The sequence below is a fragment of the Clostridium sp. ZBS2 genome (genome assembly GCF_023845855.1).
GTDB classification, from domain to species: domain Bacteria; phylum Bacillota; class Clostridia; order Clostridiales; family Clostridiaceae; genus Clostridium; species Clostridium aquiflavi.
This window is the reverse complement of record NZ_JAMQIF010000019.1, coordinates 95,268-138,848: the sequence shown is the minus strand read 5'-3', so window position 1 is coordinate 138,848 and position 43,581 is coordinate 95,268. Positions and strand designations below refer to the sequence as shown.

Sequence of the window (43,581 nt, the reverse complement as noted above, 5' to 3'; positions counted from 1 at the left end):
CAGTAAATGTGACAATACTCATTGAGGATTCTCAAAGTCCAATTACAATGCCACTTTCCCTATTGCATATATAGACACAGATTTAAGACATATTCAAAAGTTAAATATAAAAACAATTAGAACCCTATTTCTAGAGTTCTAATTGTTTTTATATTGAAAATTTATTTTTTGTATTACAAAATGGACATTTAACAATTGCTTCATAATTAGTTATTGTTCCGTTACTTCCTATAGTTTCACCTATGGCTATTACCTCTTGCGCTTGCATACCCTCTCTTTTTATTGTAGCTGTCCTCTCACCATAAATTATGCAATTCCATTTTACAATATTATGGCATGCATTGCATTTGTTTTCTTTATTGACCACCTTCAAATTTACCACTCCTCTCATATAATTTTATTATATAAGACATGGTAAAATTCCTTCTATCTTTTACAAATAATCATGTTTCTCAAAAACTTTATTTCTCGAATCTAAAATACTATATAAATTCTATTTCTTTAAAAAACATATTTTAATTTTATCCCCAAATTTGTTCTATTTCTTCTAGTGATTTGTCTTTTGTTTCTGGAAGTGCTACCCATGTATAAAGGAAAGCAATAATACACATTATTCCAAAGAAACTAAATGTTATTCCACCTCCAAAATTAGATAAAATAATTGGAAATAATTGTGATATCAACCAATTTGCTACCCACATAAAAAATGTTGCAATAGACATTGCTCTTCCTCGAACTTGATTTGGAAAAATCTCACCAAGAATAACCCATACAACTGGTCCCATAGAAACATTAAACAAAAATAAGTATAATACAATGAATATACTTGTTAATATTCCTAAATTTAAATTAAAATGTAGTGAAATACCAACAAGACCTTGCATACAAGCCATTCCTAAACTACCAATCATTAAAAGTTTTTTACGACCAATCTTATCAACAAGCCACATAGAACAAACTACACCAGAAAAGGCTGCTATACCTATCATAGAAATAGTAAGAGTTCCCATGTCTCCATTTGCACCAGCTGCTTTAAATACTTGTGGAGCATAGTAAATAATAACATTTATACCCACTAATTGTTGCAATACAGCTAAAATAATGCCTACTCTAAGTGCTTTCTTTACTCCAGGAGATTTAAAATCAGTCCATGAATTTCTTTTATTAACTTTAATTGAATTTTCAATATTAATAAGTTCTCTATTAGCTTCTACTTTTCCATTAATTTTTTCTAAAATAGTTTTAGCTTCTTCACTTCTCCCTTTAAATATTAACCATCTTGGACTTTCTGGTATTGGCAATAAAATAATAAGATATAATATTGCAGGAACACCAGCTAGTCCTAAAATTAAACGCCATCCTACATTAATTTTCCACATATGATCAGCACCATTCATTATTGCCGCATTAATAAAGTAAACAGATACAATCCCAATAGCACAAGCAAATTGATAAATTGAACCTAATCGTCCTCTCATATGAGAAGGAGCAACTTCAGAAATATATGTAACTGATAATACAGAAGCCATTCCAATACCTAAGCCCCCAACTAATCTTGCTAAAATAATAATTATCACATTAGGTGCAAAAGCTTGAATAATTGAAGATACTCCAAATAATATTGCTGAAATTGCTAGTACCTTTTTACGACCCATCCAATCACTAAAAGAACCAGAAATTAATACTCCAATAGCTCCACCTATTAAAATACTTGAAACCACAAATCCAACCATTGCACTACTAAATTGAAATTTAGCTTGAATTGATTCAATTGCCCCAGAAATAACTGCTGAATCATATCCATATAATAGCCCACCAAAGGCAGCTGCTATACAGATAAAGATAATAAAAATAGTAGATCCCTTTTCCTTTTTAATTTTGTTCATAATTATCCTCCTTTATTTTTCCTCAAACGTTTAACGTATAACGTTTACTTTTTATAATGTTTATGATAAACTATAAAAGAAATTAATACAAGTGTTTTTAAAATAATTAAAAGGAGTTGTTTTTTATGGCATTAATTACATGTAATTTTTATTCAGATGTTTTAGAGATTTCTACTACATCCACAGTGATAATACCAGAACAAAAAAAAGAAAATGGGAAAGTAGGCGAAGTAGATATTCTAAAAAAATATCCAACACTTTGGTTATTACACGGACTTTCTGATGATGCTAGTGCATGGACTAGGCAATCATCTATTGAACGTTATGCAAATGAACGTGGTATTGCAGTGGTTATGCCACAAGTTCATCGTAGTTTTTATACAGATATGTGCTATGGAAGTAGCTATTGGACATTCTTAACAATAGAATTACCTAAAAAAATGCGTCATTTCTTTCCATTATCTTGCGAAAGAGAAGATAATTTTGTGGCTGGTTTGTCTATGGGTGGATATGGAGCTTATAAATGGGCTTTCAATCATCCAAATTTTTTCTCAGCTACCGCTTCCCTTTCTGGTGTAGTTGATATTAAAAATTTCCCTAATAATAAAGATGTACAAATGAAAGATTTTGATTTAATTTATGGGAACCATAAAATTGAAGGTACTAAAAATGATTTATATTATTTAATAAGGAAAGAAAATATAGAAGCTCTTTCTCATTTAAATGTCTATCAATGTTGTGGCACAGAAGATTTTTTATATGAAGATAATATTAAATTCCGCGACAATATAAAACATAAATTACCTAACTATATTTATTCTGAAGGACCTGGTTCACATGAATGGAATTTCTGGGATTATCAAATTAAAAAAATCATAAATTGGTTACCTTTAAAATAAACAATAAAAAAGAATTTTAGCATTTCACAAAAAATAATGGTATAGTTACTATATATTAAAACTGTCTCCCAAGACATTTAACATATTAATATATAGAAAGAGAGCCAATTATGTATGAATAAAAAAGTTACTATTAGTGAAGTTGCTAAAGCTGCTAATGTTTCTGTTGCAACTGTTTCGCGAATTTTAAACAAAAAAGATGGAAATATAAAAATTAGTGAAAAGACCAAAACAAAAGTACTTGATATAGCAAACTCTTTAGGATATCAACAAAATCCTTTTGCATCTGCTTTGCGTACAAAAAATACAGGTGTATTAGGGGTAATTGTAAGAGATATTACAGATCCGTTGTTATCTAAAATTGTAAAAGAAGTTCAAAATTATGTACATGAAAAAAACTTAGAATTATTTATTGGTCATACTAATTATCAGTACGAAACAGCCAAACGACAATTAAATGCTATGATAAATTACTTATTTGATGGATTAATAATACTTGATAATCTTTCTGAAAATGATTTATTTATACAAAATATAAAAAAACAAGGGGTTCCTTTTGTTGCTATAATGGGTGATATTGAAAATTATATTAGTCCTGTCATTCGTACAGATGAAAAAGAAGGGATTAAAATGGCATTAAACCATTTAATTACATTAAATCATGAAAATATTGGTTATATAGGCAATCAACTTTTAGGAGTTAGACATAGATTCAATTATTTTAAAGAAGAAATTGAAGCATTGAAACTTCCATCAAATCCAAAAACATGGCAAAATAAAATTAAAACAAAGTCAATGATTACAGATTACCTAATAAACATTCAACAACTATCTTGTCCACCTACAGCAATTGTTTGTGCAACTGATAAATTAGCTTTACAAACAATTAGCAGTGCACAACAACTCGGAATTAAAATTCCAGAAGATTTGTCAATTATCGGATTTGATGACATCGAAGAAGCCTCAGAGTATTTTCCATCTTTAACTACCATCCATCAATCCGTTTCTGAAATAAGTGCTGCTGCAATTGAGCAATTAATTTCTATGATACAAAACAAAAGTCAAGAATATATTAAAGAACAAATAATTCAACCTAAATTAATAATTCGTTCTTCAACGTCTATTAATAATCATAAAAAATAAATTCAAAAATCATATATATGATTTTAAATCGGATACATTAAAAATATGATTTTTTTAGCATCCAAATATAACATATTGATTATTCTCAAAAATCAAAAAAGCTGTTTCAAATTAAATAAAAAATTTGAAACAGCTTTACATTTAAATATAATTATTGCTTAGTTAAATATAAATATAATAATTTTATTGTATTCTCAAATGCATTATAATGAGTTCTTTCCATTCCATGTGACGCATGAACTCCTGGTCCTATAAGGGCTCCTCTTATATCATTTCCACCCTTAAGTGCAGCTCCGACATCTGATCCATACATTGGATAAATATCTACTGCATAATTTATGTCGTTTTCCTTAGCTAAATTAACTAGATTTGTTGTCATATTATAATCGTAGGGGCCGCCAGAATCCTTTGCACATATTGAAACATCATATTCTGTGCAATTCAAATCATCACCTATACATCCCATATCTACAGCTATCATTTCTGTTATATCCTTGGGAATATATGATGAACCATGTCCAACTTCCTCATAAACTGAAATAAATATCTTAGTTGTAAATTTAGGAGTTATCTTTTCTCTATTGAATAGTTCAAGTAATCCCATTAAACAAGATACACTACCTTTATCATCTATAAATCTTGACTTTATAAATCCACTTTCTGTTATTGTTGTTTTAGGATCAATAAATACAAAATCACCTGCACAAATTCCTAACTTTTCAACATCTTCTTTAGATTTTACTACCTCATCTATTCTTATTTCCATATTTTTAGGTTCACGTGTTTTGCTTGAGCTATCTTCAAAAACATGAGCTGCAGGACTTGTGCTTAAAAATGTACCGTTATAAAGCTTTCCTTCTCTAGTTCTTATGATGCAATATTCTCCATCTAACGTTGGAACTATTGGACCTCCAAGCAAAGTAAATTTTAATTTTCCATCACTTGTTATTGATCTAACCATTGCGCCCAAAGTATCTACATGAGCTGATAATCCTATTACTTCATTATTAGATTCACCTTTTACAGTTATTATTCCACAACCTTTTCTTGTTGTTTCAAATTCATATCCAAAACCTTTAGCAATTTCTTCAATCTTTTTTATTATGTCAAAACAAAATCCAGTTGGACTATTAAATTCTAATATTTCTTTTGCTGTTTTTAAAATATATTCTTTATTAATATTCATAAAATTCTCTCCTTTTCTACCAAAATAAAACTAAAATTTTAGTATGGATAATAATAGAAATATATTGCTCTATCAGTAGAGTATGTTGAATCATCATTATATACATTTCTTATATGGAATATTTCATTATCAAATTTATCTCTTTGATTATCTACTATATAAGCATATTGATTATCTCTCCATCCCATAAATAAATACACATGAGTATGACCATTAGTATATAAAATATCCCCTGGTTTTAATTGTGTGAAATCACTTGATGCTATAAATCCTTTTTCTTTTAATAATCCTTCTAATTCGTAAGTATTACAAGTTTGCTCTGGTAACCAAACACCACTTCTTCTTAAAACTTCTGATAAGAAATATACGCAATTATTGCTTGTCTCTCCTCCATGAAGTTCTACAGCTTTATTATGAACGCTTAATTGATTACTAGGATTTGTCATATACTTAAATGCATTAAGTTGAACATTAGAATGAGAATAATTACTAGATGTATTTACAGTTTCTCCATTAGGCTGAACATATGTATTATCATCAATCCATGTATTTTTAATTAGTGCTCCATTAGAATAAAATCTATATTTTTTACCATCTATAGTAATTTCTTTTCCAGATACCATAATACCATTTTGATCTAAATAATACCTATTATTGCCTTCATCTAACCAACCGCTAAGCATTATTCCACTACTATCAAAATAATAATATTGATTATCTATTTTTGTCCAAGCAGTAGCCATTTCTCCGTTAGAATTTAAATAATATTTTTTTGAATTCACTTCTATAAATCCTGTTAACATTTCACCATTTTCATTAAAGTAATACTTCTTGCCATTAATTACTTTCCATGTGTTTTTTATTAACTCTCCAGAAGTGTCATAATAAAACCACTTCTCTGATTCTTTTTGCCAACCAATTTTTAATGTACCATCTTCATTAAAGTTATATGTTTTACCATTAACTTTTATAGTTTCTTTAACTCTATCACCATGTCTGTCTAAGTATGTCCACTTTCCCTTTAAAAAATGCAATCCTTCTTTTAATCTTACTTCATTGCTTTCAACATCAACATATTGATATTCACCTTTAATTATCTTTTCTTCAAATTTTTCTGGTAATTCTCTAAACTTATTGTCACCTAAATCTATATATGTTAATTTAGTTAATTCTGTTATATTATCAGGAATTTTAGTCAATTTACAATAGTTTAAATTTAAATACTCTAAGTTTTTCATTAAACCTATTGTTTCTGGTAATTCCCCTTCTAATCTTTTGTAATGCAAATCCAATTTCTTAATCTTTAAAAAATCTTCTTTTGTAAGTTCATTAAATTTCTTATTAAGCTCATCTGCCACTTCCATGTTAAGCCAATTTCTTTCAGGCTCAAATTTCTCTTCTTCAGAAATTTCTATTTTAGTATTTGCATTGTTATCATATGCAAATGCTTGTACACTTCCACTACATATCGTCATTAATACTGCAGTTCCTATTACAATTAATTTCTTTTTCATTTACGTTTCCCCCTTAATCATCCTTGTAAATTGTACCATTTAATAATACAACAAACAAACTCTAAAAAGGGACTATATTATTAAAAATTGTAAAAATTAATAGAAATTTAATTATTATTCTATATTTTTATTTTTTCTTCTAAATAAGGTAAACTATTTATTATGATATTATAAATTATAGTGATTACAAACTTGTTATTACTATAATTTATATTTTAATTTCTTGTTTACATCTAAAAACGATTTTCTGTTAAAGTTTACTTTTTAAATTTCTATTTAAATTTACAAATACTACTTTAAAACATATAATTAAAATATTTACTAAGGGAGGTTAAACTTATGGCAAAGACAAAAAAAACTAGTATATTTTTAAGTATAATACTAGTAATTCTTTTAACTTTAAGTGCTACTTATTACATTGGCTTTTACCCTAAAACTGAAGTCATAGATATTAATACTTCATCTAATTTTAATGATTTAACTCTGCTAGATAAACTATCAAGGAATGATTTAAATTTATCTTCTAAGGAAATATCCCTTGAGACTTCTTTAACACTTTCTGAAGAAGACTTAAATTCTATGTTTATTGGTTTAATTAAAAAAAGTAATAATAAACTCTCAAATTTAATAACTGGATTAAAAGTAGATATAAATGAAAATAAACTTAATATTATCTTTCATTTAAAATACAATGGAATTCCTTTAGAGGGCCATTTAGTATTTACTGCTTCTGCTGAAAATGGCAAATGTATTCTTCATTATGATAGTGGTAATGTTGGTTTCATTAACATTAATAAAGATTTGATTTTTTCTAAATTAAAATCAAATGAATTTGTAGAATTTGATAAAAATACTGGTGATATTACTCTTTCTATAAGCAGTATTAATAATATCAAGGTTAAAGATATAAAAATACAAGATAATAACATAATCATTACAATAAAGGGAATCCTTACTTTAGATGATTTAAAGAAGTTGAAATTAAATTAATCAAAAAAGAAGTTGATTTTTTAGTAATCAACTTCTTTTTCTAAACTTTTCTCAAAAATTTTTACTCTAAATATAAATATTCTATTTAATTAGTAAGCTGATTTGAATATATTTATTATATCTTGTTGATTTCCTTTTCTTGGATTACTGAATGCATTTCCGTCTTGTAATGCTAATTCTGCCATGTATTCGAAATCTTCTTCTTTAATTCCTTTTTCTTTTAAGCTTGTTGGTATTCCAATATCTTTTGAAAGTCTGAACATAGCATCTATAGCTTTTTCTGCTGCTTCCATTACTGAAAGACCTGAAATATTTTCTCCCATAAATTCTGCTATATCAGCAAACTTCTTAGGATTTGATATCATGTTATAACGTTCAACGTGAGGTAATAGCATAGCATTAGCAACACCATGCGGCATATCATATAATCCACCTAATTGATGAGCCATAGCATGTACATATCCTAAATTAGCATTGTTAAACGCCATTCCTGCAAGTAATGATCCATAAGCCATATTTTCTCTTGCTTCAAGGTTTTCACCTAAAGCTACTGCTTGTCTTAAGTTTTGTGATATTAACTTAATAGCTTGTATTGCAGATGCATCAGTTACTGGATTTGCATCTTTAGATACATAAGCTTCGATAGCATGAGTTAATGCATCCATTCCTGTAGCTGCTGTTAATCCTGCTGGTTTTTTAACCATAAGCATTGGATCATTTATAGAAACTAAAGGTAAGTTTCTCCAACTAACTATAACGAATTTTATTTTCTTCTTTGTATTAGTTAAAACACAATGACGAGTTACTTCACTAGCAGTTCCTGCTGTAGTATTTACTGCTACAATTGGAGGTAATGGATTAGAAAGTGTTTCTATTCCAGCATAGTCATAAAGATCTCCTTCATGTGTTGCTGCAATACCTATTCCTTTACCACAATCATGAGCACTTCCGCCACCTACTGTTACAATCATATCACAATTTTCTTTTTGGAATATTTCTAATCCAGCTAAAACATTAACATCTTTGGGATTAGGTTCAACACCATCATAATAAACAGCTTCTATTCCTGCTTCTGTTAAATATTTAACTGTTAATTCAACAGCGCCGCCTTCCATATCTCTTAAAAATCTATCTGTAACTATTAAAGCTTTCTTTCCGCCTAATATTTTACATCTTTCACCTACTACTGACACTGAGTTTGCTCCCATAAAGTTTACACTTGGTACTAAGTAATCATACATTCTCATTATGTTTCACTCTCCATTAATTATTCTTTTATTAATCAAAATTAATTTTATTAACTTTGATTCAACATTAATTTTTCTTCATTTTAATACTATCAAAATATCCTTTTAATATTAATAAATTTTATTGTTGTATGTTAGTAATCTGTTGTTTAATTATAATCTGCTATTTTTCTATATAGTAATATATTGTTTTTTTAATAGAATTCTTTTGTTTACATTAAAATTTCTTATGTAAAAATTACTGAGCTCCTATTGTACAACATATACCCATGCCTTCAATTAGAGACTTTAACTCTTCCATTTTTTCGTCACTAGGAGTTTGTAGTTCTCTAAGAAGATACTCTTTTCCTATAGCTTCATACTTACTTTCTCCATAGTTATGATATGGAAGAAGATCTATTCTCTTTAATTTTTTTAATGTTTTTGAAAATTCCGCTACTTCCTTAATACTTTCTAAGTCTGCATTAAATCCTTCAATAACTGGAACTCTAATTATTATTTCCTTAGCTATTTCATCACTTAATTTAATATTATTTAAAATAATCTCATTATCTACACCTGTGAATTTTTTATGTATTTCACTATTCATGCTCTTTATATCAATCATAGCTAAATCTATATATGGAATAACTTTTTTAACTGCTTCGCTATTTACATACATTGCAGTTTCAATAGCTGTATGCCATCCATATGATTTACATTTTTTTAATAACTCTACTGCAAAATCTGGTTGAAGTAATACTTCTCCTCCAGATAATGTTATTCCGCCATTTGATCTTCTATAATGAACACTATCTTTTTTTAATTCATTAATAATCTCTTCAGTACTACATTCTTTTCCTTCAAGAATAAGTGCTCCATTTAAGCAATTATCAACGCACTTTTCACATTGTGTGCATTTATCTTCATTTACTCTATACGATGAATCCATATCAATAGCTAAACTTTCACATTGTGATTCACATCTTCCACATTTAGTACATAAATTTTTATTAAACATTATTTGAGGAGCAATATCTTGTGATTCTGGATTGCTGCACCATAAGCATGACATTGGACACCCTTTAAAAAACACTATTGTTCTTATTCCTGGTCCATCATGTAATGAAAATTTCTGTATATTGAATATAACTCCTTTTATGTCTGTACTCATCACTTTCATATCCTCCTCTAAAAACTTTTTTTACATAACATGTTCTGTTCTTGCAATAATATCATTTTGTATAGACTCATCTAAAGATATAAATTGTGCACTATATCCTGCAACTCTAACAATTAAATCTTGATAGTTTTCTGGATTTTTTTGTGCTGCAAGTAATATATCTTTATCTATTACATTAAATTGAACGTGGAATCCTTTTTGATCAAAGTAACTTCTTATCAATGCTGTTAAATTCATTAATCCATTATCACCTTTTAATGCTGATGGATGGAATTTTTGATTAAATAATGTTCCATTTGATGCTATAAAATGATCTAATTTAGCAACTGAATTACAAGCTGCAGTAGGTCCTGAAGTATCGCATCCTCTTGATGGAGAAACTCCATCTGCTAATGGCTGTCCACAGCTTCTACCATCTGGAGTAGCCCCTGTTAAACTTCCAAAGAATACATTTATAGATGATGGATATAATCCTGGTTGGAATTTACCACCTCTTGGATTTGTATATTTATTAACTTCTCTGCTATATACTAATGCGCCTTCTCTAGCTAAATCATCAACTTCATCAATATCATTTCCAAATTTAGGAGCTTTCTTAAGTAATGCTTGTATATGTTCTGAATCCTTAAAGTTTTCAGCTAAAACTTTCTTTAATTCTGAAGGAGTTATTTTGTTTTCATCGAAAACAAGTTTTTTAACTGCAACTAGTGCATCTCCAATATTAGCTACTCCAACACCTTGTGGTCCACTAAAGTTATATTCTGCTCCTCCATCTTGAAGACTCTTTCCTCTTCCAATGCAATCATCAACCATTGAAGATAAGAAAGGTAATGGTGCTCTCTCTGCATGTGCAATATCTATACAGTTATCTGCAGTACACATATGTCTTACAAAGTATTCCATTTGATTTTGGTAAGCAGTCATGAATTCTTCGAAAGAAGTCATTTCTTCAAAACTTTGAGTTTTAGGTCCTATTTGTTTACCATGGTCCATTCCTGAATTTATAGTTAATTCTACTATTCTAGCAAGATTAAAGAATGCTGAATCATGCCATCCTTCTGTCTTTCCTGGCTTTTGTGGTTCAACACAACCAATAATTCCATAATCTCTTGCATCTTCTAATGTAAGCCCTCTAGCAACTAATGATGGAATAATAACTTCATCATTGTAGTATGCAGGAAGTCCTAATCCTTCTCTAGTTAATTCTGCTGCTCTAAGCATGAATTCGTCTGGAGTTTTGTTCCATATTCTTACTGATAAAGATGGTTGAGGTAATTTAACATGTACTGATGCTTCTAGACACATATAAGATATTTCATTTGTTGCATCTTTTCCTTCTGGAGTTTGTCCTCCTGCAATTAAGTTTTGATACATTGGATATCCACCAAAGTGCTTAGTTGAAATTTCATCTCTTACTTTGTTAATATCATTTAATTTTATCCATATACAATCTATTAATTCTTGAGCAAATTCTTTTGTTATATTTTTATCATTTGCATAATATGGATACATGTATTGGTCAAATCTAGCTGGTGAAATAGAATGTCCATTAGATTCTGTGTTTATTATTGCATGAACAAACCAAAATGATTGACACGCTTCGTAGAAAGATGTTGCTGGCTCTGCTGGAACCTTTGTACAAATTTCTGCGATTTTTTCAAGTTCAGATTTTCTTCTTGCATCATTTGTATTTTTTGCAAGTTCTTTAGCTTCTTCAGCATATCTATTTGCATATGTTATTGCTGATTCACAAGAAACAATAACACTATTTAAGAACTTCTCTGTCTTTATAAAGTTTGGATCTATACTTCTGCTTTTTTCTAATTGATCCTTTGCTTCTTTTATAATTCCATTGAATCCAATTTTTAATACTTTATCATAACTTACAGCAATATGACCTACTCCATTATAGTAATAATTTCCTACTGTAAAAATATCTGCATTTACTGCATTTATTGTTTCTTCTGACATATATGAAGTTGCTAATTCACTTGTTGTCTTTCCATCCCAATATTCAAATACAGATTGTAATTTTTCTTTACTTTCTTCTGAAATTTGGAACGCATCCCCATTTCTTTTATCAATTCTATCTAATTCATCTTTTAACCACTTATTTGAAAATTCAGGGAATACTTGAGAAGATCTTGGCTCTTTAGTTAAACTACCTACTATAAGTTCCTCTTCTCTAATTGTCACAGGAATATTTTTTAATATATTATTTAAAGCTAATGCCCTTCTTAATACTGCGGGTTCACCTTCTGTTGCCTTAAAAGATTCTGTTATTAATATCGCTCTTTCACACTCAACACATGGTTTCGCATTTAATATTTGAGCTTTTAAAATATTTATTCTTTCTGTTTGAGTACTAAATCCCTTACTTATCATTTTAAATTCCTCCAATCAAATTCTCTTTTTCTTGATTTAATCTTATCATTTGATTGATAAATTTTTAACAAATTTTATTGCTTACTATTTGTACTTTTTTGTTATTTCTATCTTTCTTTTTTCTTAAACAGTATTTTTTTGTCTTATAATAACGTTTTTATGCATTATTACGTTTTTTAAACTCTTAATTTTTAAATTTACACTAATTTTCTATTATTACATAGTGATAAATTACACACACATTGACTAAATATTTCTATTATTATTTACTATCTATACTATAATCACTAAAAATAATATCTCTTCAAGTCCTCTCTTTTAAAGCATGACAAAAATATAAAGATATCTAAGGATGNNCATCCTTAGATATCTTTATAAATTATTTTTATTATTATTTCTATATGCTGAAGGGGTTATGCCAACTACCCGTTTAAAAACTTTAGAAAAATATCCCGATTCATCATGACCTAAAGTTACAGCTATATTTATTATAGACATATCTGTATTTTCTAGTAATTCCTTAGATTTTTCTATTTTATATAAGTTTATATAATCAATAAACTTCATACCTATATCTTTTTTAAATAGTTTACTAAAATAAAATATACTCAAGTTACAAGAATTAGCCGCACTTTCTAGAGTTATTTTTTCAGTATAATTTTCACTTATATAAGTTAATACTGGATTTAAAACTTTACTTATATCCTTGTTTCCAATTAACTTTTCTCTAATTATATCATCAGAATTATCTTTACATATAAACTCCAAACATTCATTCATAACAGCATTTATTTTCGTTATATTATGAATCTCTTCTATCTTATCGTTATATAAATTAATATTTGAATTCACTTTATTCTTATTCCTAATCTTAATGAAGATATTAATCATTTTATTCAATAAAATTCTACACTTATCTTTATATAGCTTAATATCACCATTACTTAAAAGTTTATATCCATACAATAAATTATCAAGTAACTCCACAGTATCTTTTTCTTCATTAGAAATTATTTTATCTAAAAGTAGCAACTCTTTTCCTATTAATTTATTCTCATTTGTTTTTAAATTCATAATATGTTTATTTAATACTTTAGCTAATTTTTCTGAACTTATTGGTTTTAATATGTAATCATCAATATCAGAATTTATTTTTTTATTATTTAAATTATAATACTCCATTAGCAATATTATAATTTTTTCTTTATCTCTTTCTTTTATAAATTTTGAAGCTTCAATACCATTTATTCCTGGCATATCATTATCTATAATTATTACATCTGGTTTAAGTTCTTTATCAAGTTCTATTGCTTTTTTACCATTATTTGCAGTTCCTACGATGTTTATTTTAATATTAATTTTATTTATTAATTTTTTAAGTGCTTCTAATTCTATACACTCATCATCTACTAAAATAACATTCCACATATATAACTACCTACCTTTCATCAATTGGTAAGCTTATTGTAACTTTAGTTCCTATCCCTAAATCACTCTCTATATCTATACAATAATCATACTTATAGAAATTTTTTATTCGTTGTTTTGCAACTGATATTCCACTTAATGAATAACTTGTGTTTTTTTCTCCTAAATTTATAACTTTTAATTTTTCTTTTGATATCCCTACTCCATCATCTACTATTGAAATTATTATAGATTCCTCTTCTTCCAATACAGATATATTTATACTTCCTCCATTTTCTTTATGCTTTATCCCGTGTGTTACAACGTTTTCAACAAAAGGATAAATGCTCATAAATGGAAGTTTGAAATCCTCTTCAATACTTAAATTAATATCAAAATTTAATCTATTACCAAATCTAATCTTCTGTAAATTTAAGTACTCTAAACAATATTCTAATTCTTCTTTTAATGTAACTATTTTATTTGATTTATAAAAAGTATTTCTTATAAATTCAGTAAATTTATATGTAAGATTACTTGTCTTTTCTGCATCTTCTATTAATGATAATGAATATATATTATTCATTATATCAAATACAAAATTAGGATTTATTTGAGATGTTAATGATTTTAATCTAAACTTCTCTAACTCATTTTGTAATTTTAATTGATTAATTTCTGATTTTACAATCTTGTTATTGCTTTCATTTAATTTTTTTGTAGTTAATTTATGTATTCCTTCTTCAACTAAATAATTTGATAAATGCAACATCATTTGAGAAATGTGTTTAATCTTCTCTAATGAAATAGTTGTAAGATTATTATATGCACATATAAGTTCCTCACTTTCTCCCAAATCAAAATTAACATTTGCAACAGCTTCTAAGTCTTTTTCTTCCTCTTTATTTATCAAGACTTGTCCTGCCATTATAGCTCCTAAATACTGACCTTTAACTATAATAGGTACTGCAAAGTCTACTATTCCTTTATGACAAATATATATGTATGGCTTTCCTGTCCTTGTAGCTTCAATTCCACCTCTTGAATCACATCTTTCACATAGTTCTACTTGCTTTTTATCTTTACGTATAATATTGCAAAATTCCGAACAGCAACTATGTGTTGTAATAGGTTTACCTTTATAATCAGTAGTTATAATAGCAATTCCTGTAGCTTTTGCAATGTCATCCTGAATATTTTGGAAAGCTTCAACATTTATAATATCTTTAAGATCGATAATGCTATTCATTTTTCACCACCATAATTATTATTTATTTTAAATAACACATCCTAAAATATGTATATTTAAATAATAACATGAAATTATAAAAAAATATAGTAAATCATTTTATAATTCGACTTAATATCTCAATATGCGTTTTAAAGTCCTAATTCAGATTTCTTAATCATTTACATTTATATTCAATATTAAATTTTATCATAAATAAACCTGAAAGATTCCATTTGATATTCTTTCAGGTTTATTAAAAGTTATTTTATTATAAAATAATATTCTACTATTATTTTTTTGAATATAGTCTATTTATAGCACTAAATATTGCTTTAATTGAAGCTCTTGTGATATTGCTATCTACACCAACGCCAAAAGTCTTTTTATCTATATCGATTCTTTCCATATAAACATATGACGCAGCTTTTGCTTCAGATCCTGTACTTAAAGCATGTTCTGTATAATCTATAATCTTTGTATCTATTAAATTACTTGAAACCAATGCTTTTTTTAATGAATCTATAGGTCCATTTCCTAAGCCTTCAAGTTCTAAATTCGTACCTTTATGTTTTAATAAAACCTTAACTTTAGTATCAGCTTTAGAATCTCCATTATTTATATCTGTGATTGTATAATTAATCAATTTAAATGGTTCATCAATATCTAAGTATTCTTTTTCAAATTGCTTCATTATTTCATCTGGAGAAATTTCTCCTATCTTTTCAGACAACTTCTGTATAACACATGCAAATTCTTTATGCATTGTCTTTGGAAGTTTAAATCCAAAACAATGGTCCATAATAAATGCAACTCCACCTTTACCAGATTGACTATTTATTCTAACTAATGCTTCGTATTCTCTTCCTAAGTCACCTGGATCAATTGGTAAATACGGTACTTCCCATATGCCATTGTTTCTTTCTTGATACTTTTTCATCCCCTTATTTATAGCATCTTGATGTGAACCTGAGAATGCTGTAAATACTAGTTTTCCTGCATATGGATGTCTTACATGTATTGGTATTTTTACACATCTTTCATAGATATCAATTATATCATTAACATTCTCTAAATTTAAGTTAGGGTTTATCCCATGAGAAAACATATTATATGCAATATTTAAAATATCAACATTTCCTGTTCTTTCACCATTTCCAAATAAAGTTCCTTCCACTCTATCAGCTCCTGCTAAAAGTGCTAATTCTGCATCTGCAACGCCTGTACCCCTATCATTATGAGGGTGTACGCTTAAGATTATTCTATCTCTATCTTTAAAATTTCTGCACATCCACTCTATTTGATCTGCATATATATTAGGAGTGTCCATTTGCACAGTGGATGGAAGATTTATAATTATCTTATTATCCTCACTTGCTTCCCATACATCAGCAACAGCATCACATATTTCTAATGCATAATCAACTTCAGTTCCTGTAAAACTTTCTGGTGAATACTCTAAAAATATCTCTCCATCAAAGTCTTTTTTATATTCTTTTACTAATTTGGTTCCTTCTATAGCTATTTGTTTAATTTCCTCTTTACTCATATTAAATACTACATCTCTTTGAAGTACTGATGTAGAATTATATATGTGAACAACAGCCTTTTTCAAACCTTTTATTGCTTCAAAAGTTTTTCTTATTAAATGTGGCCTAGCTTGTGTTAAAACTTGTAATATCACATCATCCGGAACATGTTTTTCATCAACTAATCTTCGTAAAAAGTCATATTCTATTTGCGATGCTGATGGAAATCCAACTTCTATCTCTTTAAATCCTAATTTTACAAGAAGTTTAAACATCTCTATTTTTTCATCTACTGTCATTGGATTTATAAGAGCTTGGTTGCCATCTCTTAAATCAACACTACACCAAATAGGTGCCTTTTCAATTAGGTTATTTGGCCATTGTCTTTCTTTTAATTTAACTGTTTCAAATCTTCTATATTTTTTATAATTTAACATTAAATCATCTCCCCAAATAAAATAAGTTTTTAAGATTACTACTTATCGCTACTTTCTAATGAGAAACAGTCCCTCAACAACACCATATAACTTCACAATAAAAATAATTTTTTTGTCTACTTTCTTAACCCCATCTAAAACACCTCTTTATATTATTAAAACTTAAAGTTATATTACCACTTTTTTAACTATTTGTAAAATATTTATTGTATTTCCTATGTATATCGTTAATTATTTTATTCATTTTTTATAAAGTTATCAACAACCTCTTTAGTTATACTATTAGTGTTACTTTTTGTCATTTTTAAAACTTTTGAATATATTATTATTAAATCAATCTTTTTGAGGTAATCTATGAATATTTTTTCTCCTTTATTATTATCACTTTCATCACATTTAGATACTTTTAGAGTTTCAAGTTTTTGTAGCTTAAAAAAAATATCTATACAAAAAGCACAAATTTTAATTATTTCAATTATTACAACATTTGCAACATTTATTTCTATGGGTATTGGAGAATTAATTAGTAAACTTTTATTAAAAGAAATAGTAATTCCATTTGGATGCATACTTTTAATATTTATAGGGACTTACTTTTTTGTTGAACATATAAGACTAAAAAAGAAAAGTCGTAATGAAGATACATCTTACTATGTAGAAGACAACTCAAGATTTGGTTTGCTATTGAAAGAGGGAAACATATCACCATTTGCTAATTCTAGCCATATAAGTTTTAAAGATACCTTATCATTATCTATTTTTCTTTCAAAAACAAATATATTATTAGGTTTAATTGCAGGACTTCTTAATATAAGCATACCTTTGAGTATATTTTTTAGTTTCATAATAAGTATATTAATGATTTTGATTGGAAATTTTATAACAAAATTTTCTTTTTCAAATTGGATAGGTAAAAATTTTTACGTATTTTCAGGTATCCTTTTAATCTTTTGGGGACTTTGTGAATACCTAATTTCATATTTACAATAATATATTTTTTTGAGCCTTAAACACCTTTATTAAAAAATCAAAAAATCTTATATTTTTAAATATTCTACAGAAATAAAAAAAGTTCTAAACTTTACTCAAATTTAAGCAAAGTTTAGAACTTTAATTTAAAATATTTTTTTCTAAATTTCATTTAATAATATAGCTGCTCTTTATTAAATCCAAATCCCTCTATTGTCCACTTTATATCCATCAGGAGTAATAGCGTTTTATTCCAAATAATGCAAATATTCTTATACTATTGTTTTTTCTAAATCCATTATTGCATTATAAATCATTTTTCTTGTTATTTCATAAGGTACATGCCTTATATCACTTGTTTCCATTATCTTATCAAGTACTTTATCAATATCTCCTTCTTTCACCTCAATATCATCTAAACATGTTGGAAGTCCAATGCTCTTATTAAACTTATAAACCCTGTCACGTTCTTTAAATTGCTTATCACATGTTAGCATAACCAAAACACCATAAGAAACTATTTCACCATGCAAATGATTTTTTTCTATATTTTCTAATGTAGTACATCCATAATATACTGAATGAGCAAGACAACTATTGTAATCATTTTTCACAAGAACAGATACAAGTCCTGTAGTAATTATTATATTAAGAATTATTTGTTCTACCTCATTTGATACTTTATTAATTTTAACATCTTCATAAGCTCTTTTACCATATCTCAAAAGTGGTTCAACGCAATTACGACTTATATCTACGCCTAAAAGATTAGTATGATCAAGTTCATCACCTCTTGAAGAAAATGTACATTCATATTCTTTTGATAATGCATCTCCTATACCTGCCCATATAAAATTACTTGGTGCTTCTGCTATTATTTTAGTATTAATAAAGCAATGTGTTGCTGATTTTTTTGTAAAATATAATTCTTTAAATACATGATTAGAATCATAAATTACGGTTGTTTCTGTTATTGCAGCGCAATTTGAAGCTATTGTTGGAAATACAAATAGTGATTGTCCTGTTTGATCACACATTGTTTTGCTTGTATCAATACTTCTTCCTCCACCAACCGCAAATACCATATCAGCATCTCTAACTATCGGATTCTTCTTAAGCATCTCTACATTTTCATATGAAGAATCTCCCCCAAACCATACAAAATCTACTATTTCTATATTTGAACCTTTAAGCCCATCTAAAAGTTCTTCCTTAGCTTTTGCTATTGCTGTTTTGCCCCCAACTACTACAGCCTTCCTTCCATAAGCTTCACAAATTTTAGGAATTCCTCTGTAAACATCACTCCCTATACTATAACTTGGTAAAAACAAACTATAACTACTCATTTTTTTGCCCCCTAATTATTTTTTAATATTAATTATATAATTTTTATAAAAAAAGACCTTATCTCTATTAATTAGAGACAAAGTCAAAAACTCTGCGGTACCACTCTATTTATCACTTGAAAAGTAACCCCTCAAAATATCTCTAGGAAATCCTATTTAATATTTGGCAATATAACGGTTGCTACCGGTCTTGCTTACACAATAATTATATCTTCAGCTAACTACTCATGAGTGATTTTCAATTCTTTTACAAATCCTATCTTTCAGCAAATGATAAGCTCTCTTTATAAGTAATATAAAATTTACTTTTCTCAATCAATGTATTTATTGTTTAATTTTTCATAATTGTATCTCTTTGTTTTTATATTGTCAATAATTTTTCATATTTTTTATTAATCAGATAAAAAATACACCGTATTATTAATATTTATATTGTTATTATAAATATTACTATATCTATTTTAATTATTTTTTATTACATCTTGCATGGTAATACTTATATATTTTAATCTTTAGTTAAAATTCTCGCTTAAAGTAATGCTATTTCAAACTCTATAATAAATAAAAACTGAAGTAATCCAAATTCAATGATTACTTCAGTTTTTCTAGTTTTATTATTTAACATTTAAAAATCAGAAAAATTTATTATTAGTATTATTAGTTTCTATTTTAGTTCGATCAAGATATTCTTTATTCTCTTGATATGATTTAACTTTTGACTGAGATAGATTTCCTGTTAGTTGTATTAACTTGTCTTTTTTACTCTTAGACATAAACTCCACTTCCTTTCTTTAATATTTTTACTCAAAGAAAAGAAGTTATTCTTTGTATTTTATTACTTATATTGCAGTTTTTTAGATTTCTACCTATAACTAATGAATAAAGTCATCTATAATTATTAATTAATCTCTTCAATTCCATATTTATTATAAAATTCTATTATCTCCTCTAATAAAGTATCCCAATTTTTATTGCTAAATAATTTTTGCTTTACTTTATCTTCTATTTTATTATCTTCAGTTTTAATTTTTATATCTTCATTCCAAGTAATTAAATTTTTAATAATTGATTTCTCAAATTCTGATAAAAACCCTTTTTCTAAAATAGCTCTCTTTATGTCTTCACTTTTTGTGTTTGATAATTCTTCCAATAATGTAAGTTCATATTTAGTTTGTTTAGTTATTAATTTATTAGTTGAATCATTACTAGATATGATCTTTTTAAATACTTTATCCTCCATAAGAATTTTATCAATAATATATTTCCTTATAGATAGTTCTTCTGATTTTTCTATAAGATTATATGTAAAAGTATTATAGTAATTAAGTAAATTATTAATATCAAATTCGTTCTTATTTAAATAACTTATTAACTCCTTATAAGAACTAATTACATCATCATTAAGTAAATCTTTAAAAATACATAATGAATTCAATATTAAATTAATTTTTTTTATTTTTTCTAACTCAAAATTCACTATTCAAACCCTTCTTTTCCAATAATTATAATTTTATAATCTATTAGAAATTATATCACTTTTTAATAATATTAATCATAATTTTCATTATTTATTTAATATTATATTTTTTGAATATCTAAAATTTCTTTTGTATTATATAAATTAAATAGTTAAATTTCTTATTAAGTATCATTTATATCATTGAAATTATAAGTATTAATAAAGTTAAAATTCCTAGAACTATAGATGTATATTTATATACTCTATTTTCAAATTCTTTATTTCTTTTTGTAATTATTTTTCCGCTTGTTTTTATATCTTTAGAAAGTTTGAATCCTAAAATTATTTCACTAAATATAAATGCAAAAAAAGGATATAATGTAATTAATAATTGGAAAATTATTTGTGTTGCATAAAGATTAATAAATCCTAAGTATAATATTGAAATTAATATACATATAAAATATGTAACTGATAAACTTTTTATTTTTTCATATACTCTTTCCCAACTTTGATCACTATATGTAGCTGTTTTCCTAAAGTTATATAATTTTTTATCATTATACACATGACTTAAATTTTTTTCATCTAATATACATTTTAAATCTTGCATAAAATGCTCTATATTTTCTAATACAACAGTTAATCTAATATTTTTTTCTTTACTTTTAATTTTTGTCCATCCTCCAAAATACCTTATAGATGGAAATTGTATAGCTTGTATTTCTTCATATCTAATAAAAGTTGTTCCTTTAATATTTTTATATATTATTCCTGAATCAGTAAGTTCTACACTAACCTTTTTAAATTTCCTAAACATTACAAAATAAAGTAATAAATATTCTAATCCTATTATAGTCAATATAGCTAATGCTATAATTGCAAAAATTCCAGCAAAAATTAACATATCTTCATTTATTGATTTAAGACATGATATTATGCCAGTTTCTATTAATATTGATAAAACAAACCCCATCATTAATAATAAATATTTACCTGGATTTCTTAAATGTTTTCTGTAGATATATTCATTCACGTCATCATCCCCTATTTAATTAATTTTTCTTTTTTGTATATTTATTATAAAAAACTATTTTACCCCATTTATTATCGAATAGTAAATCTATATCTTTACTTTTTAAATTTGCTAAAATATAACTATCTTGAATACCTTAAGTAATTTTTATATTAAATGCACATAATAGTTATAAAATATTATTTTAGATAAACAAATTTATAACCTCTTAATATCTTCAACATATATATTATATAATATTTAATAATTTAATTTATTAAAAACGTTTATTATCATTAATTTAATATAATATAAATTAAAATATTAAAAGTTTTATGTTTTTCTGAAAATTATACATTTTTCTAAAAATTTCACTATTATTTTCATAATTTCTTATTTTATACAACACAGAAATAATAAATTATGAAATTATATGAAAATTTATATATTAAAATAACTTTTTAGTTTGCCAAAAAAATATTTTCAATATACATTTATATTGAATTTTTTATTATGGATGATATAATAGACTTGCACTTTTTGTGCGGGTGGGCGAGGGAGATTTTGAAAGTTGGTCGAAAGGATGAATAAATTTTTTAAATTAACTGAACACAATTCTACAATAAGGAGGGAAACTATAGCCGCACTTACATCATTTTTTGCTGCTGTATACATTATTATAGTAAACGCTAGCATACTAAGTGATTCGGGCATACCTATTGAACCATTAATTATCGCAACGGTTCTATCTTCGTTACTAGGTTGTCTTATAGTGGGGTTTGTTAGTAATGCTCCTCTAATCATTATGCCCGGTATGGGAATCAATGCACTATTTACTTACACTGTTGTAAAAACTTTAGGGCTTACGTTTTATCAAGCACTAGCATCAGTAATAGTATCAGGAATTTTATTAACAATAGTTGCACTTACTCCACTTGCTAAAAATATAACTGAAGCTATTCCAAATAATTTAAAAGAAGCCATTACAGTTGGTATTGGACTTTTTATTACACTTATTGGATTATCAAAATCAGGTCTTATAGTATCTGATCCTTCTAATTTATTAAAGCTTGGAGATATAACTAGTCCTGAAGTTATAGCATTCATAATAATTATGATTATTACATTAATATTGTTTATTAGAAATGTACCTGGTGCATTCTTGATTTCAATTATCGTAGGTACAATTATTTCTATATTTATGGGAATTGTAGATATAAGTAATCTTACATTTTCACTTCCTAATTTCGGAGCTTATAAAGATATATTCTTTAATCCTGACTTTAGTGCTATACTAACTCCAAACTTTTGGATTTCTACATTTTCATTAACATTAGTTTTAATATTTGAAAATATAGGATTATTGCACGGTCAATTAAATGGAATGTTAAAGACTCCAGAAAAATCTGAAAAAGCTTTAACATCAATAGGATTTTCTGTTATTGCATATGGCTTTTTAGGAACTTGTCCTCCTGTTTCTACTGTTGAAGGAGCAGCGGGTATTGCAGCTGGTGGAAGAACTGGATTAACATCAATAATAACTGGATTATTATTTTTACTTTCATTGTTCTTTATACCATTTATATCAATAATTCCAAATGCAGCATTAGCTCCAATTCTTATTATCATAGGAAGTTTAATGTTCCAAAATCTAAAACAATTAAATTTTGATGATTTAACAGAGTTAATACCAGCATTTATAGTGGTAATTTTAATTCCATTAACTTATAGTATTGTAGATGGTATAGCCTTTGGATTTATTTTATATCCTATATGTAAATTATTTAGTAATAAGAAGAAAGATTTATCAGTAACTATGTGTATCACATCTGCTATCTTCCTTATTTACTTCTTAATCCAAGGTTTTATTCATTAATATATAAAACAAAAATGCAGAAGTTTTTTCACTTCTGCATTTTTTTATGGTTATTTTTTAGTATAAATATTAATATACGCATAAAAAAATTGGACTAAATAATTTAACTTAGGAATACTCATTAACTATTCTCAAAATCCAATTAAAATGCCATTTTGCCTATTGCATATATCAACACTCTACTAAAATAAAACATTCTTAAAATTTTCATCCTATAATAAATACTATGTAACCTTACATTACTTTAATGTCCTTATATAAACATTTTTTCTCCTAATTCTGCAAAACTTTGTAGAATTAAAAAACACTTCACATCTATATTATTTTTACTTTTTATAATCTCTTTTGCCTCTTCTTGAGATACAAGCATTGTTTCTATATCTTCATCTTCTTCTAGATACTCTTTTGAAAAGTCACCATCACATGTGCAATAAACAAATGCTAATGCTTCATCAGTCATTCCTGGTGATATATATAGCTTATTATTTCCTTTTTCAGTTATATTTAAAAGTCTTAATCCTGTTTCTTCTTTTAATTCTCTTTTAACAGTACTTTTTATATCTTCATTGTTATCTACAAGACCTGCTACAAGTTCATAAACATAATCATTTATTGGCACTCTATATTGCTTTATTATAACTAACTTTTTTTCTTCTCTATGAAAAGCTGCTATAACTACCCCATCTATCTTGTCTTCTGTGCCATTAAAATAACGATTTTTTAATGTTTCTTCGCTTTTTCTAGATGCAACAATCCAGTCCTTTATATTTCCTAATTTATTTTGATACTGAATTTTATACATATTTAAAAATTTTGATGATGACATCTTTTCTAAATCTACTATTTTGCTTTTCTTCATTTTATCTACCTCATATAATTCTTTTTTCATAAAAATTTAAACTTTTAATAATATAATTATACTACTATATTTATATAAATATAATACTAGTCCCATTCTATTACTAATATCTTTAACTCATCTTCTTTAAGAGATATTTTATATCCATCTTCCATTAGCCATGTAGCTATTTCTTTTACCATCTTATTTTTCATTTCATCATTTTCATTTATAGCAAATACTGCTGACACCTTGTTTATTCCTGCTTGCTTTCCTTGATCTATTTTCTCTAATATTATTTTTTTATTTTCTAAAAACTTTTTATCGTAATATTCTAAATCCATATCATTCTCTCCTAATTAAATTTATACCTATATAATTTTATGATGATATTTTGTAAATATTACTAATCTAAAAAATATAACAGTAATAATTTTTCTTAATTAAAAAAGAGATTCCACATAATTATTAAAAAAATCATTATGTGAAACCTCTTAATATATTTTTATTTATTCTTTTTTACTTCATGTCCACCAAATTCATTTCTTAAGGCTGCAACAACCTTACCTGTAAATGTATCTTCTTCAAGTGAACGATATCTCATCATTAATGATAATGCAATCACAGGTGCAGGTACTTGTAAATCTAATGCAGTTTCTACTGTCCACTTTCCCTCTCCTGAAGAATTCATTATTCCCTTTATACTACTTAGGTCTTTATCTTTACTAAAAGCTGATTGTGCTAATTCCATAAGCCATCCTCTTATTACTGAACCATTATTCCATAATTTAGCTACCTTTTCATAATCTACATCAAATTCACTTTTAGAAAGAATTTCAAATCCTTCTGCTATTGATTGCATCATTCCATATTCTATTCCATTGTGAACCATTTTAGTAAAATGTCCACTTCCAGGTTTTCCAACATGTAAATATCCATCTTGAATAGATAAGTCTTTAAATAACTCTTCGCAATATTTAAACACATCTTCTTCTGCTCCAATCATTGTACATGCACCATTAAGAGCACCACTAGTTCCTCCACTAGTTCCACAATCAATAAAGTCAATTCCCTTTTCTTTCAAAAATTTATATCTTCTTAGGGTATCTTTATAATTTGAATTACCTCCATCAATTATTATATCATTAGGATTTATATATTTTATTATTTCTTCTATTGTACTATCAACTGCTTTTCCTGATGGAATCATTAACCATATGATTTTTCTTTCTGGAAGCTGTTTAACTAAATCTTCAATACTATTAACACCTTTTGCTCCCTCTTTTGAAATATTATTAACACTTTCATCACTTAAGTCATATGCCACTACTGAATGATTATGGTTTAGCAAATTTAATGCTATATTAAATCCCATCTTTCCAAGTCCAATTATTCCTACGTTCATAACTATCGCTCCTCTTATATTTAATTTACTATATTTTTTAATAATAACATTTTAAATAATAACATTTAAAATTAAAACTCCTACAAGTCCACATACTGAAATTATCGTCTCCATTACAGACCAAGACTTTAATGTTTCAGTAATGGATAAATTGAAATATTCTTTAAATATCCAAAATCCAGGGTCATTAACATGAGAAAATATTAAACTACCTGCTCCTGTTGCAATTACCATTAACTCTGGACTAACTCCAGTTGCACTTATAAGTGGCGCTACTATTCCAGCTGCTGTCATAGCTGCCACTGTAGCTGATCCTAATGCAACTCTTAATATTGCGGCGATTAACCAAGCTAGTAAAAGTGGTGATATACTACTACCTTGCATTATACTTGCAATATATTTATCCACTCCACTATCAACAAGAACTTGCTTTAAAGCACCACCACCGCCAATGATTAATATTATCATTGCTACTGTATTAATTGATTCACTTATGGTTTGCATAACCTCTGGCATTTTTTTGCCTCTGTTTAATCCAAAAGTGAATATAGCTACAATAACTGAAATTAATAATGCAATTACTGGATCTCCAAAAAATCCTGTTATTTTAACTATTTGTGAATCACCAGAAAGAGTCATTTTACTTATAGCTTGTACGGCCATTAAAATAACTGGAATTAATGCTGTAAATACACTTATTCCAAAACTTGGCATTTCTTTCTCTGTAAATATCTTTGGATTATATAATCCTTTAGGGATAGGATGCTCCATCCCTTTTAAAAACTTTGTAAATACTGGTCCAGAAAGTATTACTGTTGGAATTCCAAGTATTGCACCATACAATAAAGTTTTACCTATATCAGCATTATAAACTCCTGCTATAGCTGTTGGTCCTGGATGGGGTGGTAAAAATCCATGAGTTACTGATAGTGCTGCAGCCATAGGTACACCTATATATAAAAGTGGTATTTCAGCTTCAGCTGCTATTGTAAATACAAGTGGTATAAGTAAAACAAAACCTATCTCATAAAATAATGCAAATCCTACAACAAACCCTGTAATAACTACTGCCCATTGTATTTTTTCTTTACCAAATTTCTTTATTAATGTTATAGCTATTCTTTGTGCTCCTCCACTATCAGCCATAAGTTTACCTAGCATAGCTCCAAATCCAATTATAAGAGCTAAACTTCCTAAAGTTCCTCCAACACCTGATTTTATAGAGCTTACTACATTAACTATTGGCATTCCTTCCATTATACCAACTGTAAGTGAAACTAAAATTAGTGATATAAAACCATTTAATTTAAATCCAATCATCAATAATAGTAATAATGCAACTCCTATAGCAACTATTAATAATGGCATATAAATCCCTCCATTTCAAAACTTTTAATCTTGTAAATTATTTATTTCTAGAAATTCATCTTTTAACTTCTCATATAATTTTCTGTAAATTTTGAAATTTTCTATGTAAACTTTATGATTTTCTATATTAGGTTCAAATACTTTTGATGTCGGAATCAAACTTTCGATTTGCTCAATATTCTTAATCATATTTAAAGCTTTCATAGCAATTATAGCTGCACCTAAGCAAGAACTCTCATAACTTTCTGCAATAACAACTTTTTTATTAAATATATCAGCTAATATTTGTACCCATAACTCTGATCTTACAAATCCACCAGTTGCATATATTGTATTTATCGGTCCAGTTGTTTCTTCTAGAGCTTTTCCAACATCATATATTCCATACATTACTCCTTCAAGCACTGCTCTTAAAAAATGTTCTCTTTTGTGCTTAATATTAACACCAAAAAATACTCCCTTGGAATTTGCATCCCAATGTGGTGCTCTTTCTCCTAGCAAATATGGTAAAAATATAAGTCCTTCTGCTCCTGCTTTAACTTTTGAAGCTTCTAAATTTAAAATATCATATGGATCTATATTTAATGATTTTGCAGCCTCAGTTTCTACTGATGAAAAATTATCCCTAAACCATCTATAAATTATTCCTCCATTATTCACTGCACCACCTAAAACATAATGTTCCTCTGTTAAAATATAACTAAATATTCTTCTAGATATATCATTTTTAGGCTTCTTAGATATTACTCTTATCGCTCCACTGGTACCTATAGTTACAGCAGCATCTCCATTCTTTATTGCATTAGCACCTAGATTGGCAAGGCATCCATCACTTCCTCCAACTATAAAATTAGTTTCTGTTGGTATTTTCATATAGTCTGCATAAATATCACTTAATCCATTAACTACATGAGTTGTTTGTACAGGTTTTGAAAATTTTTCTTCTGAAACTCCTATATATTCTAATGCTTTTTTATTCCACTTAAGATCATAAATATCAAATATACCTGTTGCTGAAGCTATAGAATAATCCACTATATATTGATTGAATAATTTATAGAATATATATTCTTTAATTGATATAAATTTTTCTGCATTATTGAATACATCTTTAGCATTATCTCTTAACCAACATAATTTACATAGTGGTGACATTGGATGTATTGGTGTACCTGTTCTCATGTAAATTTCTTGTCCTATGTCACTATTTTTTAATTCGTCAGAATACTTATTACTTCTTGTATCAGCCCATATTATGCAGTTAGTTAAAGCATTTCCTGCCTTATCTATTGCTATCACGCTATGCATAGCACTACTAAATGATATTCCTAATAATTTATTATTTTTGATATCGTTTTCTTGAACTACATGCTTAATCCCATTTAACACTGCTCTGAAAATTTCTTCCGGATTTTGCTCACTCCAAGATGGATATGGATTATATAAAGGATATTCTATATTACATTTTGTTAAAACATTCCCCTCCATATCAAATGCTATTGATTTAGTACTAGTTGTGCCAATATCAACTCCTATTAAGTACTTCATACCTCTTCCCCTCTTCTCAAATTATAATACATTTTAAGAAATTTTTTTTCGTATATTTGTTTTTTTCTTATTTTTTCGTTATTTATAAAGAAAATTTTCTTTAATGAAATTATAGCACCTATTATCTAGTAATACAATAAAAAATATAGATTTTTTGAAATTTTTTTTTATTTTGATATATTCATATCTAAAAATTTATTTTTGCGAAACTTTTTTTCATTAATATATTAAAATTAAAGCTATCTCAAAAGATATCTTTATTAATTTGAGATAGCCATTTATTTATTATTTATTATTTGTTATTTATTATTTATTATTTATTTAAAATAGCCTTTTGCTTTGTAATATAGTAACAAAGTTAACTAAAATCTTTTGCTAGCTATACCATTTCTTATGCGTTCTAAATTATCTAATGTCTTATCCTTTCTTTTAATTGCTACTCCTACATAAAGCCAGTCAACTATCATTAATGAAGTAAGTCTAGATTCCATGGCTTCACTTCTAAACATAGATTCATTTCCATATGCTATTAAGTGTAAATCTGCAACTTTAGCAAGAGGTGACTTTTCATTTCCAGTAATGGCTATAATTTTAATACCTCTTTTTTTCGCTAAATTAATATTTTCAACTAGTTCTTTATTACTTCCTGAGTTTGAAAAAGCTATAATAGCATCACCACTATTTGCTATAGAAGAAAACATAACTTGCCAATGTGAATCACTTGAAGTAGCACAATCTATTCCTGTTCTAATAAATTTATGATAAGCATCATTTGCAATAGTCCAAGATCCTCCCATTCCAAAAAACATTATCTTTTTAGCATTCAATATTATATCAATTGCTTTATCTAAATCTTCAGTTTTGTTTATTTTTAACGTACTTTCAATACTATTTATATTAGAACTCATTATTTTTCTCATAATGATATATGTATCATCATTTTCTTTTATTTCTTCATAAATATTGTCTATTGGTTCTATTACAGAGCCAGCTAGATTAATTTTTAAATCTTGATATCCCTTATAACCAAGCTTACTACATAATCTAAATACAGTTGCTTCACTAGCTTTGCTTACTTCAGCTAATTCTGTTATTGAAAAATGAATTATATTTTTAGGATTTTCTAATACATACTGTGCAACTTTTTTTTCTGCGCCTTTTAATTCACTATAAATATTAGTTATTCTTTCTAAGCATCCCCTGTTTTTCTCATAAGACATAATATCTCTCCAATCAAATGTATATGGTCAAATTATATGATAATTTTTATCCAGAAAATAGACTCTGTTAATACTCCTACTTCTACAAGTAGGAGTATTAACTATATATCTTTACATAACGATTTTTTAATTTAAGATTAACCACAACCTAATCTAAGGCTGAGAACTCTGTTTATATATTTCAATTATAGCATATGAAATTTACTAATGGCAAAATTTATTATTTACATATTTTTATATGTTTAAATTATATATCTTATAATACTATAATTTAAATACTTGGTAATACTAAAACTATTATAGGAAAGGAGTAATTTTTAATATGGATAATATAAAAAAACTTGTTGATTTATTACATACGCAAGCACAATCTTGTAGTAAATGTGCTCAAAAGTCTAAAGAACCAAATGATGGCTCATTTATTCAATATGATAAAAAAGATAGTTTTAGTTCTGATGGAACTGTTAGATATGGTGAAGAGCAAGATGTTGATGATTTATAGCGCACATTTAATTTAAAGTGTAGATATGACTTTCTACTTTATTATTTACTTATTTATTCTTACCCAAATATATTTTTTAGTTTTAAGTTTTATTTAATGTTTTTAAATTTTATATTTCTTAATTTCAAATAAAGAAGCATGAAAATAAATAACAAGTCTAAAGTTGCAATGGATATTTTTCATCAGTCAAGAAGATTAATTGTCCTCATAGCGTGTCTATTAGGTCAATTTAACGACGCAGCATGATGGAAAATAACTAGCAAATGGACTTGTTATTTTTTGATTGTGCCTAATTAATATTTTACCACTGACCTATTCCTAGTGGTGAGAAAATTAAGTATATTAAACACATTGTTCCTACCATAATTCCAGTAGCTAATTTAGCATGTTTCCACGGTGTTAAACTAACTACTGCTTTATTTTCTTGTACAAAATCGGTTTCTCTAGGATTTAATTTTCCTATTATAAGCATAACGATTACACATGTTGGGAATAAAACTCCCAATACGTAAAGAAAATGAACATCTTTTATTAAAAATTTTGATAATGTATATAAAGCTATATGAACAAAAAATGCAATTTTAGGTGCAATCTTAGGAACTCTTTTAGAATAAAATCCTACAACTACAGCTGCTAAAATCGGTACATTATAAAAACCAAAACATTCTTGTAAAAATCCATATAATCCCGTAGGTGCATATAATATAAATGGTGCAACACATGTAGCTATTATTGCAATTATTATATTAAATTTTCTACCAATATGAACTAATTCTTTATCACTAGCTTTTGGTTTCATAAGTGGTTTATAAAGATCTAATGTAAATAAAGTAGCCGAACTATTTAACGCTCCATTAAATGAACTCATAATAGCTCCAAATAAAACTGCAGCGAAAAATCCTAATAATGGTTTTGGTAATACATCTATTAATAATGTAGGATATGCCATATCTGCATTTTCTAATCTTGTTCCATACTTAGCAAATGCAATTACACCTGGTAATACTAAAAAGAAAGGTCCTATTAATTTTAAAAACCCTGCATATATAGCGCCTTTTTGTGCTTCTTCTAAATTTTTAGCACCTAAAGCTCTTTGAACAATTGATTGGTTTGTACAAAAATAGAATAAATTATTAAATAATAATCCAGTCATTAAAACTGGCCATGGAACTAGTGGAGATAGGGAATTTGCTGGATTTATTGCATTTAATTTTTGAGGATTGGCTAGTAAAACATTAAATCCATCTACAAAATTCCCATGTCCAACTGATATTATTCCAAGTACAGGTACCATTAATCCACCCACAAGCAGACCTATTCCATTAATGGTATCTGATACAGCACATAGTTTTAATCCACCATATACTGCATATATACAACCTATTACTGATATCATAAATCCAGTTATTGCTATTGCTTGAAAAGTTGTTATTCCTAAAATATCTGATATTCCAAATATTTTATTTATAACTATAGCACCTGAATACAATACTGTAGGAATGTATGTTACTATATATCCTAAAAGAAGCAACAACGATACTATTCTTTTTGTTGTTGAATCATATCTTTCCTCTAAAAAATCTGGTATTGTTGTAATTCCACTTTTAAAGTACTTAGGTAAAAATATTAAAGCTAAAATTCCTAATGATACACAAGCCGTAGCTTCCCATGCCATTGGTCCCATATTAGTCATATAACTTTGTCCATTTAACCCTATTATTTGTTCTGTTGATAAATTTGTAAGCATTATTGAACTGGCTATTACAACACCTGATAATCCTCTGCCAGCTAAAAAGTATCCATCTGCTGATTCAGTGTTAGAACCTCTAGTCTTATAAAATGATATTACACCTACTAAAACTACAAAAAATATAAAGGTAATTAACGTAAACATATTCAATCCTCCTTCTATTTTAAGATAAAAGGATTCCATATTATATATATTTATAAAATACTAATTATTATAAAATATAACATGGAATCCTAAAGATAAAATGATAAATTAAATGCTTTAAATACTAGCTTTTTCTTTTATATACTGTCTTCCTTTAATTGCGTATTCAAGAGGATTTGCAATAGATGGATCTTGTTCTGCTTCTATCATTAACCATCCTTCATAATTATTTTCTGCTAATATCTTAAATATTGGTTCAAAATCTATTGAGCCATCTCCAGGAACTGTAAATGCTCCAGCTCTTACACCTTTTAAGAAACTTAATTTTTCATTTTTAACCTTACTCACAATTTCAGGTCTTATATCTTTTAAATGAACATGTTTTATTCTGTGAACATACTTTTTTAGTATTTCAACTGGATTTTCACCTGAGTACACTAAATGACCTGTATCAAATAATAAATATACTAAATTTTCATCAGTAACACTCATTAACTTATCAATTTCTTCTGTTGTTTGCACTCCAGTTCCCATATGATGATGATAAACAATCTTCATTCCTTTATCAGCTGCTAATTGTCCCAATTTATTAAGTCCATGGGCTAATAGCTTCCATTCTTCTTCATTAAAATGATGCTTTCCATCAAATATAGGAGTTTCCATTTGTCCTTGAATACTATGACCTTGTTCTGAAACTACTATAACTTTAGACCCCATTGCATGTAAAAAATCTCTATGATCTATAAATTCTTTTTCAGTTTCTTCATAAGGTTTAGTAGTTAAAAATGAGCTAAACCAAGCACTTGCAATTTGAAGATTTCTCATTTCTAAAGCCCTCTTTAAAACCTTTACATCTTTAGGATATTTATTTCCGATTTCAGTACCCTTAAATCCTGAAAGAGCCATTTCGCTTACGGCTTGTTCAAATGTATTTTCTTTTCCTAAGTCTGGCATATCATCATTAGTCCAACCAATTGGACATATTCCTATTTTCACTTTATCGTTATTAAACATATTAATTCCCCCTAAAATTTCACGAAATATTAAACTGTTCTTTCATAAATTATATACAGAATTTTTAAGCATTAAATATATATTTTCTTTTAATATTAATATTGAATTTCTGATATCTTAACAGGTCTATTTTCTTTTAAAGATTTTGTTGCTGCCTTACCTATTAGAACAGCTTTTAATCCATCATCAGCATTTACACAAACTTCTTTATCATTTACAATTGCATCAATAAATTCAGTTATTTCTTCTGCATAAGCTTGCATATATCTTTCTAAGAAGAAGAATAGTGGTTTTTCTCCATTTACTCCATCTTTTGTTGATACAACTGCACTTGAAGTACTATCATTAGCTACAGCTACTTGCCCAAGTGATCCAAATACTTCTGCTCTTTGATCATATCCATAAGATGATTGTCTTGAATTATCAATTACAACCATTGCTCCATTTTCCATTTTTAATGTAACTATTGCAGTATCTATATCTCCTGCTTCTCCAATAGCTTTATCTACTAATACATTTCCAGCTGCATAAACTTCTTCAACATCATTTCCTAAAAGATATCTTGCCATATCAAAATCATGAATAGCCATATCAAGGAATAGTCCACCTGAAACTTTAACGTAATCTATTGATGGTGGTTCTGGATCTCTTGAAGTTATTTTAAGAATGTGTGGTTCTCCAATTTTACCTTCTACAACTGCTTTTCTAACTGCTTTAAAGTTATGGTCATATCTTCTATTAAATCCTACTTGATATTTAACATTTGATTTCTTAAGTTCATCTATAACTTCTTTAATTCTACTTAGCTCATGATCAATTGGTTTTTCACAGAATACATGCTTGCCAGCTCTTATAGCTTCTATAGAAATTGGTGAATGAGTATCTGTTGATGAACATATAAGTACCGCATCTATTTCTGGATCTTCAAGAATTTTCTTGTAGTCATTATAAACATTATCTATCCCCATTTCTTTAGCCCATTTTTTAGTATCATCATTTAAAAATACATCTGCTATTGCCTTTACTTCTGCATTTTTAACGTACTTAGAAATACTTTCTCCATGAACTTTACCTATTCTTCCTGCTCCAATGATTCCAACTTTTAACATAAAAAACATCTCCCTTTTAATATTTTCTTGCACTTTTTAATACTTTTTTATTATTTTCAAAAGCTTTATTAACAGATTCTTTTTCTGATACTTCAGCTAATCCTACATGCCACCATGATTCATATCCATCAGTCATAGTTTTAGGTAATACTTTAATATCAATTAAAGTAGAAACCTTTTGTTTTTTTGCATCTATTAATGCATTCTTTAATTCTTCTAAGTTTTTAGCTGTGTATGTTTTTAAACCATATCCTTCAGCTGCTTTTGCAAAATCTATTGGTATTAATTTACCATTAAGTTTATTTGTTTCATCATTTCTATATCTAAATTCAGTTGCTAAATTTCCTATTCCATTAGACATTTGTAGATTATTTATACAACCAAATCCACAGTTATCAAATAATAATACATTTACTTTTTTATTCTCTTGAATTGAAGTTATAAGTTCTGAATGTAACATTAAATAACTTCCATCACCTAAAATTGAATAAACTTCTTTTTCTGGATCTGCTAACTTTGCACCAAATCCTGCCGCTATTTCATATCCCATGCATGAATATCCGTATTCCATATGATAAGAATTTAAAGATTCTGTTTCCCACATTCTTTGAAGATCTCCTGGTAAACTTCCTGATGCTCCAACAATAATTGCATCATCATCAATACATTCTCTAATTAACCCTAATGCAGATGTTTGAGTTATTGTTGTATCAGTTAATTTTTTAAATTCTTCTAAGCTTTCTTTATTTCTAAATTTTATAATTGGCTCAAAATTCTCTTCATATTTTATATTAGTTAGTCTTTTCATTTCTTCTTTCCATACCATTTTTGCATTTTTTATCTCGTATTTATATGAAGAAATATAATTTTCTTTTTCAAGTAATTTATGAAGATATTCTAAACATTCTTTAGCATCTCCAACCATCTTACATGAGTCCAATTTACTAGCATGAAATTTTGATAAGTTAATTGTTACAAATTCTACATCTGGATTTTTAAACAATGATTTTGATGCAGTTGTAAAATCTGAAAATCTTGTACCAACTCCAATTACTAAATCAGCATCTTTAGCTATGATATTTGCAGCTAAATTTCCTGTAACTCCAATACCACCTAAATTCATATGATCGCTTGATTTTATTGAGCTTTTTCCAGCTTGTGTTTCACCTATAGGTATATTAAATCTATTAGCAAATTTAGATAAGGCATCTCCAGCTTCTGAATACCTTACTCCACCGCCACAAATTATTATAGGTTTCTTTTTATTTTTCATTATATTTAAACATTCATAAAATTCCTCTTCTACAGCTAAAGGTCTAGTAATTTTGTGAACACGTTTTTTAAAGAAGTATTCTGGAAACTCAAAACTTTCTCCTTGAACATCCTGTGGAAGTGCTATACATACTGCTCCTGTTTCAGCTGGATCAGTTAATACCCTCATTGCATTGATCATTGCAGACATTAATTGTTCAGGTCTATTTACTCTATCCCAATACTTGCATACAGGCTTAAATACATCATTTGTAGTGATTCCAAGGTTATAAGATTGCTCAATTTGTTGAAGTACTGGATCTGGTTGTCTAGTTGCAAATGAATCACCTGGAAGTAAAAGTAATGGTATATTATTTACTGTTGCTGTTGCTGCTGCTGTGACCATATTTGCAGCTCCTGGTCCTATTGATGAAGAACAAGCTATAATCTTTCTTCTATTATTTTGCTTAGCAAATGCTGTTGCTGCATGTGCCATACCTTGCTCATTTCTTCCTTGATAAACTCTTAAACCTCTTGGATTCTCATCAAGCGCTTGTCCTAAACCAACCACTATTCCATGACCAAAGATAGTAAATATTCCATGAACAAACTTTTCTTCTTTTCCATCAAATGAAACATATTGATTATCTAAAAATTTAACCAACGCTTGTGCTGTTGTCATTTTTGTACTCTTCATAAACTCACCTTCTCATAATTATTTAGACACATAAACATAAATAACAAGTCTAAAATTGCAATGTATATTTTCAAATTGCCATGGCCTATTAGGTCAATTTTCCGACGCAACATGATGAAAAATAGGCGGCAAATGAACTTGTTACTTTTCTGATTATGCCTTATCAGGCCATATTTTAACATCTTTATCCCAAAGCCATTTGTGTTCTTCTACATCTATCCTGTCAGTCCATGGATTATTTTCAAGATGCCTAATCATCCAACAATAATACATTGCATATCCTGGTGCTGATGTTTGTGGATGAACATCTCCACCTGTTATTGTTGAAAAACTATTATTAGAGATCTTATATGCATTATCTCCATTTAAACAAAATCCAAAGCCTTGTTCTTTGTTAAATTTATAAAAATATACTTCTGGTTGTGGATGATAATGTGGTGGATAACTTGACCACTTTCCTGGAAATGTTATAACTTCTCCAATTACCATATTAGAATATGGTGCATTGTTATAATCAAATACGGTTCTTACAATTCTTCTTGCAGTTCCATTCCAAGTTCCTTCACCAAAAATATCACTTCTACACTTATCCGGTGAATATAATTTTGCTTCAAAATCATTTTGATTATCTGTGCTTTGTATTATTAATTCACTTTCTTCTAAACATTCAACTATTACTTTTATATTCTTAGAAACATGTAAACACCATGGATCTTCATCAAAAACAGACTTTCTCTCTATTATTTCAGAATCTTTATTCCAAGCTATTTTAAGCTTTCCTGTTAAAAGAAGTACTGCTATTTCTTTATCATCATTGTGGTACTCTTTTGTTTCACCTTTTCTTAATTTTTCAACTACAATATCCATTAACATTTCTTTGTTTTTACCGCTAATTTCACATAATACGTTTTCACCATATTGTAAATCATGTAATTCATGAATCATCATTAATCCTCCCTTATCCTCTTGCTATCATTTCTCCATATTGTTTTTTCTTCTCTTTTATAAATTCATTTATTTGCTTTACAGTTGGCATATCTTGTGAACAGCTATGACTTGCTACTAACATAGCTGCTGAAGCACTTCCAAATTCTAATGCATCCATAATATCCCATTCTTCTAATATTCCATATATAAATGCTGAAGCGTATGCATCTCCACCGCCAAATGATTTTAAGAGTTTTACTGGAAATGGCTTTATTTTATATGATTTTCCGTCATTAGTATAAGCTGTAGAACCCTCTTTTCCATGTTTAATTACAACTATTTTATTACCAAAATCTAACCATCTTTTAGCACTTTCTTCATCAGTGCTTTTTTCCTTAACAATTAGACTTTCCATCAAATCAAATTCTTCTCTTGATCCCATAACAATGTCACTTTGCTTTCCAACTATTGAATAATAAATAGCTATTTCATCTTTATTTTTCCAATTATATTCTCTATAATCTACATCAAAAATTACAACTGTATTATTCTTTTTGGCAAACTCTAATGCTTTTAATGCAGCTTCTCTAGATGGACTTTTAGCAAGTGCTGTTCCTGATATTACTATTGCCTTTGTATTTTTTATATATTCTTCATCTATCTCATTAACATCTAACTCTAAATCAGCTATTCCATTTCTATACATCAAAATACTGCTTTCTGTTGGACTTGCTATTTCTGTAAATGTAAGTCCCAAAGACTCGCCATTTTCTGCATACTTTATTTGTGAAGTATCTATTCCTTCATTATCAAAGTAATAAACTACAAACTTTCCAAATTGATCCTTTGAAACCTTACCTATAAAGCCAACTTTTTTGCCAAGTCTTGAAAGCCCAACTGCTATATTAGCTGGTGATCCCCCTAAATATTTTTTGAAAGTCGTACTTTCTGAAAGTGGTCTATTTATATCTATTGGATTAAAATCAATTGCTACTCTTCCAATAGGAACTATCTCAAATTTTCTATCTTTTTGAAATTTAATATATCCCATCTTTTAAAACCTCCTTGTTTAATGTTTCTGTAATATTTAATGCAAACGTTATCTGATTCTAGCTAAAATTACATTTGTTATGCTTTATTCTTACTACCAAAAATTTTTATATGTTTCTTTACATTCTCATATGCCCCTTGTATTTCAGTCTCATGCAAAGTAAAATAATCATAGTCTTTTGAATTACTATTTAGATTTTTTACAGAATCTCTTACTTTATTAAAAGTAGCAGTTGCTATATTTATTTTTCTTATTCCCATAGTTGCACATTTTTTAAAGTCATCTTCTGATATTCCTGATCCACCATGTAATACTAATGGTATTTTTAAGTTATCATGTAGTTTTGTTAAAATATCAAATCTTAATTTAGGTTCACCTTTATAAACTCCATGAGAATTTCCTATTGCTACTGCAAGAGCATCTATTTCAGTCTCATTTATAAATTGCCTAGCCTCGTCTAAATCAGTAACTTTTATATTTATATCTTCACTACCGTCTTCACTACCGCCAACATGGCCAATTTCACCTTCAACAGCAGCTCCATAATCTCTAGCCAATTTTTCTACTAAGCTCGTTATCTTTATATTTTCTAAAAAATCTAGAGATGATCCATCTATCATTACTGAAGTAAACCCTAAGCTTAATGCTTTTTTTATATTATCTATTGTTAAGCCATGGTCAAAGTGAATAGCTACAGGTACTTTAGCTTTTTCTGCTGCTTTTATCATTGATGGCCCTATTATATCTAATGGTGAATGTTTTAATCTCACTTCTGCTATTTGTAATATAATTGGAGAATTTAATTCTTCTGCTGCTTTTATAGCACCAATTATCATTTCCATATTAGCTACACTAAAACTTCCAACTGCATAATTTTCATTGTCTGCTTTTAGTAATAGTTCATTCATACTTACTAATGGCATCTTCATCACCTCCAAAGTGATTTATAAACTTCGACAATATCATCATATTTAACTGTTTTTAAAGTATTTTGAGGACTTCCACTTTCCAGTGCATCCTTAGCCATTTTATCTAAATTATTGAAAAACTTTTCTTTATCTATTCCATACTCTTTTAAAGTAGGTATAAATAAGATTTTACAAAGCTTATCTACTTCTTCTACAAATTTTCTAGCTGCTATTTCATTCTCTTCATCTTCATTAGATATTCTAATGGCTCTAGCAAGATCTGCAAATTTAATATAAGCCCCATCTAATACAAAATTAAAACATTCCTTTAATAACATAGCATTTGATATTCCATGAGGTACATGGAATAATGCTCCTATTGGTCTACTCATACCATGTACTATTGTTACTGATGAGTTATTAAAAGCGATTCCTGCTTCTAATGCTGCAATTGCCATTTGAGTTCTAGCTTCTTCATTCTTTCCCTCATTAAATGCTATTGGCAAATATTTAAATATCTTCTTTATTGCTGATAGTGCAAATGTGTCAGAAAGTGGTTGAGACTTTTTAGATGTATAAGCTTCTATAGCATGTGTTAATGCATCTAATCCTGTTGCAGCTGTTATTTTAGGTGGTGCTGTCATAGTAAATCTTGAATCTATAATTGCTAATGTTGGCATTAATGAACTTCCCTTTATTAACATCTTTACATCAGTTTTAGTATCAGAAATTATAGTAAACTTTGTTGCCTCAGATCCTGTTCCAGCAGTTGTTGGTATTGCAACTATTGGTGGTAATTTGTTTTCTATTTGTTTTCCCATATAATCAGATATTTTGCCTTCATTATTTACCATCATCGCTATTGCTTTAGCTGAATCTATTGAACTTCCCCCTCCAACAGCTACTAAGTAATTACAATTTTCTTTTTTATATAAATCTACACCTCTATCTATCATCACATCTGTTGGTTCACCATTTATTTCGTCATATATAAAATAATTAATTTTTTCTTTATCTAAAATATCAATTACAGCTTGTACATTACCTAACTTAACCATAATGTTATCTGTAACTATTAAAACTTTTTCACCAAATAATTTTAAATCTTCTACACTATCTTCTAATGAATTTTTCCCTGTTAAAATTTTATTTGGAATTATGAATTCATTTGACATTTTACCGTCTCCTTTCAGGTATCTTATGATTAACTTCTTGTTATCTTATGGTTATATTATAAGTACCTGTTTTCTAATTGTCAATATTTTCCTTGTATATTTTTTACTTTTTTTAAATTTTAAGGATATTTATGGTATAATGATGATAATGTCTTTTACTTTATAATTTCATAGTTTATAATTAATATTAGATTCCATATTTTTGAAATAAAATAAAAAGGGGGTATTTAGATGCGTTTAAAAAGACTTGATTTATTAGAAGAATTTATTTATAAACATAGAACCGTATCAATAGATAAACTTTGCGAAGAATTTAAAATGTCAAAAAATACAATTCGTAGGGATATAGATGCCTTAGTTGATAAAGGCGTAATAAAAAAAGTATATGGGGGCGTTACAGTAAATACTCAAAGTAATGAGCTGCTTCCATTTGAAGAAAGAACAATAAAAAATAACAGTGCTAAAATAGATATTGCTAAAAAAGCTGCTGAATTTATTGAAGATGGGGATTCTATATTCATAGATTCTGGTACTACCACATTAAATATAATTGATTATTTAAATGATAAAGATAATATAACGTTATTTACCAATAGTATTAATGTTATTTTAAAAGCAATTCCTCATGATAATATTGATATAATATGTTTATCTGGTAGGTTTAATAGAACTACTTTTTCTTTTACTGGGCTAACTTCTAGTGATGTCTTATCAACTTATAATATAAATAAATCTTTTATGGCTTGTACTGGAATTTCATTAGAAAATGGCCTTACTCACACCTCACCTAATGAATTTAAAATAAAGAAAGTAGCTGTTTCTAAAAGTCATAAAACATTTTTACTTGCAGATAGTTCAAAATTTAATATAGTCTCTTTAATGACCTTTTGTGATGTAAAAGATCTAGATTATCTAATTACAGATAAGTGTCCTTCAGCCAAATATATTGATTATTTTAATAATTATAATGTTGAACTTATAGTTCCTAATTAAATTAAAGAATATTATTAGATATGGTTAATAAAAAATAACAAAAAATCACCTCGTTAAATATATTAAGCTTTTTATTTTTAGCTTGTATATATTTAACGAGGTTGAATTATTCTATTCTGTATATATTAATTTGTCATCTCATTATAGTTCTTTTATTAAATTAGCCATTTCAATTGCACCAACTGCACATTCATAGCCTTTATTTCCTGCTTTAGTTCCGGCTCTTTCTATGGCTTGTTCTATATTATTTGTTGTAAGCACTCCAAACATTACTGGTTTTCCAGTTTCTAATGATACATTTGCAATTCCTTTAGAAACTTCTGAACAAACATAATCGTAATGTGATGTTGATCCTTTTATTACTGCACCTAAACATATAACTGCATCGTATTTAGGACTTTTTGCCATTTTCTTTGCTATTAATGGCATTTCAAATGCTCCTGGTACCCAAGCTACGTCTATATCTTCTACATTTACTCCATGTCTCTTAAGTCCATCTATAGCTCCATCCAAAAGCTTACTACCTATAAATTCATTGAATCTTCCTACTATTATTCCAACTTTTAATCCTTCTGCAACTAATTGTCCTTCAAAAATATTCATTATTAATTCCTCCTAATTTTTTACTTTTTTAATTACTTCGCCCACTTTACTTATGCATATATCAACGCTCTGCTAAAACATAGCCTAATAATTATATATTTAATAAATGATTCATTTTTTCTTTTTTAATCTTTAAATAAAATTCATCATTTTTGTTTAATGGCATTTCTATAGAAATTCTTTTTACTACATCAATATCATTTTCTCTAAGTCCATCTATTTTTTCCGGGTTATTTGTTATTAATTTAATTCTATTTATCCCTAAGTTTTTTAACATATCTGCACTAGATTTATATTCTCTTAAATCTGGTGCAAATCCTAAAGCTAAGTTAGCTTCAACTGTATCTAATCCTTCATCTTGAAGTGAATATGCTTTTAATTTGTTTAAAAGACCAATACCTCTTCCTTCTTGTTTCATATACAGTAAAATACCTCTTCCTTCTTGTGCGATCATTTTCATAGCTGCATCATATTGTTCTCCACAATCACATTTTTTTGATCCTAAACTATCCCCGGTTAAGCATTCTGAATGAACTCTAACAAGTACTGGTTCTTCTCCTGAAATATCTCCCTTTATTAAAGCTAAATGACATTTTTCACTATCATTTTCTTTAAATCCTATAACCTTAAAGTCTCCATATTTTGTTGGAAGTTTTGCTTCCACTTCTTTAGTAACACTTCTTTCATTTCTTAGTCTATATCTTATTAATTCTTCTATAGTTAATATTTTCAAATCATGTTCCTTAGCAAATTTTATTAAATCATCTCTTCTTGCCATACTTCCATCATCTTTTATTATTTCACATATTGCAGCAGCTCCTTTAAAGCCTGCAATTTTCGCTAAATCTACTGAAGCTTCTGTATGTCCTGTTCTTTCTAATACACCTTTTTTCTTTGCTATAAGAGGAAATACATGTCCAGGTCTTCTAAAATCCTGTGGTCTTTCACTTTGTACTAACATTTTTATAGTGTCAGATCTTTCGAATGCTGAAATTCCAGTAGTTGTATCTATGTAGTCAACAGCTACTGTAAATGCTGTTTCATGATTGTCTGTATTTTTTTCAACCATAGGATTTAATCCTAATTTTAATGCTATTTCTTCTTCTACAGGTGCACACAACAGTCCTCTTGCATATTTAATCATAAAATTCACATTTTCAGGAGTTGCTTTCTCTGCTGGAATAACTAAATCACCTTCATTTTCTCTTCCCTCATCATCAACAATAATAATCATTTTTCCATTTCTTATATCTTTTACACATTCTTCAACAGTACTAAATTTCATCTTCTCTCACCTCATACATAATTTTATTTTAGGATTTGTTTTAAAGTTTTAAATATGTATTGATATCTGCAATAGGCAAAATGGCGTTGTAATTGGACTTTGAGAATTCTTAATG

At 27.6% G+C, this 43,581-nt stretch carries 37 protein-coding genes and 1 other annotated feature; of the genes, 7 read left to right on the top strand and 30 right to left on the bottom strand.

Annotation, left to right across the window (positions count from 1 at the left end; genetic code table 11):
* Positions 1-148: 148 nt before the first annotated feature.
* Together NG918_RS11940 and NG918_RS11935 are read right to left on the bottom strand one after the other, a co-directional pair.
* Positions 149-367, bottom strand: a complete 219-nt coding sequence (locus tag NG918_RS11940) for a carbon monoxide dehydrogenase (protein ID WP_252226522.1) — start codon at positions 365-367, stop codon at positions 149-151.
* 154 nt (positions 368-521) lie between these two features.
* A complete protein-coding gene (locus NG918_RS11935) occupies positions 522-1,886 on the bottom strand; it encodes a sugar porter family MFS transporter (protein ID WP_252212789.1) in 1,365 nt (454 codons plus the stop codon).
* Between the two features lie 125 nt (positions 1,887-2,011).
* On the opposite strand from NG918_RS11935, the gene NG918_RS11930 reads away from it, so the two are divergent.
* Entirely contained in the window at positions 2,012-2,785 is a 774-nt protein-coding gene (locus NG918_RS11930) for an alpha/beta hydrolase (RefSeq protein WP_252226358.1), read from the top strand.
* A 114-nt stretch (positions 2,786-2,899) separates the two neighbouring features.
* Positions 2,900-3,928: a LacI family DNA-binding transcriptional regulator gene (locus tag NG918_RS11925; protein ID WP_252226356.1), complete on the top strand. Its 1,029-nt coding sequence runs from the start codon at positions 2,900-2,902 to the stop codon at positions 3,926-3,928.
* Positions 3,929-4,079: 151 nt separating this feature from the next.
* Here NG918_RS11925 and NG918_RS11920 read toward each other — a convergent pair whose 3' ends face one another.
* Entirely contained in the window at positions 4,080-5,114 is a 1,035-nt protein-coding gene (locus tag NG918_RS11920; protein WP_252226354.1) for a M42 family metallopeptidase, read from the bottom strand.
* Positions 5,115-5,152: 38 nt separating this feature from the next.
* A complete protein-coding gene (locus tag NG918_RS11915; RefSeq protein ID WP_252212793.1) occupies positions 5,153-6,628 on the bottom strand; it encodes a leucine-rich repeat domain-containing protein in 1,476 nt (491 codons plus the stop codon).
* A gap of 339 nt (positions 6,629-6,967) precedes the next feature.
* Between NG918_RS11915 and NG918_RS11910 the strand changes: the two genes are divergently transcribed.
* Complete coding sequence (locus tag NG918_RS11910; protein WP_252226352.1) at positions 6,968-7,618, top strand: hypothetical protein; 651 nt, start codon at positions 6,968-6,970, stop codon at positions 7,616-7,618.
* A gap of 89 nt (positions 7,619-7,707) precedes the next feature.
* Here the strand turns inward: NG918_RS11910 and NG918_RS11905 are convergent, their stop codons facing one another.
* From NG918_RS11905 to leuA, 6 genes are all read right to left on the bottom strand, one after another.
* Positions 7,708-8,865 carry an iron-containing alcohol dehydrogenase gene (locus tag NG918_RS11905; protein WP_252212795.1) on the bottom strand — a complete coding sequence of 386 codons (1,158 nt, stop codon included), beginning with the start codon at positions 8,863-8,865 and terminating at the stop codon, positions 7,708-7,710.
* A 238-nt stretch (positions 8,866-9,103) separates the two neighbouring features.
* Positions 9,104-10,018, bottom strand: coding sequence for a glycerol dehydratase activator DhaB2 (gene dhaB2 / locus NG918_RS11900; RefSeq protein WP_252226519.1), 915 nt, complete (start codon positions 10,016-10,018; stop codon positions 9,104-9,106).
* A gap of 30 nt (positions 10,019-10,048) precedes the next feature.
* A complete protein-coding gene (gene dhaB1, locus NG918_RS11895; RefSeq protein ID WP_252226349.1) occupies positions 10,049-12,412 on the bottom strand; it encodes a glycyl radical glycerol dehydratase DhaB1 in 2,364 nt (787 codons plus the stop codon).
* Positions 12,413-12,784: 372 nt separating this feature from the next.
* Positions 12,785-13,840, bottom strand: a complete 1,056-nt coding sequence (locus NG918_RS11890; protein ID WP_252226347.1) for a response regulator transcription factor — start codon at positions 13,838-13,840, stop codon at positions 12,785-12,787.
* Positions 13,841-13,850: 10 nt separating this feature from the next.
* Positions 13,851-15,068 (bottom strand): PocR ligand-binding domain-containing protein, encoded by a 1,218-nt coding sequence (locus NG918_RS11885; RefSeq protein WP_252212798.1) that lies wholly within the window; start codon positions 15,066-15,068, stop codon positions 13,851-13,853.
* Positions 15,069-15,339: 271 nt separating this feature from the next.
* Positions 15,340-17,013: a 2-isopropylmalate synthase gene (leuA, locus tag NG918_RS11880; RefSeq protein ID WP_252226344.1), complete on the bottom strand. Its 1,674-nt coding sequence runs from the start codon at positions 17,011-17,013 to the stop codon at positions 15,340-15,342.
* 354 nt (positions 17,014-17,367) lie between these two features.
* Here leuA and NG918_RS11875 point away from each other — a divergent pair, with 354 nt between their 5' ends.
* Entirely contained in the window at positions 17,368-18,003 is a 636-nt protein-coding gene (locus NG918_RS11875) for an MntP/YtaF family protein (protein WP_252212800.1), read from the top strand.
* A 251-nt stretch (positions 18,004-18,254) separates the two neighbouring features.
* Here the strand turns inward: NG918_RS11875 and NG918_RS11870 are convergent, their stop codons facing one another.
* The 4 genes from NG918_RS11870 to NG918_RS11855 all read right to left on the bottom strand — a co-directional run bounded on the left by NG918_RS11870 (position 18,255) and on the right by NG918_RS11855 (position 21,823).
* Positions 18,255-19,328, bottom strand: a complete 1,074-nt coding sequence (locus NG918_RS11870) for an iron-containing alcohol dehydrogenase family protein (RefSeq protein WP_252226336.1) — start codon at positions 19,326-19,328, stop codon at positions 18,255-18,257.
* Positions 19,329-19,398: 70 nt separating this feature from the next.
* Positions 19,399-19,656: a binding site (T-box leader), on the bottom strand.
* A gap of 304 nt (positions 19,657-19,960) precedes the next feature.
* Positions 19,961-20,101: a hypothetical protein gene (locus NG918_RS11865; RefSeq protein WP_252226334.1), complete on the bottom strand. Its 141-nt coding sequence runs from the start codon at positions 20,099-20,101 to the stop codon at positions 19,961-19,963.
* Between the two features lie 125 nt (positions 20,102-20,226).
* A complete protein-coding gene (locus tag NG918_RS11860) occupies positions 20,227-20,805 on the bottom strand; it encodes a hypothetical protein (protein WP_252226332.1) in 579 nt (192 codons plus the stop codon).
* Between the two features lie 175 nt (positions 20,806-20,980).
* Positions 20,981-21,823 carry a hypothetical protein gene (locus NG918_RS11855; protein WP_252212804.1) on the bottom strand — a complete coding sequence of 281 codons (843 nt, stop codon included), beginning with the start codon at positions 21,821-21,823 and terminating at the stop codon, positions 20,981-20,983.
* Between the two features lie 562 nt (positions 21,824-22,385).
* Between NG918_RS11855 and NG918_RS11850 the strand changes: the two genes are divergently transcribed.
* Positions 22,386-23,678, top strand: coding sequence for an NCS2 family permease (locus tag NG918_RS11850; protein ID WP_252213059.1), 1,293 nt, complete (start codon positions 22,386-22,388; stop codon positions 23,676-23,678).
* A gap of 253 nt (positions 23,679-23,931) precedes the next feature.
* On the opposite strand, the gene NG918_RS11845 is transcribed toward NG918_RS11850, so the two are convergent.
* The 6 genes from NG918_RS11845 to NG918_RS11820 form a co-directional block, all read right to left on the bottom strand.
* On the bottom strand, positions 23,932-24,537 hold the full coding sequence (locus NG918_RS11845) for an NUDIX hydrolase (protein ID WP_252226330.1): 606 nt from the start codon (positions 24,535-24,537) through the stop codon (positions 23,932-23,934).
* Between the two features lie 86 nt (positions 24,538-24,623).
* Positions 24,624-24,860 carry a hypothetical protein gene (locus NG918_RS11840; protein WP_252212817.1) on the bottom strand — a complete coding sequence of 79 codons (237 nt, stop codon included), beginning with the start codon at positions 24,858-24,860 and terminating at the stop codon, positions 24,624-24,626.
* A 161-nt stretch (positions 24,861-25,021) separates the two neighbouring features.
* Entirely contained in the window at positions 25,022-25,921 is a 900-nt protein-coding gene (gene gnd, locus NG918_RS11835; protein ID WP_252212818.1) for a phosphogluconate dehydrogenase (NAD(+)-dependent, decarboxylating), read from the bottom strand.
* Positions 25,922-25,972: 51 nt separating this feature from the next.
* Complete coding sequence (gene gntT, locus NG918_RS11830) at positions 25,973-27,289, bottom strand: gluconate transporter (protein WP_252226327.1); 1,317 nt, start codon at positions 27,287-27,289, stop codon at positions 25,973-25,975.
* A gap of 24 nt (positions 27,290-27,313) precedes the next feature.
* On the bottom strand, positions 27,314-28,837 hold the full coding sequence (gene gntK, locus NG918_RS11825; RefSeq protein ID WP_252212820.1) for a gluconokinase: 1,524 nt from the start codon (positions 28,835-28,837) through the stop codon (positions 27,314-27,316).
* Between the two features lie 362 nt (positions 28,838-29,199).
* A complete protein-coding gene (locus NG918_RS11820; protein ID WP_252212821.1) occupies positions 29,200-30,057 on the bottom strand; it encodes a MurR/RpiR family transcriptional regulator in 858 nt (285 codons plus the stop codon).
* Positions 30,058-30,379: 322 nt separating this feature from the next.
* Here NG918_RS11820 and NG918_RS11815 point away from each other — a divergent pair, with 322 nt between their 5' ends.
* Positions 30,380-30,559 carry a hypothetical protein gene (locus NG918_RS11815; protein ID WP_252212822.1) on the top strand — a complete coding sequence of 60 codons (180 nt, stop codon included), beginning with the start codon at positions 30,380-30,382 and terminating at the stop codon, positions 30,557-30,559.
* A 301-nt stretch (positions 30,560-30,860) separates the two neighbouring features.
* On the opposite strand, the gene NG918_RS11810 is transcribed toward NG918_RS11815, so the two are convergent.
* The 8 genes from NG918_RS11810 to NG918_RS11775 all read right to left on the bottom strand — a co-directional run bounded on the left by NG918_RS11810 (position 30,861) and on the right by NG918_RS11775 (position 40,585).
* Positions 30,861-32,453, bottom strand: coding sequence for a solute:sodium symporter family transporter (locus NG918_RS11810; protein WP_252212823.1), 1,593 nt, complete (start codon positions 32,451-32,453; stop codon positions 30,861-30,863).
* A gap of 117 nt (positions 32,454-32,570) precedes the next feature.
* Positions 32,571-33,467 carry a myo-inosose-2 dehydratase gene (gene iolE / locus NG918_RS11805; protein ID WP_252226324.1) on the bottom strand — a complete coding sequence of 299 codons (897 nt, stop codon included), beginning with the start codon at positions 33,465-33,467 and terminating at the stop codon, positions 32,571-32,573.
* A 95-nt stretch (positions 33,468-33,562) separates the two neighbouring features.
* Positions 33,563-34,576: an inositol 2-dehydrogenase gene (gene iolG, locus NG918_RS11800; protein WP_252226322.1), complete on the bottom strand. Its 1,014-nt coding sequence runs from the start codon at positions 34,574-34,576 to the stop codon at positions 33,563-33,565.
* A gap of 16 nt (positions 34,577-34,592) precedes the next feature.
* Complete coding sequence (iolD, locus tag NG918_RS11795; protein ID WP_252226320.1) at positions 34,593-36,524, bottom strand: 3D-(3,5/4)-trihydroxycyclohexane-1,2-dione acylhydrolase (decyclizing); 1,932 nt, start codon at positions 36,522-36,524, stop codon at positions 34,593-34,595.
* A gap of 153 nt (positions 36,525-36,677) precedes the next feature.
* Positions 36,678-37,469: a 5-deoxy-glucuronate isomerase gene (locus NG918_RS11790; protein ID WP_252226318.1), complete on the bottom strand. Its 792-nt coding sequence runs from the start codon at positions 37,467-37,469 to the stop codon at positions 36,678-36,680.
* 13 nt (positions 37,470-37,482) lie between these two features.
* Entirely contained in the window at positions 37,483-38,502 is a 1,020-nt protein-coding gene (gene iolC, locus NG918_RS11785) for a 5-dehydro-2-deoxygluconokinase (RefSeq protein WP_252226316.1), read from the bottom strand.
* Between the two features lie 77 nt (positions 38,503-38,579).
* Positions 38,580-39,425 carry a class II fructose-bisphosphate aldolase gene (locus NG918_RS11780; RefSeq protein ID WP_252226315.1) on the bottom strand — a complete coding sequence of 282 codons (846 nt, stop codon included), beginning with the start codon at positions 39,423-39,425 and terminating at the stop codon, positions 38,580-38,582.
* Positions 39,426-39,430: 5 nt separating this feature from the next.
* A complete protein-coding gene (locus tag NG918_RS11775) occupies positions 39,431-40,585 on the bottom strand; it encodes an iron-containing alcohol dehydrogenase (RefSeq protein WP_252226313.1) in 1,155 nt (384 codons plus the stop codon).
* Between the two features lie 231 nt (positions 40,586-40,816).
* Here NG918_RS11775 and NG918_RS11770 point away from each other — a divergent pair, with 231 nt between their 5' ends.
* The gene (locus tag NG918_RS11770) at positions 40,817-41,578 is read left to right on the top strand and encodes a DeoR/GlpR family DNA-binding transcription regulator (protein WP_252212830.1); all 762 of its coding nucleotides are present in this window, start codon (positions 40,817-40,819) and stop codon (positions 41,576-41,578) included.
* A 141-nt stretch (positions 41,579-41,719) separates the two neighbouring features.
* Here NG918_RS11770 and ribH read toward each other — a convergent pair whose 3' ends face one another.
* Both ribH and NG918_RS11760 read right to left on the bottom strand, forming a co-directional pair.
* Entirely contained in the window at positions 41,720-42,181 is a 462-nt protein-coding gene (ribH, locus tag NG918_RS11765; protein WP_252212831.1) for a 6,7-dimethyl-8-ribityllumazine synthase, read from the bottom strand.
* Positions 42,182-42,272: 91 nt separating this feature from the next.
* On the bottom strand, positions 42,273-43,466 hold the full coding sequence (locus tag NG918_RS11760) for a bifunctional 3,4-dihydroxy-2-butanone-4-phosphate synthase/GTP cyclohydrolase II (protein ID WP_252212832.1): 1,194 nt from the start codon (positions 43,464-43,466) through the stop codon (positions 42,273-42,275).
* Positions 43,467-43,581: the final 115 nt, after the last annotated feature.

Excerpts from the sequence above, each read along its gene's own strand:
- NG918_RS11935 (WP_252212789.1), bottom strand. The coding sequence starts at position 1,886 with ATGAACAAAATTAAAAAGGAAAAGGGATCTACTATTTTTATTATCTTT.
- NG918_RS11930 (WP_252226358.1), top strand. The coding sequence starts at position 2,012 with ATGGCATTAATTACATGTAATTTTTATTCAGATGTTTTAGAGATTTCT.
- NG918_RS11925 (WP_252226356.1), top strand. The coding sequence starts at position 2,900 with ATGAATAAAAAAGTTACTATTAGTGAAGTTGCTAAAGCTGCTAATGTT.
- NG918_RS11920 (WP_252226354.1), bottom strand. The coding sequence starts at position 5,114 with ATGAATATTAATAAAGAATATATTTTAAAAACAGCAAAAGAAATATTA.
- NG918_RS11915 (WP_252212793.1), bottom strand. The coding sequence starts at position 6,628 with ATGAAAAAGAAATTAATTGTAATAGGAACTGCAGTATTAATGACGATA.
- NG918_RS11910 (WP_252226352.1), top strand. The coding sequence starts at position 6,968 with ATGGCAAAGACAAAAAAAACTAGTATATTTTTAAGTATAATACTAGTA.
- NG918_RS11905 (WP_252212795.1), bottom strand. The coding sequence starts at position 8,865 with ATGAGAATGTATGATTACTTAGTACCAAGTGTAAACTTTATGGGAGCA.
- dhaB2 (WP_252226519.1), bottom strand. The coding sequence starts at position 10,018 with ATGAGTACAGACATAAAAGGAGTTATATTCAATATACAGAAATTTTCA.
- dhaB1 (WP_252226349.1), bottom strand. The coding sequence starts at position 12,412 with ATGATAAGTAAGGGATTTAGTACTCAAACAGAAAGAATAAATATTTTA.
- NG918_RS11890 (WP_252226347.1), bottom strand. The coding sequence starts at position 13,840 with ATGTGGAATGTTATTTTAGTAGATGATGAGTGTATAGAATTAGAAGCA.
- NG918_RS11885 (WP_252212798.1), bottom strand. The coding sequence starts at position 15,068 with ATGAATAGCATTATCGATCTTAAAGATATTATAAATGTTGAAGCTTTC.
- leuA (WP_252226344.1), bottom strand. The coding sequence starts at position 17,013 with ATGTTAAATTATAAAAAATATAGAAGATTTGAAACAGTTAAATTAAAA.
- NG918_RS11875 (WP_252212800.1), top strand. The coding sequence starts at position 17,368 with ATGAATATTTTTTCTCCTTTATTATTATCACTTTCATCACATTTAGAT.
- NG918_RS11870 (WP_252226336.1), bottom strand. The coding sequence starts at position 19,328 with ATGAGTAGTTATAGTTTGTTTTTACCAAGTTATAGTATAGGGAGTGAT.
- NG918_RS11865 (WP_252226334.1), bottom strand. The coding sequence starts at position 20,101 with ATGTCTAAGAGTAAAAAAGACAAGTTAATACAACTAACAGGAAATCTA.
- NG918_RS11850 (WP_252213059.1), top strand. The coding sequence starts at position 22,386 with ATGAATAAATTTTTTAAATTAACTGAACACAATTCTACAATAAGGAGG.
- NG918_RS11845 (WP_252226330.1), bottom strand. The coding sequence starts at position 24,537 with ATGAAGAAAAGCAAAATAGTAGATTTAGAAAAGATGTCATCATCAAAA.
- NG918_RS11840 (WP_252212817.1), bottom strand. The coding sequence starts at position 24,860 with ATGGATTTAGAATATTACGATAAAAAGTTTTTAGAAAATAAAAAAATA.
- gnd (WP_252212818.1), bottom strand. The coding sequence starts at position 25,921 with ATGAACGTAGGAATAATTGGACTTGGAAAGATGGGATTTAATATAGCA.
- gntT (WP_252226327.1), bottom strand. The coding sequence starts at position 27,289 with ATGCCATTATTAATAGTTGCTATAGGAGTTGCATTATTACTATTATTG.
- gntK (WP_252212820.1), bottom strand. The coding sequence starts at position 28,837 with ATGAAGTACTTAATAGGAGTTGATATTGGCACAACTAGTACTAAATCA.
- NG918_RS11820 (WP_252212821.1), bottom strand. The coding sequence starts at position 30,057 with ATGTCTTATGAGAAAAACAGGGGATGCTTAGAAAGAATAACTAATATT.
- NG918_RS11815 (WP_252212822.1), top strand. The coding sequence starts at position 30,380 with ATGGATAATATAAAAAAACTTGTTGATTTATTACATACGCAAGCACAA.
- NG918_RS11810 (WP_252212823.1), bottom strand. The coding sequence starts at position 32,453 with ATGTTTACGTTAATTACCTTTATATTTTTTGTAGTTTTAGTAGGTGTA.
- iolE (WP_252226324.1), bottom strand. The coding sequence starts at position 33,467 with ATGTTTAATAACGATAAAGTGAAAATAGGAATATGTCCAATTGGTTGG.
- iolG (WP_252226322.1), bottom strand. The coding sequence starts at position 34,576 with ATGTTAAAAGTTGGAATCATTGGAGCAGGAAGAATAGGTAAAGTTCAT.
- iolD (WP_252226320.1), bottom strand. The coding sequence starts at position 36,524 with ATGAAGAGTACAAAAATGACAACAGCACAAGCGTTGGTTAAATTTTTA.
- NG918_RS11790 (WP_252226318.1), bottom strand. The coding sequence starts at position 37,469 with ATGATTCATGAATTACATGATTTACAATATGGTGAAAACGTATTATGT.
- iolC (WP_252226316.1), bottom strand. The coding sequence starts at position 38,502 with ATGGGATATATTAAATTTCAAAAAGATAGAAAATTTGAGATAGTTCCT.
- NG918_RS11780 (WP_252226315.1), bottom strand. The coding sequence starts at position 39,425 with ATGCCATTAGTAAGTATGAATGAACTATTACTAAAAGCAGACAATGAA.
- NG918_RS11775 (WP_252226313.1), bottom strand. The coding sequence starts at position 40,585 with ATGTCAAATGAATTCATAATTCCAAATAAAATTTTAACAGGGAAAAAT.
- NG918_RS11770 (WP_252212830.1), top strand. The coding sequence starts at position 40,817 with ATGCGTTTAAAAAGACTTGATTTATTAGAAGAATTTATTTATAAACAT.
- ribH (WP_252212831.1), bottom strand. The coding sequence starts at position 42,181 with ATGAATATTTTTGAAGGACAATTAGTTGCAGAAGGATTAAAAGTTGGA.
- NG918_RS11760 (WP_252212832.1), bottom strand. The coding sequence starts at position 43,466 with ATGAAATTTAGTACTGTTGAAGAATGTGTAAAAGATATAAGAAATGGA.